Source organism: Arthrobacter sp. FW306-1B-G06A (genome assembly GCF_058781765.1).
Genome location: NZ_JBYSXB010000026.1, coordinates 1 through 56,726 on the forward strand (window position 1 = coordinate 1; position 56,726 = coordinate 56,726).

Below are 56,726 nucleotides of genomic sequence, written 5' to 3' on the forward strand. Positions count from 1 at the left end.
CCTCCGGAAACCGGAGGGGCCGCCACGATGGCGCTGGGAAGCCGGCGGTTTAGTAGAAGTGCACCGTGTCCACAAGGTGGGGGAGTTCCCCGCCGTCGAGGAACGTACGCAGGTTGCTGGCGAAGCGTTCGGCGATGAGGCGGTTCTCCGCGGCACTGAGTGCCGAGGTGTGCGGCGAGACCATGACCTTCGGGTGGTTCCACAGCGGGCTGTCCTGGGGGAGTGGCTCGACCGCGAAAACGTCCAGGCAGGCGTAGGACACTTGGCCGGTGTCCAAGGCTTCGAGGAGCGCGTCTTCGTCAACCACGGTTCCGCGGCCAACGTTGACAAAGACCGCGCCGGGCTTCATTGCCGAGAAGACCTCGTGGTTGAAGAGTTTCTCCGTGTAGGGAGTGCCCGGGAGGGTGTTGACCACGGCGTCGGCCGTGGCAAGGAGTCCGGCCAAGCCATCGTTGTCCGCAACCTCGTCGATTCCTTCGATCGCTTCGACGTTCCGCTTGGTTCCGCTCACCTTCATTCCAAGGGCGCGGGCGATGCGGGCGGTCTCGAGGCCGATTTCGCCGAGACCCGTGATGACCAGCTTGGAGCCGTTCACAAGTTTGGTGGGGGTGCGCAGCTCGGGCCAGACCTTGGCTGCCTGGTCCTGTGCAAGTTCCCCGCTGCGCTTGAAGCCGTTGAGGATGCCCAAGGCTGCGAACTCGGCCAGCGGAAGGGCGTGGACGCCTGCCGACGTGGTGACCTTGAACTTCTGCAGGGTCTCGCTGTCAAGCCCCGAGGCCTTCACGGCGCCACCGGCACCTGCGGCCATGGCGTGGATCCACTGCAGGTGCGGGTTGCTCTGTGCGATGCGGGCCAGGCCGGCCGGATTCTCGTTGGGGAAGCCGTACAGGATCTGGGCCTTGTTCAACATGGACCAGTAGCGTTCCTCTTGTTCGGGAGTCCGCTTGAAGTCCGGATCGCCCGAGTGGTCGGCAGGGAAGCGTTCCGGAGGAAGAAGCTCGGGTTCGTAGAGCACCGTGATGCTCGGATCTACTGCGCGGATACGCTCCACATGCTCGGCTTCGAGCGGGACTGCGATCGCGATGGTGAGTTCATCAGTCGTCATGGTGTTCATCATACTGAATTGAGGCTAGGATATTGAACAGTTTTTGAAAGATGAACCACAAAGAAGTGAGGTGTATGCGAAAGATGACCGCCAAGACCGCAGGTTTTGTGGGACTCGGGCTGATGGGCTTCCCCATGGCAGCCAATCTGCTCGGCAACGGCTGGGAAGTGACTGCGTGGAACCGTTCCGCCGAAACGCTCGCCGAGTTGGAGAAGCTCGGCGGAAATCGTTCGGAGTCGGTTGCCGGACTCCGGGACCAGCCCGTCATCATTTTCATGCTTCCGGATCTCTCCTACATCCTGGATGCCGCCGCGCCGTTGCTCGAGTCCTGGCGCTCGGACGCGCCGCTTCCGGGGACCACGATCATCATCATGAGCAGCGTGTCTCCGGCCGCCGTGCAGGAATTCGGCCGGACGGTCCATAGCGCAAGCGGCGGGAACGCCGTCGTCGTCGATGCACCGGTCAGCGGGGGCACCAAAGGTGCGCAGGACGGCACGCTGGCCATCATGGTGGGAGCCGGCGAAGAAGACTTCCAGCGATCGCTTCCCGTGCTCCAATCCATGGGGACCACGGTCCGCCGCATGGGCAACTTGGGTGCCGGATCGCTGGCAAAGGCATGCAACCAACTGATTGTCGGGACTACGACGGCGGCCCTCGCGGAAGCCGCTGAACTCGCCGAGCGCTCGGGCATGGATGCTTCTGCCCTTTTCGATGTCCTGGCCGGCGGATTAGCCGGAAGCCGGGTCCTGGAGATTGTCGGCCCGCGCCTGGCAGCCAAGGATTACGCGCCCACCGGTCCCGCGAAGTTCATGCACAAGGACCTCAGGTTCGTGCTCGAAAGCGCCGAAGCGGCCGGTGCCGCTGTCCCGATGGCGGCTGCCGGCGTCGAACTCTACCGCGAACTGATTGATCAGGGCCTTGGCGACCAGGACCTCGCAGTTGTCCGCCAGGCCATCGCCAACCTCAGCGACTCTTCCGTCAGCCCTTTGAACTACGTAAGGAAACAACCATGAGTGGACTCTTTGATCTCACCGGGCGCGTTGCGCTCGTGACCGGATCCAGCCGCGGCATCGGCAACGCGCTGGCCCGCGGATTGGCCGACGCCGGTGCCACCGTTGTCCTCAACGGCATCAACACGGAACGGCTCAAGGACGCCGAAGCCGCCATGGCGGCGGATTTTGGGCCCGGCCGGATCCACAGTTGTGCGTTCGACGTCACCAGCGATACCGAAGCGGCCCGGGGCATCGCCTGGGTCGAGGAGAACGTCGGCCCCCTCGATATCCTCGTCAACAACGCGGGAATCCAGCACCGCGTCCCCATGCTGGACCTGGACGTGAAGGACTGGGAGCGGGTCATCACCACCGACCTGACGAGCGCCTTCCTCGTAGGGCGCGAAGCCGCCCGTCACATGATCCCGCGGGGCCGCGGCAAGATCATCAACATCTGCTCCGTGCAGACTGACCTGGCACGCCCCACGATCGCCCCCTATGTCGCCGCGAAGGGCGGGCTGCGCAACCTGACGCGCGCCATGACCGCCGAGTGGGCGGCCTCCGGCCTTCAGATCAACGGCATTGCTCCGGGTTACATCCACACCGAGATGACGCAGAACCTCGTGGACGATCCCGACTTCAACTCCTGGATCCTGGGCCGGACGCCGGCCCACCGGTGGGGCACCGTGGCGGATCTCGCCGGTCCGGCAGTCTGGCTTGCCTCCGAGGCGTCGAACTTCGTCAACGGCCAGACGATCTTCGTCGACGGCGGAATGACGGTGGTCGTCTAATGAGTGGTTTCCAGCTTCCGCAGTCTTCACCCGCCGTCGTGGCGCACGCGGCCGGCGACCTTCGCATCGAGGACATAGCCCTCGTTGTTCCCGCCCCGGACCAGGCCGTTGTCGAGATCGCCTACGGTGGCATCTGTGGCTCGGACCTGCACTACTGGCTCCATGGCGCGGCGGGGGAATCGATCCTCAAGGCTCCGATGGTGCTCGGTCACGAAATCGTCGGGACCGTTGTCCAGCAGGCCGCGGACGGCAGCGGCCCGGCAGCCGGAACGCCCGTCGCCGTCCACCCCGCGACGCCGGCCCCGGGTGCCGCTAAGTATCCGGAAGACCGGCCCAACCTCTCCCCGGGCTGCACCTACCTCGGGAGCGCCGCGCGGTACCCGCACACGGACGGCGCCTTCAGCCGCTACGCCACCCTGCCGTCCCGCATGCTCCGGGCCCTCCCGGCCACGCTGGACTTGCGCACGGCGGCGCTTGTGGAACCGGCCAGTGTCGCCTGGCACGCCGTCGCCCGCGCAGGGGACGTTGCCGGGAAGACGGCGCTGGTGATCGGAAGCGGTCCGATCGGCGCGCTGGCAGTTGCCGTCCTCAAGCGCGCGGGGGCAGCCCGGATCGTGGCCGTCGACATGCACGACAAACCTCTTGAGATCGCGCGCGCAGTGGGCGCCGACGAGGTCCTCAAGGGTGACGACGCCGAGGCGATCGCCGCGGTGGAAGCCGACGTCGTCATCGAGTCTTCCGGCAGCCACTTCGGACTGGCATCGGCCATCAAGGGCGCAGTCCGCGGCGGGAAAGTGGTTATGGTCGGGTTGCTGCCCTCCGGACCGCAGCCGGTCTTCATTTCGCTGGCCATCACCCGCGAGCTCGAACTGCTGGGCTCATTCCGTTTCAACAACGAGATCGACGAGGTCATTGCCGCCCTTGCGGACGGTTCGCTCTACGTGGACCCGGTGGTGACGCACGAATTCACGCTGGACCGTGGATTGGAGGCCTTCGAGGTGGCCAAGAACTCGGCCGAATCGGGGAAGGTCCTGCTGAACTTCCAGCCTGTGGCATAGGCTCTCAGCCGATGAGTCGGGCGGCGCGGGCGTTCAGCCGTCAGCGCCGCTCGACTGGAACAAATACCCGTGGCTGGCCTTCCCAGTCTGGTGACAGGTCCGCGATGGTCTCCCGCATGATGTTGGAGGCGGCCTCGCGGGCCTTGTCGCCGTCTCGGTCCCGGATGCCTTGGGCTACATCCAGGTGCCATTGCAGGGCCGCTTCCTTCGGATGTTCCGGCATGAGGCCGTGAACGGTCCGGCCGGTGAGTGTCTCTGTGACCTGCCCGATCAGGTTCGCGAACATTTCATTGCCGGAGCCGGAGAGCACCAGGGCATGAAAGCGGATGTCGAGGTCCAGGAACGTGGGCATGTCGCCCGCGCGGCCTGCTTCGCGCATCGCCAGGGAGATGTCCACCAGTTCGCTGCGCAGGGACTCCGGTGCGTTTTCCGCGGCCAGTTCCGCCGCTACGGGCTCGACGGCGGAGCGGAGTTCGGCGAGGGAGCGCAACTGGGCGCCGCGGCCTTCTCCGGCCAGCCGCCAACGGATGACCAGCGGATCGAAGGGATTCCAGCGGTGCGCGGGGAGGACCCGGATGCCAACACGCTTGATGGTTTCCACCAGTCCCAAAGACTGCAGCACCCTGACAGCCTCACGCACCACCGACCGCGACACTTTGAGCTCGTCCTCAAGGTGTTCAGCCAACATGACGTGACCGGTAGGGAGCTTACCGCCCACGATCCGGGTACCCAGATGCTCGACAGCGCGGTAGTGGAGACTGGTTGACATAGTCGTAAGCATAGTGGCGTTGATGGTTCCGCCACTGGAAGCCCGAGCGACGGTGAACTCCCCACAGCACGAGCTCGCAACATAGACTCTTTTGTGACGCGGACGTTTCCAAAACGTGGGCGCAACTTTCCCAGACGTGGTCCAAATACGTATGGTTTATTCCAGCTACTGCTCTAGAAAGCGTTTCCTCGCTCCTAGCGGGACTCGATGCACAAGAATGAATTGGAGTTTTGATGTCAGCACACATCGGTGTCACCGGCCTCGCGGTGATGGGCGCCAATCTGGCCCGCAACCTGGCCCGCAACGGCTTCACCGTTGCCCTCCACAACCGCTCCGTCGAAAAGACCGACGCCCTGCTGGCCAAGCATGGCACGGACGGCGACTTCATCCGCACGGAAACCCTCCAGGAACTCGTGGACTCCCTCGAGAAGCCCCGCCGCGTCCTGATCATGGTGAAGGCCGGCAAGCCGGTTGACGCCGTCATCGACCAACTCGTTCCCTTGCTCGAGCCCGGCGATATCGTGATCGACGCCGGCAACTCGCACTACGAGGACACCCGCCGCCGCGAATCCGCGCTGGCCGAGAAGGACCTGCACTTCGTGGGCGTCGGTGTTTCCGGCGGCGAAGAGGGCGCCCTGAACGGCCCCTCCATCATGCCCGGTGGTTCGAAGGAGTCCTACGACGCTTTGGGCCCGCTGCTCGAAAAGATCTCCGCCAAGGTTGACGGCCAGCCCTGCTGCGCCTGGATCGGCACCGACGGCGCCGGCCACTTCGTCAAGATGGTCCACAACGGCATCGAATACGCCGACATGCAGGTTATCGGCGAAGCCTTCGATCTCCTGCGCTCCGGCGCCGGCATCGAGCCGGCCGAGCAGTCCAAGATCTTCGCCGAATGGAACAAGGGCGAACTTGCTTCCTTCCTGATCGAGATCTCCGCAGAGGTCCTCGGGCACGTCGACGCCAAGACGGGCAAGCCGTTCGTCGACGTCGTCGTGGACGCTGCCGGCCAGAAGGGCACCGGCCGCTGGACGGTCATCTCCGCCCTCGAGCTCGGCTCCCCGGTTTCGGGCATCGCCGAGTCCGTCTTCGCGCGTGCCCTCTCTTCCCAGGCAGAACAGCGCAAGCTTGGCCAGGAGCTGCTCGCCGGCGAGGAAATCGCCGTCGAGGTCCCCGAGAACTTCGTCGAGGACGTGCGCCAGGCGCTGTACGCCTCCAAGCTGGTTTCTTACGCCCAGGGCCTGGACATGCTGACCTCCGCCGCAAAGGAATACGGCTGGGACCTCAAGCTCGATGAAATCGCCTCCCTGTGGCGCGGCGGCTGCATCATCCGGGCCGAGCTGCTCAAGGAGATCACCAACGCCTACGCTGCCGTGGAGAAGCCGGCCAACCTGCTGTTCGCTCCGGCCTTCACCAAGGCGATCGCCGGCGCGCTGCCGGCATGGCGCCGCGTGGTGGCAACGGCTGTCCAGCTGGGCATCCCGGTTCCGGTGTTCTCCTCCTCGCTGGCCTACTACGACGGACTTCGCCGCAAGCGCCTCGCTGCAGCAGTCATTCAGGGACAGCGCGACCTCTTCGGAGCGCACACCTACGGCCGCGTTGACGCCGAGGGTACCTTCCACACCCTGTGGGGCGAAGACAAGTCCGAGATCTCGGCAGTCGACACCCACTAGCGATTGGGGCAGGCCCTTTCGTGTCGACTCCAAGCCACGTAGGTAAAGACTGACCGTGCTGCCCCACTCGGTTCATGACAAAGGCCGGCACTTCCGCGTTACTGTGGAGGCGCCGGCCTTTGCCGTAGGCGGGTCGTGCACATTCAACCCCGTCACACGAGGAGCAGTCCATGCCGCAACGCGTCGCATTTGTCACAGGTGCGTCAACCGGAATCGGTTTCGAAGCCGCCGTCGAGCTCGGCAAGGCGGGAATGGTCGTGTACGCCGGCGCTCGGCGGGTCGAAAAGATGGAACCGCTCAAAGCCCACGGAATCAAGGTGTTGTCCCTGGATGTCACCGAGGATGACTCGATGAAGGCCGCCGTGGATCTTGTCCTGGCAGAGCAGGGACGGATCGACGTACTGGTCAACAACGCCGGATACGGGTCCTATGGTTCCTTGGAAGAGGTGCCGCTGGATGAGGGCCGGCGCCAGTTCGAGGTCAACGTCTTCGGCCTCGCCCGGATGTCCCAGCTGGTGATTCCCGTGATGCGTGCTGCGGCTTCCGGCAGGATCATCAATGTGTCCTCGATCGGCGGCAAAATGTATGAACCCCTTGGTGCCTGGTACCACGCAACAAAATTCGCCGTCGAGGGCCTCAGCGACTCCCTGCGCCTTGAACTAAAGCCCCATGGCATCGACGTGGCAATCATTGAGCCCGCGGGCACGGACACGGAATGGGGAACCATCGCGGGGGAGAGCCTGCTGACTGTCTCGGGACACGGACCGTATCGCGGGCAGGCCGGGATCGTGGCGGCTGCTTTGGCGTCGACGTCGGGGACTGCGCTTTCGACCCGCCCGCGTACCGTGGCCCGCGCTATCGTGCACGCGGCAACGTCGGGAAGGCCCAGGACCCGATACCCGGTGGGCAGGGGAGCCTGGACCATTCTGGCCTTGCGGAGGGTGCTTCCCGACCGGGCCTTCGACACCGTTTTCTGGAACGCCTACAAACGTTTTTCCGGCTAGATCCGGTATTCGATGTAGTACTCGGCGGGGTCGACGGCGGGTTTCGTTTCGCTCTTGGCATCACGGTGCCGCCACGTTGCGGGCACACCGGTGATGATCGACTCAGGCGGTGCGTCCTTGACCACGACGGCGTTGGCGCCGATGGCACTGTCCGCGCCGATGGTGATGGGACCAAGGACCTTGGCCCCGGCTCCGATGGTGACGCGGTCTCCGATGGTGGGGTGGCGCTTGACCTTGGCCAAGGAACGGCCACCCAGCGTCACGCCGTGGTAGATCATGACGTCTTCGCCGATCTCGGCCGTCTCACCGATCACCACACCCATGCCATGGTCAATGAAGAACCTGCGGCCGATGGTAGCGCCGGGGTGGATCTCGATCCCGGTCAGGAACCGGGCAAGCTGGGAAATGAGCCGCGCCGGGAAGCGTAGCTCGGGGTTTTGCCACAATTTGTGCGTCAGGCGATGCGCCCAGATGGCATGCAGGCCGGAGTAGGCAAAAAAGTTCTCAAAGGAGCCTCGGGCCGCCGGGTCGTGTGACCGGGCGGCCTCGAGGTCCTCCATAAGTCTTGCGAAGAAGCTCACAAAGACCTTTCTACAGGAAATGAAAGAAAGCGGTTGCGCGGGGTCCGCAATCAGCCGCGAATATCGTCAAAAAGCACCGTGGAGATGTAACGTTCGCCGAAGTCGGGAACGATTGCCACGATGAGCTTGTCCTTGTTCTCCGGACGCTTCGCGAGCTCCAGCGCACCCCAGACAGCCGCGCCGGCCGAGATGCCGCCCAGGATGCCTTCCTTGGTGCCGAGGGCGCGTGCGGTGGCCACGGAGTCCTCAAGGGTTGCGTCGAGGACCTCGTCGTAGACGTTGGTGTCAAGGATTTCCGGAATGAAGTTCGCGCCGAGACCCTGGATCTTGTGCGGGCCCGGGGCGCCGCCGTTCAGGATGGGGGAGTCCTTGGGCTCAACGGCCACGATCTGGATTTCGGGCTTGCGCTCCTTCAGGACCTGTCCGACGCCGGTGATGGTGCCGCCGGTGCCGACGCCGCCGACGAAGATGTCCACTCCGCCTTCGGTGTCCGCCCAGATTTCCTCGGCCGTGGTGGCGCGGTGGATTGCCGGGTTTGCCTCGTTGGCGAACTGCTGGGCCCAGATGGAGTTCTCCGTGTTAGCGACGATCTCCTGTGCCTTCTCGACGGCGCCGCGCATGCCTTCAGAGCCGGGGGTCAGCACAATCTCCGCACCGTAGGCGCGCAGCATGACGCGGCGCTCGGTGGACATGGTTTCCGGCATCGTCAGAATGACCTTGTAACCGCGTGCCGCACCGACCAGGGCCAGCGCGATGCCGGTGTTGCCCGACGTTCCTTCGACGATGGTGCCGCCCGGCTTCAGCGCACCGGACTTCTCGGCGGCGTCGACAATCGCCACGCCGATACGGTCTTTGACGCTGTTGGCGGGGTTGTAGAACTCCAGCTTCACGGCAACCGTGGCGTCCAAGCCTTCGGTGAGCCTGTTCAAGCGGACCAGGGGGGTTCCGCCGATCAGCTGGGTGACGTCGTCGTAGATCCGTGCCATGTAATCATGCCTATTCTCTGAATTCGCTGAAATAGCTACTGCTGAGGTCAGCCTAACGAGCGGTGCTACACGCTGCTACGCGCGGAGCCACGAAGAGTAATATTTCCGGGCCTTGGCGAGCTTCGGGTTGATGATGACCTGGCAATAACCTTGCTCGGGGAACTTGGCGTAGTAGTCCTGGTGGATGGACTCGGCTTCGTAGAATTCCGGCAGCCTGCTCACCTCGGTCACAATCGGCTTGGACCACAGTTCCTGGTTCCGGAGGATGGCTTCCTCGAAGAGGATCTTTTCTTCAGTGGTGGTGTAGAACATCGAGGAACGGTACTGGGTTCCGACGTCGTAGCCCTGGCGGTTGAGCGTGGTGGGATCGTGCAAGGCGAAGAACATGTCGAGGATGATGTCCGCCGGAATGATGTCCTCGTCGAAAGTCACTGCGACGACCTCTGCGTGACCCGTCATTCCGGAGCAGACGTCGTAATAGTCAGGGTTGCGGATGTGCCCGCCCGTGTAGCCGGAAACCACGGAACTGACGCCCTTGGTCTTCTGATAGACAGCGTCGAGGCACCAGAAGCAGCCTCCGCCAAGTACAAAAGTTTTCATGATCTCTTCAATGGCCGGGAGTCCTGGATGATTCCCGCACAACCTTACGGGAGTGTGACGGAGCAGATCCCGCCGGTGGCAACAATCTCAAACAGTCCGATGGCCGCAAGCGCGACTTGGCCGCCGGATGCGCAAGAATGTAATGCATGGAAGCTGTGAACACCGCGGTTGCAGACACGGGATCCGGGGAAGAATCGGAGAACGGTGCAGCCGGGACGCCAGGTACCCCCACGCTTGGTCAGGTCCTCTTGGCAGTGGAGGAGCTCTGGCCGGAATCGCTTGCCGAGGAATGGGACGAGGTAGGACTGGTTGTCGGACGGCCAACCGCTACCGTCACGAAGGTCATGTTCGCCGTGGATCCGACCCTCGCCGCCATTGAAGAGGCCATTGAATGGGGCGCCGAGCTCCTCGTTACGCACCATCCGTTGCTGCTCAAGGGCGTCACCTCCGTTGCTGCCACGAGCGCCAAGGGCCTCGCCGTCCATCGGCTCATTGAGTCCGGTACCGGGCTGCTGACCGTGCACACCAACGGGGACTCCGCCGTCGGTGGCGTTTCCGATGTCCTCGCCGACGCGTTCGGGCTGGACAACGTTGTCCCGCTGGCGCCTGCGGCCCACGGCCTGCCGGAAGAGGGGATCGGCCGGGTCGGCGACTTGCCCGAACTCATGACCCTGGGAGACTTTGCCGCGCGGGTGTTCGAGATCTTGCCTTCGGTGGCCGGCGGCGTGCGGGTCGCCGGGGACAAGGACGGGCTGGTGCGCCGTGTGGCCGTTTGCGGCGGCGCTGGAGACAGCCTCTTCGACGCCGTCAGGGCCAGCCAGGCGGACATCTACGTCACCGCGGATATGCGGCACCACCCGGCGTCCGAGGCGCGCGAAGCTGCCGTTGACGGGAGGCCGTACCTTGTTGACGTATCGCATTTCGCGAGCGAGTGGCTCTGGTTGCCCGCCGCGGCCGAAGCGCTCGGCAACGTGCTCGCGGACCAGGGCCACGACGTCGAGATCCGTGTGGCAACCACCAACAGCGATCCGTGGGACTTCATTCTGACTCCCGGCTAGGCCTGGCGGGCGAGGCAGGGGAGCGCCCTAGGCGATAGAGTCGAGACAACAGGCCCAAGGCCTGGCTGGGGCTGAATACCAACCCTGGCACGATCAAGCGGAGGTAAGCGTGGCCAAGGCAGCACCGGCGGAACAGTTGAAATTGCTCGAACTGCAGGGGTTGGATGCGAAGCTCAAATCCTTGGCGAACCGCCGCCGCACGTTGGAGACAGACCCCCGCATCACTGATCTTCAGGACGCCCTCAGTGTGGCCAACGGTGCGCTCGGAACCGCGAAACTTGCCGTCCACGACGCCGAAACAGAGCTGCGCAGGTCAGAGGCCGACGTCGAGCAAGTGGCGAGCCGCATTGCACGGGACGAAGCCAGGTTGAACAGCGGCACCGGACTTTCCAAGGACCTCGTCGCGCTGCAAAGCGACATCGCATCACTGAACAAGCGCCGTTCGGACCTTGAGGATGTCGAGCTGGAAATCCTCGAACGCCTGGACGGACTCAGGGAGCGCCAAGCGGCGCAACAGCAGATCGTCGATGATATCCAGGGGTCCTTCTCCGGGATCCGTGCCGAGCTGGACGCCGCGATCGCCGAGATTGTTTCCGAAGAGACGGATGTACGCGCCCAGAGGACCGGCTTCGCCGAAGGGCTCGACGCCGGGATGCTGGCCATCTACGAAAAGACCCTTGCCAAGCGCGGTGTGGGGGCCGCCCGGCTTTTCCACGGCAAGTCCGAAGGCTCGGGAATGACGCTCAGCCCCGGCGACCTCGCCGAGGTCAAGGCCGCGGCCGAGGACGAGATCGTGTTCTGCCCCGACTCCGGCTGCATCCTGGTGCGCTCCGCCGAGTGGAACTAACCGCCTGTTCCCCACCCAACTAGCTCGCAGTTAATGTCGTTATGAGGCGTCAAAACGACATCTAGTGCTAGTTAGTTGGGGAGGATGATGCTGAGGGTGTGCGGCTTGCGGGCGGTGCCTTCCGTCAACTCCGCCGTCCAGATTTCCGAGGCTGCCTTGAGGAGTTGTTCGGGCGTCCCTGGCGCCTTTCCTCGGCGGCTCAGCAAGTGACGCGCCAATTCGCCGCGCGTGTGCTTGGCGAAATGGCTGACGACGGTGCGTTTGCCATTGGACTCGGAAAAGACGTTGACGGAGACAGTTTGCGCCGCCGGTGGAGCCCAAGCCGCGGCATATGTGCTGGAGCGGCAATCCACCAGCAGCTCGCCCTCCACCCGCGAGGCGAGGGCCTCGGTGAGCTGCGGCTTCCAGAACGACGCGAGGCGCCCGACGTCGGGCAGTGCCGTTCCCATGGACAGGCGGTAGGCGGGCACGCGGTCGCCGAAGCCGATGGCGCCCCACAGGGCGGACACCACAAGGATCGACTCCACCGCCTTGCGGCGCTGTGCCGGCGTCAGGGTCTTGTAGCCAAGCGCGTCGTAGAGGACACCGGAATACACCTGGTGGGCAGGGGCCGCGGGTTCGGCGTGGAGCCGGGTATTGCGTTCAACGTCGTCCTTCAAGGACGCGCCCACCCCCAATAAGGCGAGGGCGTCCTCGTGCGCGCTGACCAGGCCCAGCGCGTCGAGCACTTTGGCCCGGTAGCTGTTGAGTTCCGGAAAGCTCAGGGACTCCCATTCGACGGCGGAGCCTTTCTCAGCGGGGGTCTTGCCTTCGGAGGGCGGCAGCAGAATCAGCACCAGTCGATATTAGCTGTATTGCCAGTAATACAGGCGCCAGCTGCCTAGCGGTACCTTCCGGCAGTGCCGTCCGGAAATGCGCAGGGCCCGACGCCGGTAGACTGTAGGGCGGATGGGTTGACTAGGCGGCCGCGCGCCACGTGAGTGGCTCGAGGAACGTCCGGGCTCCACAGGGCAGGGTGGTGGGTAACGCCCACTCGGGGTAACCCGCAGGCTAGTGCCACAGAGAACAGACCGCCCGCGTCTGCTTGTGCCAGCACAGGCAGGCAGCAGGTAAGGGTGAAACGGTGGTGTAAGAGACCACCAGCTCCCTGGGTGACCAGGGAGGCTAGGTAAACCCCACCCGGAGCAAGGCCAGACAGGGCACGATCGAGGGCTGCTCGCCCGAGTGTCCGGGTAGGCCGCTGGAGAGCGTCGGCAACGGCGTTCGTAGATGGATGGTCGCCACTCCTTCGCCGGCAACGGCAGGGAGGACAGAACCCGGCGTATCGGTCAACCCATCCCTTCGCCTATGTGAGTGATTTCACGCGTTCCGGCGGCCAAGTCGTCCCGTGCCAGACCTTAGAATGGACAGTGAACGTAGAAGTTCCACCGCCGGTTCTGCGTTCGCAGCCGGCGGTTTTTCTTTGCAGCGTTCAAGGTGTCCGGGCAGACCGAAGTCCCGCCGATGCCAGTGCCGCAGGATTACTCCGGGCGGCCGCCATCTACGTACGAGGACGTATGTAGCTGACCCTAGGAAGGTAGTTCTGTGAGCCAGTCATCAGATTCTTGTCTTGATACGTGGATGGGCCGCGAAGCGCTGGCCGAGGCCATGATTCCGGTGATCGGCCGGCTGTACCGTGAGAACAACGTGGTGACGAGCATCCACGGGCGCAGCTTGATCAACAAGTCGTCGATGAACATCCTGAAAGCCCACCGTTTCGCGCGCCGGATGAGCAAGGACGAACTCCGTCTCGAAGAGACCGCGCCGCTGCTGAACATCCTGGCCGGACTTGACCTCGGGGCTGCTGCGATCGATATCGCCCGCCTGAACGAGAAGTACAAGGCCGAGGCCGCGGGCACGCCCCTGGAAGACTTCCTCCGCGCCGAGCTTGCCGAGGTTGTCGGGCGCCGCGGCGCGGACGACCGGACCAGCACCGACGTCGTGCTTTACGGTTTCGGCCGCATCGGCCGCCTGCTGGCCCGCCTCCTGATCGAAAAGGCCGGCGGCGGCCACGGCCTGCGCCTGCGTGCGATTGTGGTCCGCAAGGGCGCCGAGAACGACCTCGTCAAGCGCGCCAGCCTGCTGCGTCGCGACTCGGTGCACGGTTCCTTCGAGGGCACCATCCGCGTGGACGAGGCCGCCAACACGATCACGGCCAACGGCGTCCAGATCCAGGTCATCTACTCGGACAACCCCTCCACCGTCGACTACACGGCCTACGGCATCAAGGATGCCCTGGTGGTGGACAACACGGGCCGCTGGCGCGACGCCGAAGGCCTCTCCCAGCACCTGCAGAGCAAGGGTGTGGCCCGCGTGCTGCTCACGGCTCCGGGCAAGGGCGAGCTGAAGAACATCGTCCACGGCATCAACCACTCCTCCATCGAGGACTCGGACACGATCGTCACTGCGGCTTCCTGCACCACGAACGCCATCACCCCGGTGCTCAAGGCCCTCAACGACAAGTTCGGCGTCATCCACGGCCACGTGGAAACCGTGCACTCGTTCACGAACGACCAGAACCTGATCGACAACTTCCACAAGGGTGACCGCCGCGGCCGCTCGGCCGCCCTGAACATGGTCATCACCGAAACGGGTGCGGCCAAGGCTGTGGCGAAGGCCCTTCCGGAACTGCAGGGCAAGCTGACCGGCAACGCGATCCGCGTTCCCACCCCGGACGTGTCCATGGCCATCCTGAACCTGAACCTTGAAAAGGGAACCACGAAGGACGAGGTCAACAACTACCTTCGTGAAATGTCCCTGCACTCGGAGCTGCGCAAGCAGATCGACTTCATCGACTCACCCGAGGTCGTCTCCACGGACTTCGTGGGCTCCCGCCGTGCAGGCATCGTGGACGGCCTCGCCACGATCGCCACCGACAAGCACCTCGTGGTCTACGTCTGGTACGACAACGAATTCGGCTACTCCTGCCAGGTGGTCCGCGTCATGGAAGAAATGGCCGGCGTGAACCCGCCGTCGTTCCCGGCACGCGGCGTCGCGGTGAACCTTGAACCCAAGGCAACGTTGGAGCCCGCCGGCGTCTAGCGGCCTAGGCCGAGGCCAGGAAAGACACAGGGTATTCCCGGCTGATGCGCTGGTATCAGCCGGGAAACCTGACCAGAATGGACGCATGGAAAGCGAAAAGATTCTGGAACACGAAACAACCCTGGAACACGCACTGGACGTAGCGCGCGCCAACCTCAAGGAAGCCCAGCGGCTTCTCGACGAAGCCAAGGCCGCACATGCAGCGGGTGACATCTCCGAGGAGCGGGTCATCCAATTGGGGTCGCTTCTCGAGCTGGCCGCCGAAGACCTGAAGCGTGTCACCAGGGAGCAGTAAGCCGCCCCTGCAGCTTGCGCTGTGATTGTTCCGACACTGTGACTTGTCCTCCACACTGTGGATATCAGCGTCGGCGAACAGCGCCTGAACTAGTCTCAAGGGACGTATTCCGGCCCGAAAGGACGCAATCCCTTGAGCACCACTTGGGCCGCCTATCGACGTGCCCGCCGCCACTCCCGGCAGGCCTGGGTACTGGTGATTCTCATCATCGCGGGTGGGCTTGCCGGCGTCGGGTGGTTCTTCACCGACGGCCAGTTCTCAGTGGGACAGGGCCCGGTCAACGGGCCAACGGAAGCTCCAGTCTTCGACCCGGAGTGGATGAAGCCGGTGGAATCGGTTCAGCCGGTGCCCCTCGGTTTGGCGGCTGATGCCCTGGAGGCACTTCCCGTGAAGGGGCGCGCCGCCAAGGACAACTACGACCGCAATGAATTCGGCCAGGCGTGGCTCGACGTCGACCGGAACGGCTGCGATACCAGGAACGACATCCTGAGGCGGGATCTTACGGCAGCGGAGTTCACGGCAGGCTCGAAATGCAGGATCGCGTCCGGGGAACTGCGTGAGCCGTACATCGGCGAAGACATCCATTTCCGCAGGGGCTCCGAAACCAGCTCAGCCGTACAGATCGACCATGTGGTGGCTCTCGGGGACGCCTGGCAGAAGGGGGCCCAGCAGCTCCCCGCCAAACAGCGCCAAAGCCTCGCCAATGACCCCCTCAACCTGATTGCCGTCGACGGGCCCGCCAACGTCAAGAAAGGCGCGAGCGACGCCGCAAGCTGGCTCCCTGCCAACAAGGGCTTTCGCTGCCATTACGTAGCCCGGCAGGTTTCCGTCAAAGCCGCCTACCGGCTCTGGGTCACCCAGGCGGAGAAGGACGCCATGAAGCGCGTCCTGGACTCGTGCCCCGGCCAGCGGACCATCAGGGCGACGTAGCCAACTGAGGCCGCGAGGTGGCCGCTTCAGGCCGGGGTGCTCCGTGCTGCGGGAAGCACCAGGTGGCCGTGTCCAAGTTGCCAGACCCCGCCGTCGTCGATCCTCTCCAGCACCACCCGCTGAAGCGAGGTCTCGCGGGGGAGCCGATCGAGGTTTTCCATGCCGCGCTGCCGGAAAGTGAAATAGACAGCGTCGCCCGGAGCGTCTGAGCAGCGGTCCAGGGTGAATCGGCGGGCAAAAGCGGCGATGTTGCTGTGCGGTAGTTTCCGGGCCAGGTAGGGGTCCAGCATCCAGGAGTCGCAGCTCGCCACGGAGACCGCTTTGTCCGGGAAGTAACGGTCGAAGAACTCCCTGGCCTGGCTGAAGCTCGTGTCCACGAGGGCAGGGGACAGGCCGCCATCCTCGGGGATGTGCACACCCAGCACCCAGGAGTCACTTGCGGCGGCGGAGCCCTCCTCGTCGCTGCGGACAAGGTGGAATTGCAGGCGGCCGATACGGAAGATGTTTCCGGCCATGTGGAGGGTCAGCCATGCCCACGTGTCCAAGCCGAAGCGACCATGGACCCTTCGGTTGATTCGAAGGTTCAGTCCCACATCGGCCAGGATCGCGGCGGACGATTCCGGCGGAATGCCAAGGGAAAGATGATGGCCGTGGACTACAGGCGCAAAGCGCAGGAACGCCTCGATCCAGTCCGTTTCCGTGCAGCCATCGGCGGAGGCGGACGTGCTCGGAAAGACGCCCAGACGGGCGTCAAGGCTGGCAAGGGCCCGTCGGGTGCCGTCTCCAGGAGGTGACGCCAGCAGCGAGGCACACTCAAGAGCGTCCTCGCCCTGGATGTCGAGAAGCGTGAACAATTCGTCCTGCGCGACGCCCGTCATCGCTCAGTGACCGAAGGGGTCCGGGTCGACACCTGGCATCCAGCTCAGCCCGGGCACTCCCCAGCCGTTCTTCTTGGCCTGCTTCATCGCCTTCTTGGCGTATCGGTCAACCAGGCGGTTCACATAGAGCTTGCCGTCGAGGTGGTCGAATTCGTGCTGCATGACCCTCGCGAACCAACCGGTCGCGACGAAATCCACCGGTTGGCCGTGGCCGTCGAAGCCCTGGACGCGGGCCCAATCGGCCCTCTGCAGGGGGTAGTGCTCCCCTGGGAAGGACAAACAGCCTTCGACGTCTTCCTCGGGATCGGGAAGGGCGCCAGGGATCTTGGAGAGGGTGAGGACCGGGTTCACCAGGACGCCTTCGTCCGGAGCGTCGTCGTCGTTTGCGTATTTGAAGATGAAGATGCGCTTGCCCACCCCCACCTGGGGTGCCGCCAGACCGACGCCGTTGGCCGCCTCGTTCGTTTCGAACATGTCGGCAATCAAGGTGCGCAGCTCGTCGTCGAACACTTCCACCTCGCTCGCCCGGCGGTGAAGCACGGGTTCGCCCCAGATGGTGACTGGCAGGACGGTCATGTCAGGTGTTCCTCTGGTTCTCGGGTCTGGAATGGCCGGAATCGGCCGGAACAAAGCAAAGGCCGCACTGGATAACCAGTACGGCCTTTGGCTGCGATCGATAAACTGCTACCGACCTCATGAGGGTGAGCGACGGGGGTTGAACCCGCGACCTCCTGGACCACAACCAGGCGCTCTGCCAACTGAGCTACGCCCACCATGAGCCTTTTGCGCTTTCGGAATGACCCGTTAGCTGCGAAGGCAACGACAAAAACTATACCCCGTCTTGAGGGGTGGTTTTGCCACTTTTGACCGTTTGGCTGAAATTTCCCGAAAAGGTGCCCCAGATCACGTGTCCTCCGGAGTCTCCGGGCCGGCTGCGATCTGCTTGGAAATCTTCTGCGCTGTGGCCGTATCGGGACCCGGAGCCGGGACGAACACTGCCTCCCGGTAATAGCGCAGTTCGTCGATGGAGTCCCTGATGTCGCCAAGCGCGCGGTGGCCGCCGTGTTTAGCGGGGGACTGGAAATAGGCGCGGGGGAACCATCGGCGCGAGAGTTCCTTGATGGTGCTCACATCGATGACCCGGTAGTGGAGGTGTTCAACGATGTTGGGCATGTCCCGTGCGAGGAACATCCGGTCGGTTCCGACTGAGTTGCCACCCAGCGGGGCCTTCTTCGGATCCGGTACCCACTTCTCGATGTACTCCAGGACGATCGCTTCGGCTTCGGCCATGGTCTTGCCGTGCGGGAGTTCATCCAGGAGTTTCGAGCGGGTGTGCATGTCGCGGACGAAGTCGTTCATCTGTTCAAGTGCGGCGTCTTCGGGTTTGATGACGACGTCGACGCCGTCACCCAGGATGTTCAGCTCCGAATCGGTGACCAAGGCCGCAACCTCGATCAGGGCGTCGTTCACCAGGTCGAGACCGGTCATCTCACAGTCGATCCAGACGATGCGTTCATTAGTAATAGGCACCCGACCAGCCTACAGTTCAGGCGCATGGGAAGGGTGGCGGGGCGCTCCATTCCGCCCCTGCGGCGAACCGCGGCTGGTAAACTGGGCCGTTGTCGAGCGGTTGTTGCCTGCATCGATGAGCTGGACCAATGTACGTAGGGACTGGAATATCATGACGGCAGGCGGAACGGGCGTGGGCACCTCAAATAGCCGGGATGAGGCAAAGGAACCTGCGGTGCCGTCAGAGAAGGCCGCCGCCGGTCTCTACTCCCCGGATGCCGCGCACATCGGAGCCGGCACCCCCGGACAGATCAAGGCCTACGTGGCTGTCTGGCAAGGTTTTTTTGGATCCCTGATGATCTTCGTCGGCTCAATCGGAGCCGGCTGGATCGCCAACGGCTCGCCCATGTTCAGGCACCCCCTTGTCATCGCCCTGCGCACCGAAGGTTGGGGCGTGACGACCTCCACGATCCTGCTGACGGCGGGGGCCATGCTTTTGGTCAGGTCATGGCTGAGGCTCGGACAAAGGCTCAAGGACTGGGGGCCAGGATCGCTCAGGTCCGTGGTTGTCGCCGTTGCGGCGTGGGCGGCTCCCCTCATGTTTGCCGTGCCCATCTATTCGCGCGACGTATACGCCTACACCGGCCAGGGCAGGCTGGTGCTGGAAGGCCAGAACCCTTACACGGCCGGCATTTCCACGCTCAGCAACTGGTTTTCCCTGGGCGCCGATCCTGCCTGGGCTGAAGCCAAGACGCCGTACGGACCCTACTTCCTGTGGCTTGCTAGATGGGTTGTGGGCATCACCGACGCCCAGCCCGACTTTTCCGTTCTGCTCTTTCGGGTGCTTGCGACCGTGGGGGTGGTGCTCTGTGTGGCGTATGTTCCCAGGCTCGCCGAACTCCACGGGATCAACCCCGGCCGTGCGCTGTGGATCGCCGTGGCCAACCCGCTCTTTCTCATCAGCTTCGTCGCCAGTGCCCACAACGATGCCCTCATGGTGGGCCTGGCGGTGGCCGGAATGTACTTTGCAGCCACCGGTCGCCATATCACCGGGCTTCTGCTGGTGACCGCTTCCATCGGCATCAAGCCGATCACCGTTCTCCTCTTGCCTTTCATAGGCCTCATGTGGGCTGGTCCTGCCGCGAGTTGGGCCCGCAAGTTCCTGTTCTGGGGCGCGACGGCGGGTATCAGCTTCGCCGTCCTGGCAGTGAGCGGAATTCCTTACAACCTTGGCTTTGGATGGGTCTGGGCCATCCTCGATCCCACACCGGGCTATACGGGATATTCGCCTTCGGGCTTCCTCGGCCAGCAGGTCGAGGTGATCGCCAATCTCCTGGGCTTGCCGGGCTCCACCGTGGCCACCGGGCTCCGGACCCTCATGAAGTGGGCCGGAATCGGGTTGGTGGTTGTCCTGATGTTCCGCGGCGACTATTCACGGCTGGTGCGGCGCGCCGCCCTCGCGTTTGCCGCCGTCGTCATGCTTTCGCCGATTATCCAGCCGTGGTACATCCTGTGGTTCATCCCGCTGCTCGCGGTCACGGGCATCAGGGACGACTGGCAGATCAAGTCCCTCTATGTCGCCGTCACGTTTTTCGTTGCCTTTGGCGCGCAGGACCAGATTTCGGTGTTGTCTTTCGTGGAATTGAACGTCAAAGTGTCCTCCCTGGCCTTCCTGGTGGCCGTGGGATTCACCGTCTACCTGATGGTGTTGGACGTTCACACACGCCGACTCTTGATCCGCTCCAGCCCAACGCAACTGCTTCGCAGGCTTGAACGGCGGCTCAGGCGCTCCGAATAGCGCTTCGTGCGCCGGACTTGCGGCCCAGCTCCACGGTCCGCTGCACGGACCACCAGAGCAGGACCACCAAAAGCACATTCCGTGTGGTGAGCACGGTCGCCATCACGGGGTTGGCATGGATCAGCGGCGTGTAGAACAGCGGGTAGATGACGAAAGTCGTCATGGCGATCCCCATCAGGAGGGCGGCAGGAACCCTCCAACGGTTCCAATCGTGGGTCAGCCCGGCTACAACCACCGGCGCAAGCCAGATGATGAATTGCGGCGAACCCACCTTGTTGAACACGATGAACGCGGTGGTCATCATGAGGGCGCCCTCGAGAAACAACTCTTCCGGCTCGGCACCCCGCCGAAGCGCCCAAAGCAAAAGGGCAGAGCCCGCAACGGCGGCAAGCACCAAGAGCGGCTGCATCAGGAACGCTGCCACGTTGGCTCCCGGCCCATACACTTCCGTGGAATTGATGGCGACGTTGTCGGCGATTTTGGAACCGCCGATATTGAGCACGCTCAACCAGACCCAGGGGGTTGAGAACGTGGCTTCAAGTTGCATCCCGCGTTCGCCTTGGTTGGTCAGAAAGTCGAGGATATGCGGCAGGCCGCCCGAAAGGTAGGTGCCCAGTGCGACGGCGGCAGTGACGCCGGCGCCGCAGGCGATGATCCGCAGCCTGCGGTGGCTAGCGATGATGATGGGTACCAGAACGGCGGCTGGCCAGACTTTGATCCACGTGGCGATGCTGAGAAGGATACCGGCTGCCACAGGTCGCGTGGCCGCATACAGCAGGGCGACCAACACGATGGGTGCCGTGATGCCCTCCACCCGGGCGAAGCTGAGATAGCCCATGAAGGCGGTGAAGAACAGCCACCACCAAGCAGGGGCAATTCCCGTTGTCCTGCGCGGGCCGCGGGTCAGGACGAACAAGCCGGCGGCGTTGAGCGCCGTGATGATCAACGTCCACACCAGCAGGTAAGGACCCGGGCCCGCGATGTTGGCCAGGAAGATCGGAATCTGGGCAAGCACCGGGTAAACCCAAGGGCTGATGGCTCCGTGGAGATCCGCGGGGTTGTAGCCGGCCATCGCCCATTGACGGTACTGCTCAGTATCGCTGAACGTGTTTCCGGCCAGGAAGAAGCTTGCCATCCAGCCGAGGAAATACACATGGATCGCGGCGAAACCCCACCATACGCTGGATGGACGTCCGAACCAGGCGACGGCGGCAGGCGGCAGGGCGGCGTCGCGCACGCGGGCCAGCCCGTCAAAGAATCGAACGGAAATCTCAGGACTCCTTGGCAGCGGCGGCCGGTTCGTTGGCCGGGATCTTCTTGCCCAGAAGGTACAGGCGGCGAACGGACCAGCAGAACAGGACCACCAGCAGGACATTTCGCACCGTCAAAACCAGCGCCATGAAGGGGTTGTTGTGGCTGAGCGCGTCGTAGAAGAGGGGATAGATGAAGTATGTGGCCACACCGATGGCGATGAGCATCGCCGCGGGAACCCGCCATTCTTTCCAGCTGTGGGCAAGCCCGACCGCGACTGCAGGCGCGAGCCACACCATGAACTGGGGTGACCCGACCTTATTGAACACGACGAAAGCCGTGGCCATCGTCAGGGATCCAGCCAACAACAGTTCGGTGCGGTCCGCCCCGCCGGTTCGCTTGCCGTTGTGGAGTGCCCAGAAGGTCAGGGCCGCCACCAGGATCGCGGCCAGGGCGAGAAGGGGCTGCATGAGGAAGGACATGAAGGCGGTGCCAGGACCATCCACTTGCATCGAGTTGATGTCCGTGTTCATGTACATCCTCGAGTCACCCACGTGGAGGACCGACAGCCACAACCAAGGAGTGGTGAAGGTGGCTTCCAATTGCATGCCACGATCGCCTTGCTGGGTCAGGAAGTTGAGGAGCCGCGGCAGTTGACCCACTGCCGCCGTGAGGGCGATGACCAAAACGCTGGTCAGAATTCCGGCAGCGACCACTTTGGTTCGCTGCTTGACCACGGTGAACAACGAAAGCATGACGGCGGCCGGCCAAACCTTCATCCACGTGGCAATGCTCAGGAGGGTCGAGGCAATGAAAGGGTGTGATACGCCGTATGCCAAGGCGATTAGCACGATCGGCGCAGTCAGACCGTCCACCCGGGCGAATCCCAGCCAACCCATGATGAAGACGAAGACCAGCCACCACCATCCCGCCGGGATGGCCTCGCGATGGCGGCCCCGTCCGGTGAGCTTGGCTAGAGCGACGCCGTTGAGCAGGGTGATCATGAGTACCCAGAGAAAGAAGAACGGGCCGGGTCCAGCCAAGCCCGCGATCGCCATAGGCACCAAGGCGAGAACGGGGTAGACCCACGGGCTGGGGCCGCCGCTGAGGTTCTCATCCCGGAACCCGGCGGAGGTCCAGTCCCGGTAGATGAAAGTGTCGCTAAAGGCCTCGCCGCGCAGGGAAAGGATCAGCGCGAACACCAGGAAGACCAAGTGCACGACGCAGAAGCCTACAAGCAGGCCTTTGGGGGAATTGAGCCTTGCCTCCAGCGAAGGGGGAAGAACCCGATGACGGAACCGTGTGAGCGCGCTGAAGAATGAGTCCGTGGAAATGGGAGGATCCTTGTCAGGTAGTAATCGTCACAGGGTGCCGTAAGGCGCAGCGGCCCGGAGCCGCCAGAGCCCCATCCATTCTATCTCAGGCCCCTTTCGCAGGCCGACCGATGGTCCGGTTGGCCCCGGGAAGCCAAGGGTGGCGATGCTACAGTTGCAATAATCCATGGCATCCGGAAGTGCCACTTTGGCCCGGATGCGGCAGGGAACCGGACAGGATTTTGTTTGATGGTGACGTCGAAGTTTCGTGAGCGTGAGGTGGGGAGTTCGTTGGCTCATCCAGAGGCGCTTGGCGATTCCAACGCCCCGGTACACGGCACCGTGATAGCCAAAGCGGCGAGGACGGCGATCCTCCAAGGGTTCGTCGGGTCGTTGCTCATGGTGGCAGGCTCGATCGGCGTCGGCTGGCTGGCCAGCAGCAGCGCCTTGATCCGTACTCCTATTTTCATCATGGCCAGGACATCTCCGGTTGGCGTGATCCTTTGCACCGTGATGCTCTGCCTCGGTGCACTCCTGCTCCTACGCTCTTGGCTGCGCATTGCCCAGCGGATCGGCGGATGGAACCCGTCCTCGCGTCCGGTGCTGCGGCGAGCACTGTGGATGTGGGCACTCCCGATGATGTTCAGTTTGCCGTTGTTCAGCAGGGACGCTTATGCCTACATCGGCCAAGGCCGGCTCATGGAGCAGGGCCTGAACCCATACACCAACGGCATCTCGGCCCTGAGCAACTACTTTTCACTCGGGCCCGACAAATTATGGACGGAAGCACCTACGCCTTACGGTCCGCTATGGCTCTGGATCGAACAAGGTGCCGTGTGGGTGAGCGCAAGCGTCCCCGAGCTTGCTTTGATTCCCTTCCGCCTGGCTGCCCTAGCCGGTGTCATCCTGCTCGCTGTCTACGTTCCCCGTCTGGCCGCGCTCCACGGCGTGAACCCGGACCGTGCGCTCTGGCTTGGCGTCCTCAACCCGGTCCTCCTGATCAACTTCATCGCCAGCGCGCACAATGACTCCTTGATGCTGGGACTGGTTGTTGCCGGACTGTACTTCGCCTCGGTAAAACGGCCTGTGTTGGGAATCGTGCTGATCACGGCCTCGATCGCCATCAAGCCGATTACCTTGATTGCCTTGCCTTTTGCGGGGCTGCTGTGGGCCGGTGCCCGTGCCGGTTGGGGCCGCAGAATGCTCTGTTGGACGGCCACCCTGGGTTTGTCCTTAGGCTTGCTGGCCGCCGCAGGACTGGTGAATGGCCTGGGCTTTGGCTGGCTTGGCGCCCTGCAGACTCCGGGCGCCGTCTGGATCTGGTACGCGCCGGTGGGTTTGCTGGCACACACGGTGGGATTCGTCGTCGGACTTTTCGGCGGTCCAGGCGTTCCGGTGACGGATGTTATCCAGACTGCCGGAACGGCGGTCTCGGCGCTTGCCATCGTCTGGCTCGCCGTTCGGACCCCCGGCCGCGGAATCGGCATGCCCGCGCCGCTCGACGACGAACCCGAGTTCAACAAGACTGTGCTTCGCCGGATGGCCTGGGCATTCGCCGCTGTCGTCGTCCTGGCGCCTGTGATTCAGCCTTGGTACATGGTGTGGCTGCTGGTGTTCTTCACCGTGACGGGAGTCGCGGACGGCGCCCAGCTCCGGACGGTCTTCTATTTGACGGCGTTCTTCACCCTTATTGCCCTGACAGACCAATTGAGTGTCTTCCAGTGGATCCCCATCGAGGTGGTACGCGGAGTGGCCATTGCCATTGCGGTTTCTTTCATCGCCTACTTGGTGTTCTTTGACAAGAAGACCCACGTGCTGTTCCGCCCGCGTCGCGGGATTTTGAAGCTCAAGCCGAAGTCCTGAACCGGATTCAGCCGAGGTGTTTCATGGCTTCACGCAGGGATAGCGGGCTGAGCCTGGTCCTCCGGCTTTCAACGTAGCTCCGCACCCATTGAGGATCGGTCTTGGCGTACTCCCGCAGGGTCCAGCCGATTGCCTTCCTGATGAAGAACTCCTGGTCGGCAAGGTTGGCGTCAAGTGCCGCGGCCAGAAGTTCTTGGTCCGTGGCCGACTTTGCCTTGAGCTGGGAGGTGATGGCCGCCCGACGGATCCAGAAGTCCTCGTCGCTTGCCCATGTCCGCAAGAGCGGGGTCAGCGTGCTTCGGTGGTGTTGCAGAAGGGCGCAAATACGGTCGGAGACACCGTCAACGAAGTCCCACCATGCGCCGGTCCGGATGATTTCTTCGTACAGCGGCAGCATCTCCAGATCCTTGGCCACGGACTTGAGCGAGGTCAGATCGATGGCCGCGTAGCGTTCTTCCCGCCATGTGGCTTCCCGCCACAGCAGCCGGACATTGTCACGAAGTTCGGAAGGGGACCCGAAAGGGATTTCCTTCGCGGTCGCGAGGACAATGCGACGGACTACGGGGACCCTGACACCGAGGACAGGCATGGACGATTTCATGTAGGCCTGTGCCGCCTTCGCGCGGTCCGGGTCTGCCTCTGCCTGCAGGCGTTCACGGATGATGGCGATTCTTCGGTGTTCCATACGGCGACTTTAGGACACCCGTGGGCCGGCGCGGACGCGCAACCCTGTTGACCGGGCTGATGGTGCCCATAGAGTGGGTGGAAGGGTTTGTCCGGTGGCCGGTCGGGCCCCCTCTTCTTGATGCTTGGAGGCCTTTGATGTCCATGGTGAAGACGCCAGAAGAGATTGCGCTCATGCGCGAAGCCGGAAGGGTGGTTGCCAACACGCTTTCGGCGGTTCGTTCGCACGCCGGGGTTGGCGTGTCGCTCAAGGAACTGGACGAGGTTGCAGCCGCTTTCATGGAGGCCGCCGGAGCTAAGCCGGCGTTCCTGAACTATCGACCGCGGTGGGCGTCCACGCCCTTTTCAGGGGTCATCTGCACGAGCGTCAACGACGCCGTGGTGCACGGCATCCCGGACGGGTATGTGTTGCAGGATGGCGATCTGTTGAGCGTCGATTGCGGGGCCTTCGTGGAGGGCTGGTGCGGGGACGCGGCAGTCAGTTTCATTGTGGGCACCTCGGATCCGGTGGACCAGGAATTGATCGATGCCACGGACGCCGCCCTCGCCCGCGGTATCGACGCTGCCCGGATTGGAAACAAGATGGGCGACCTTGCGTACGCCATTGGCGGAGAAGCCAAGCGCAGCGGCTACGGGATCCTCGCCGATCACGGCGGGCACGGCATTGGCCGGACCATGCACGCCGAGCCGAGCGTGCCGAACATGGGGCGGCCCGGCCGCGGCGTGAAGCTCGTGGACGGCTTGGTGATCGCCATCGAGCCGATGTTGATCCTGGGCGGCAGCGACGACTACTACCACGACGACGATCAGTGGACCTTGCGCTCGGCCAACGGCCGCCGTGCTGCGCACAGCGAACATACCGTGGCGATCACCGCGGATGGACCGCTTGTCCTGACGCTTCCCTAGCTGGGTAGTTTCGGCATACGGGACCGGAAAGTCAGCGCCGCAGGCGCATGACCGCCCTTCCGGGCACCGCCGTGGAAACCGTGGAGAAGCCGGCCGCCCCAAACAACTTCACAGTTCCCTGGTAGAGATCGGCCGGACCGGCCTTGGGCCGAAGCGAGGGATCCACGGGGTAGCCTTCCACGATGTCGGCGCCATGCGCGAAGGCATGCCCGACGGCGGCCTCCAGCAATGCGCCGGCCACCCCGCTCCGGCGGTGGCCGGGAGAAACCACGAAACAGCTCACCGACCAAACTTCCGCGCCTTCCAGGCCGCCCGTTCCTGCGGCCTTGAGGACTTGGGATCGTTCGATGCGCGGATAGCACTGGCGCGGCTCCACCGCGCACCAGCCCACTGCTTCGCCGCCCCGGAAAGCGAGGACGCCAGGTTCGGGGCCGTCGTCGAATTTGGCTTTGAGCTGTTCCTTCCGTGCCTTGGGGGGAGTGTTCTTCCAATCCTGACCGGCGAGAGCGAACCACCGGCACCAACAGCGCGAAGGCTCGCCACGGACGCCGAATAGCCTTTCGACATCCGGCCAGCTTGCGGGGCCCGTGATGATGGCTTCGGAAGTGTTTCTCATCCGACCAGCCTAGATACCGGACGCCCTGCCCGCCTCAGTTGGACGCAGAGAATGAAAAACACCCCGGTCCGAAGACCGGGGTGTAACCGATGGCCCAACTCATCCATGAAGGATGTCTCGACTCATCACACAAGTGCCCCAGGAGGGAATCGAACCCCCGACCGTCGGATTAGAAGGCCGCTGCTCTATCCTCTGAGCTACTGGGGCTGGAACCGCACCCAAGTGTATCGCTGGGTTTGGCTAGCCAACAATTCAGGAGGATTGCCGGGCCTTCAGGATCGGGCAGGGGATTCGTACTATGCCTTTGAAAAATACAGGAGAGGTCGGAATATCGTAGAAGTCGGTATCGGACGCGGGTGCACAGAGATTGCGCGCGGTGCGGACGTGCTCGGCCCAGACAGGACCATTGTTTCTGGATGTCGAGGGCGGGAAGTACATCGACGCCAAGAGAAGCGAGAAAGCCATGAGTGCCGCAATGGGTGCAGCACGCCCAAACCTTGCCAACGCGGAAGCAAGCAACGGAACCGTGGCGAGGACGAACATCGTAGGCACTACCGAGTACCTCCCAAACACGAACCTGGCGGGCCAATCCGCCGCCGAGAAGGTTGCGTAGTCCAGGTACGGTGCCGGGTTCGAAGCGACGCAGGCAACCCAAATAACCATCGAGGCCGTGATGAAGAACGCGGCCAGCCATTTCTCCCGCGCAGAGCCCAAGATCAGGACAGCCACCGGGACGGCGAGGACGAGGAGGGAGGCCACGATCATCGGAGCAGCTCCGAAGTTCACGATTTGTTGCATGACACCGGACGCGGTGCCGTAGACGATGGGTCCTGCGGTGTTGATAAACCACCCGTAAACCGGGGACCAGGGGTCAAGCTGGTAGCTCGCGCCGCCGCTTGTTCGAGGATGCGTCACCGTCGCAATAACCTGGCAGGCAAGGCCCAGGCTGAGACCCGCGCGGGCGGCCCACATGTTTTTGTCCCTCAGCCGGTGAAGGAAGAGCGGAACAAAGACAATCGAGATGATCTCGGTCAAGGAGGCGAGGGCCGCGACGACAAAAAGCATGCCTCCCTCGAGTTTGGACTTTGCCGGTTTCATCAATAGCCAGGGAGTGAGCCAGAGCAGGTACCAGTGCAGGTTCGCGAAGTTTCCAAGAGCTTCAAAAGCGCCGACGTTCACGAAAATGGGAACCGCGGCCCAAGCTACGCGGATCCAGGTGTTGCTGGTCAAGGCTTGGGCGCAGTGGTACGTCATGAGGGCGACGCCGGCCACAGCCGCGCAAGCCAATACAGTAAGCGCAATAGCGTAGTCCTCAAGTGCGAAGAACCGGACAACCACCTCGGCTGCGAGGCGGGGGACGACGTGGAGATAGCCTGCGTACGGCCGGATCGGCGTGAAAGACCGGGTCGGGTTCAAAGCGTCCGTGAGAAACACCGCGCCGTCTTCCGCCCAGACGACGCCTTGGGCCGTTGCTGGGATCCGCCAGAACGACACCAGCGTCAGCAAAATAAGGGCGCCCACATAGGACGCACTTCTAGCCAGAGTAATTTTCACGATCTGTCCCCCAAAGAGCAGGCCCGAGACTGGGCGATCGTACCCAATTTAGATGGCGGTTCCGCATTTTCAAAAACCCGGCCGGTCTTTGTGGGCGGCGCCCCATTCTGCGTCCAACTTGTCCTCCACAATCCGCGTAAGAACAGGGCTATCCACATACGTGGATTTGGTACTCCCGCGGGCGTTCGCGGCACGCGAAGCTGGGAGAGCCAGACAGGCAGCTCAACTCACGTTAGGACAAGACCATGAATGACATCATCACTGTCCGGGGATTCGTTGCCACGGAACCCAAAAGTTCGACGACCCCGGGCGGAACCCGGACGGCATCGTTCCGGCTCGGTTCAACGGAGCGCAGGTTCGACCGTGCCAATGATGTCTGGGTGGATGGCAACACAAATTGGTTCAGCGTCCAGGCGTTCAGGCATCTAGCGGGAAACATTGGCTGCAGCGTCAAGAAGGGCCAGCGGGTCATCGTCGTCGGGAAACTGAAGCTGAGGCAATGGGAACACGACGGCAAGATCTACCACGTCGCCGAAATCGTCGCCGAGTCGGTGGGTCACGACCTCATGTGGGGCTCGGCGAACTTCATCCGGACCACCGGCAGCAACAGCCCGCAGACCATGCCCGCCGCCCCCGAGGTGGAGCCAGAGAACCCATGGCCTTCGGCGGAGGAAGATGCGGAAGGCGACCCGCATGACGACGAGGATGGCAGTGCCGCAGCCGAGCGGGAAGTTATCCTTCCGGCAGGAGAAGGCGATGAGTCGGTTCTCGTTGATACTGAGACGGGAGAACTTGTGGACGCCAAGGTTTGAAATGGAACTGGCCTTGAAATGGAGCCGGTCTTGAAACAGGGGCCGCCGCGGATGCCATGCGGCGCGGCGCGTGGTGTACCGCATGGCAGAATAGCCGGGTGATGAGCAGGGGAAAGCCGCAAAAACCATCTGGACGCCGCCACGCTGCCGGAAGCCCGGGTTTGCTGCTTGCGGTGCCGTTACTTCTGGCCGGACTGGTGGCCGGCTGCACGGCGCCTGCACCAACGGTGTCAAGAAGCACTGGGGTTTCATCGCCCACCCCCTCGACTACAGCCAGCTCCACTCCCGCCGTCACACCCAGTGCTGGCAACCCCTCGGCATTGACTTCGCTCAGCGCGGGCACTGCCGCGCTGAAGCAGACCATGGAGTCCGTACTCAAGACCATTGCCGCGGCAACCCCCAAACCGGCACAAGACGCACTGCGATCACAGCTCGTTTCGGCCGGCATCGCCGACTCTGCCGTAGAGGTGTCCGCGAGCAAGACGCCGACGGGACTGGATGTCGACGCCATCGAGGCCGCGGCCAGGCAGGACAAGGACTGCGTCATGGGTGAGATCAGGGACGGGCAGGTTTCAGTGTCGGTCCTGCCCGTGTTGGCCAGCGGCAAATGCTTCGTCGGGGATTCCCGCTAGCAGGGCCGAATGTGAGTTATGCCTTGCCACCCATTAGATTTAACGGCATGGCGGAATTCATTTACACGATGACCAAGGCTCGCAAGGCCGTTGGCGAAAAACTAATCCTGGACGATGTCAGCATGTCGTTCTTCCCTGGCGCGAAGATCGGTGTCGTTGGCCCGAACGGAGCCGGTAAATCCACGATCCTGAAGATCATGGCTGGTATCGACACACCGTCGAACGGCGAAGCCCGCCTCAGCCCCGGCTACTCCGTGGGCATCCTCCTGCAGGAGCCGCCCCTGAACGAGGAAAAGACCGTCCTGGGCAACGTCCAGGAAGGCGTGGGCGAGATCTACTCGAAGATCCAGCGCTTTAACGCGATCTCCGAGGAAATGGCCAACCCGGATGCAGACTACGACACCCTGCTGGAGGAAATGGGCCACCTTCAGGAAGCCATCGACGCTGCGGATGCGTGGGACATCGATTCCCAGCTCGAGCAGGCCATGGACGCACTCCGCTGCCCGCCGGGCGACTCCGACGTGACGGTCCTGTCAGGTGGTGAGCGCCGCCGCGTGGCGCTCTGCAAGCTCCTGCTGCAGAAGCCCGACCTCCTGCTCCTTGACGAGCCCACCAACCACTTGGACGCCGAAAGTGTTCTGTGGCTCGAGCAGCACCTCTCTTCCTACCCCGGTGCCGTCCTCGCCATCACCCACGACCGCTACTTCCTCGACCACGTCGCCGAGTGGATCTGTGAAGTGGACCGCGGCCGTCTCTACCCCTATGAAGGCAACTACTCCACGTACTTGGAGAAGAAGCGCGCCCGCCTCGAAATCCAGGGCAAGAAGGACGCCAAGCAAGCCAAGCGCCTCAGCGAGGAACTTGAGTGGGTCCGCTCCAACGCCAAGGGTCGCCAGACCAAGTCGAAGGCCCGTCTGGCCCGGTACGAGGAAATGGCAGCCGAGGCTGACCGCACCAGGAAACTCGACTTCGAGGAAATCCAGATTCCGCCGGGACCGCGTCTGGGTGGCCTGGTCCTGGAAGCGAAGAACCTGCAGAAGGGCTTCGAGGACCGGACCCTGATCGACGGGCTTTCGTTCACACTGCCCAGGAACGGCATCGTCGGCGTCATCGGTCCTAACGGCGTGGGCAAGACCACCTTGTTCAAGACCATCGTCGGGCTGGAACCGCTGGACGGTGGCGACCTCAAGATCGGTGACTCGGTCAAGATCTCCTACGCCGACCAGAGCCGTGGCGGTATCGACCCCAACAAGACCCTGTGGGAGGTCGTCTCAGACGGCCTGGACTTCATTCAGGTCGGCCATGTTGAAATGCCGTCCCGAGCCTACGTCGCGGCCTTCGGCTTCAAGGGGCCGGACCAGCAGAAGAAGGCTGGTGTGCTCTCCGGTGGTGAGCGTAACCGCCTGAACCTGGCGCTGACCCTTAAGCAGGGCGGAAACCTCCTGCTTCTTGACGAGCCCACCAACGACCTCGACGTCGAAACCCTCAGCAGCCTTGAGAACGCGCTGCTCGAGTTCCCCGGCTGCGCCGTCGTGGTCTCGCACGACCGGTGGTTCCTCGACCGCGTTGCCACCCACATCCTGGCCTACGAAGGCGACGAGGAAAACCCCTCGAAGTGGTATTGGTTCGAGGGCAACTTCGAGTCCTACGAGGAGAATAAGGTGGAGCGACTCGGCCCGGACGCTGCCAAGCCACACCGTGTCACGCACCGCAAGCTGACCCGCGACTAAATCGGATCGCTCCGCAGAAGGCCGGCGCACTGGATATATCTTCCGGGGCGCCGGCCTTCTTTGCTGCACGGAATCTCGGCTGTGTTGCGGCAGCTACCTGAGCAGCGATTACGGGATCCGGAGCATGCCCTCTTGCGCCACCGTGGCGACATGCTGGCCATCGCGGCTGAAGATCTTGCCCGTAGCAAGTCCGCGGGCGCCTTGGGCGCTGGGGGACTCCTGCACGTAAAGCAGCCACTCGTCGACGCGGACGGGCCGGTGCCACCACATGGCGTGGTCAAGGCTAGCGACGCTCATGCCTGGCGTCATCCAGCTCAATCCGTTCTTGCGAAGCACCGATTCCAGGATGGTGTAGTCGCTCGCGTAGGCCAGGGCGGCCAAATGAAGGTTGGGGTCGTCCGGCATCGGGCCAAAGGTCTTCATCCAGACGGCATTGCTGGCTATCCGGTCTTTGGGCGCTTCGACATAGATTGCGGGATCGACGTGGCGGACATCGAAGGGCCGTTCGAAGGACATGTGGCGGGCGAGCGGGTGGTCGTACTTCTGCAGGAGTTCGGCGGTACTCGGCAGCGTTTCGGGGTCCGGGATTCCGCCCGGCATCAAGGACTGGTGTTCCACGCCCTCCGCCTCGGTCTGGAAGGACGCGATCATTGACAGGATCGGTTGGCCTTCCTGGTAGGCGTGCACCCGCCGGGCCGAGAACGAGCGTCCGTCGCGAAGCCGCTCCACACTGAAAGTGATCGGCTGGTTGGCGTCGCCCGGACGAAGAAAATAGCCGTGCATGGAATGGACCGTCCGATCCTCGTCCACCGTGCGCATTCCGGCCACGAGTGACTGGGCGAGCACCTGCCCGCCAAATACCCGGTGGCGCGGCTGTTTCTGGGAGGGTCCAAGGAAGATGTCCTCGGCTGTCCTCGCGCCGTCGAAGTCGGCCAGGGACAACAGTTCGATGAGGGTGGATGTGGGGTCCTCAAGGGCAACCTGATGTTCCAGGCCGGCGTGCGCGTCAGTCATGGTTCGACTCTAGACGCCACCCTGACCCCTCTCAACCGCGGACATGCCGGTAGAGTCGATGATGTGTCCGATGTATTGACCCAGTCCTTCCATTTCGTCGATCCCCGTGATCTGGCGGATCTCCGCACCTATGTCACGCGTGCCAAGAGCATCGATGATGGCGCCATCCGGCTGCAGGCCTCCGGCCGCGTCCTGGCTGCATATGTGTGCGTCTTGAGGCCGCGCCTCCTGGGCGAAGCGACCCCCACTATTCTCGGGCTACGGACTATCGCCCTTGCCGAAGACGCGCATGCGGACGTCACCGTGACTCTTTCCTCGGTCCTCGACCGCCTGGCGCGTTCCGGTGCCGACGACGTCGAGCTTCCCATCCCGCCGTCGACCGTTTCCGAATCGTGGGCGGGAGTCGGGGCGCCCCGCAGCGGCTGGGAGCCGCTGCGTTCAGTGCCCGACGCCGAACTCAAGTCTGTCGCGAATGCCGGCATTGCCGAGGTGGCCGGGATTGTTCCGGATCAGCCCGGCGCATTGATCGTCAACAACGCGAGGGCCGCGGTGTGGGGACGGGAGATCCCGGGACTCGACGGCGTGCCCGCAGGCGCTGCGTTCGCCGCCTTGGCGCTCGGTTTCCTGGGCGACGGCGAACACCGGCTCTTCCGCAACGGCCGTTGGTTCCGGCTCAGTGGGAGCCGGGGCCACATCCTGGCTCGATCCGGATCAGGCCTGGGCTTCCAGGCCCGCTGAACCCGAGCCTAGGCCCGGCCCGACACACAGCACCGTCCTACAAGCTCAGGGCTGCTGGACCGACGGGCTATTGACCATCGTGAGCGCAGCCCGCTCCATGTAATCCCACAACGTCCCTTCGTGAAGCGGCGACAAGTTGAGCGAATCGACTGCCGCGCGCATGTGGAAGAGCCAGCGGTCCTTGGCTTCGGGCGTCACTTGGAACGGCATGTGCCGCATCCTCAAGCGGGGGTGACCGCGTTCCTCGCTGTACGTGCCCGGACCGCCCCAATACTGCTCAAGAAACATGAGGAACCGCCGCTTTGCGGGGTCGAGGTCTTGTTCCGGGTACATCGGCCGGAGCAACGGGTCTCCCGCTACACCGTCGTAAAAGACATCGATCAGTTTCACGAAAGTCTCGTGGCCACCGATGGCCTCATAGAAACTGTCGGTGTACGCAGGCTGGCTGAACGGATCGTTTTGCATCAACTGACGCCGCTCTGCCGGCTGGGGTGCTGCGGATTCCGGCTGGCTGCCCATGTCACTCACCTGCTTTCTGCTCTCGAATCTTGAGGGCTTCCTTTGAAGTCGGAGGCGCACCGGAGGCGGCGGTTTCGGCAGGCGCCGTCCCTGGAGGTGCAGGCGGAACGTCGTCCGGGACGGTTGAGTCTTCAGGCACGTAATCGCCTTGCGAGCGGTTGCCCACCCGCAGGATTTCTCCGTTGCGCAGATACCAGATGGCCCCGTCTTCAGCCTTGAGCCGGGTGATCCGGAGTCCTACCGATTCAACGGTGCCGATCACTTCAGTGGTTACGATCACATCGCCGATCCCGAACTGGTCCTCGATGGTGATGAAGATGCCGGACAGGAAATCGCGAATGAGCTGTTGGGCGCCGAAGCCAATGGCCACACCCAAAATACCGACGCTCGTGAGCAGCGGGGCAATATCCACATTCAGGTATTTGAGGACGTAGATGATGACAATGACCACCACCACCACGCTGAGCACGCTTGTCAGCAGTGAGCCGATGGTGTGGGCGCGCTGGGCGCGGCGTTCATGGTCGAGCGCCCGGAAAGCCGGCTGGACCCACCTGAAATGCGGTTTCTTGAAGAAGCTGGTGCCCTCTGCCACCCGGCGGGTTATGCGCAGAATGATGAACCGGGCCACAACCCAGACCACCAACCCGATGCCTAGCGTCACGAAGATGGACGCGTAATCGATCTTGGCTGCATCGGCCACGATGTTGTCGGTCGACGAGGCGACGTTCATATGCGGGAATGCTCCTCACGGGATCCAATTGTTCGCCTGGCCCCTGATTGCCGGGCGCTGAACACTCTGTCCACGGTCAACCCTATCGCCGTAGCGTGGCCGGATCCGCATCGTGGTTCTTGGCCGGACGGCCTTCTTGACACCTGATTAGCTGGCGGCCGCCGTCGTGCTCGGCTCATGCAGAACGGGAAAATTGACGCTCCGGGCAATAAAGCACACCTGGTTGGCCTCATGGTGCAGTTTGTCCACGAGGGAAAGATGCGCCGGGTCGGCAACCGTGACGTGCGGCTTCAAGGTGACGTTCTCGAACTGGCCGCTGCCATCGCGATTGAGCCTCATCATGCCCTCGGCGTGATCCACGTAATCGGTCACTACCACCCCGTGCTTGACGGCGACATGCAGGAAAGACAGCATGTGGCACTGCGAGAGGGCGGTGAGGAGCAGTTGTTCGGGGTTGTATCGGCTGCGGTCGCCATGGAAGGTGGGGTCCGAGGAGCCCTTCAGGACGGGCAGGCCGGGGATCTCGACGTCGTGGTCCCGGGTGTAGCCACGGTAGGTGGATGTCCCGGTGCCCAGGTTTCCGGTCCAGCGCACGGTCAGCGAGTAGTGGTGTTCGTCCAGGCTCATGCGGAAAGTCTAGCGGCGGTGCACTCGCGGGCGGCACACGGAAAGGCCCCGGTTCCAGTGAAGCGGAACCGGGGCCTTTCGGTGGGCTATCCGACCGTTTTAGATGTCTGCCGCGCGGGCCTTCAAAGCACGGGCTACGCCGTCGCGGTTTTCTAGCATCATGCGGCGCAGGGCACTGCTATCCGCCGGCAGTTCGGCGAGGAACTTGTCCGTGCGGTCAACCGTGGCCTGCGTTGTCAGTTGCGCAGGGTAGAGCCCGACGACGATTTGCTGGGCCAGCGCATGGGTGCGGTTGGCAACAATCTCCGGAACCGCCTCGAAATACTGTTCCGCGTACGGCTCCAACAGGGAGGTGTCCAGCACCCGGGTGAAGCCCGTGACGGCGGAGCTTTGAATGGCGTTGGAGAGCTCGCCCGTGACCACGATCTTCTTCCACGCGGCGGCCTTGGCCTCGGGTGTGGGAAGGGCCGCCGTCGCCAAGGCGGCGGCGTTCTGGCCATTGGCCGTGTGGTCGCGCTCGAGTTCCGCGTCGATCCGGTCCTGGCCCTGGCGCCCGCCAACCACCAATGCGGTGAGAAGTTCCCAGCGCAAGTCCTGGTCGACCGTCAGGCCATCCAGGACCATGCTGCCGTCCAGGACAGACTGGACTGCGTCGAATTGGGAGCTGCTTGCGGCGAGCAGCGCGAAGGACTTGACGAATTGGAGTTGCGCGTCCGATCCCGCAGCCGCCGTGCTCGAAAGCTCCCAGAGAGCGTCCACCGCGGCCACCGTAGCGGCATCCTTGTGCTCGGCTGCGACGTAGTACGTCAGGGTGGTGGCCAGCTGTCGGAGCTGGGTCTGGATCACTGAGGAATCGGTCTCGGACGCGATGTTCGCCAGGATCAACTCGGCGTAGCCGCGGGCCGGGGTTTCGCCGTCGCGCGCCGCATCCCAGGCCGAGCCCCACACGAGGGTGCGTGGCAGGCTGCCGGCGAAGTCCTTCAGGTGGGCTTTCGCAGTGGCCAAGGATGCGGGGTCGAGGCGCACCTTCGCGTAGGCGAGATCGTCGTCGTTGAGCAGGACCAGGTCCGGACGCGCCTGTCCGGCAAGGGCAGGGACGTCGGTCCGGGCGCCGTCGACGTCGAGCTCCTCCCTGTGGGTCCTCTCAAGCTTGCCTTCGGCTGAGAGGTCGTAGAAGCCGACCGCGAGGCGGTGCGGGCGCAGCGTGGGCTGCTCGTCGATAGCGGTCTGCACGATCGCAAAGGACGTGATGGTGCCGTCGGCGTCGACCTCGATCTCGGGGGAGAGGGTGTTGACGCCGGCAGTCTCGAGCCAGAGCTTGCCCCACTGGTCCAGGTCGCGGCCGCTGGCAGCTTCGAGTTCCTTCATGAGGTCCACAAGCTCGGTGTTCTGCCAGGCATGCTTCTGGAAGTATTCGCGGACGCCGGCCATGAACTGTTCCGGCCCAACCCAGGCGACCAACTGCCGCAGCACGGAAGCTCCCTTGGCGTATGTGATGCCGTCGAAGTTGACCTCGACGTCCTGGAGATCGTTGATCTCGGCAAAAATCGGGTGTGTCGTGGGCAATTGGTCCTGCCGGTACGCCCAGGATTTCTCCACCGAGGCAAAGGTGGTCCAGGCCCGGTCGAATTCGGTGTTTTCGACCGCGGCCAGGTGGGACATGTACTCGGCAAAGGACTCGTTGAGCCAAAGGTCGTTCCACCAGCGCATCGTGACGAGGTCCCCGAACCACATGTGGGCCAGTTCGTGCAGCACGGTGATGGCGCGGCGTTCGATCTGGGCGTCGGTGACCTTTCCGCGGAAGACGTAGCCCTCGAGGATGGTCACCGCGCCGGCGTTTTCCATGGCACCGGCATTGAACTCGGGAACGAAGAGCTGATCGTACTTCTCGAAGGGGTACGGGAATCCGAACTGGGCCTCGAAGAACTCAAAACCCTGGCGGGTCAGTTCGAAGATGTTGTCGGCGTCCAGGTACTGCATGAGGGACTTGCGGGCGAACACTCCAAGCGGAATGACCCGGCCATCGGAGCTCGTGACCTTGCTGCGGACCGATTGGTACGGTCCCGCGATCAAGGCGGTGACGTAGGAAGAGATGCGGGGAGTGGGGGCGAAATGCCAAACCGAGCGCGCCCCGCCGTCGTCCCCGGGAGTGGTTTCCAGCGGTACGGGAGTGGGCGAGTTGGAGATGAGGTCCCAATGCGACGGTGCGGTGACCGTGAAGGTGAATGCGGCCTTCAGGTCCGGCTGCTCGAACACAGCGAACATGCGGCGCGAATCCGGCACCTCGAATTGCGTGTACAGGTAGGCCTCGTTGTCCACCGGGTCCACGAATCGGTGCAGGCCCTCACCGGTGTTCATGTACGGGGCATCGGCGACTACCTTCAGCTCGTTTTCGGCGGCGAGCCCGGGCAGTTGGATGCGCACGCCGTCGGACACCACCGCCGGATCGAGTTCGGTGCCGTTCAGCGTCACGCTGTGCACGGTTTCCGTGATCGCGTCGATGAAGCTCGAGGAACCCTCGACGGCGGAGAACTTCACCACGGTCGTGGAGCCGAAGACCGTGGCGCCCTTGGTCAAGTCGAGGGTGACGTCGTACGAGGTCACGGTGAGCAATTCTGCGCGCTGTCCGGCTTCGGCGCGCGTCAGGTTCAGGCCTGGCAAGGTTTGCCTCCAAGAATGGTTTCGAGAAGCCGGTTGGTTTCAGCCAGCGCCGGCGCTGTGAAGTCATTCTTTCACTTGATTCCGCCTTGGCAAGGAAGCTCGATCACAGTGTCGCCGGCGCGGGGTAGCGTTGGAATATGGGAAAGATGCGCGACTCGCTGGACCTCCGGGCACTCCGCTTTGCAGTGGCATTTCCGCTGCTGCTGGCCGCCGCATTTGCCGTGTGCGCCCTCATGTTGCGCAACAACCTCCCGGATCCCGTGGCCATCGCTTGGAATGCCGACGGCGGAATCAGCTTTGCGCCGTTCCTCGCCTACGTACTCGGCGGAGGAGGGTTTCTGGTCGTCGCGGGTTGGCTGGTGTTCATCCAGGCTGTTCCCCTTGCCCGGCCGGTGATTATGCGCAGGGTCATGATGGGCATGGGCCTCATGGTGACTCTCTTCATTACCTCCGTGCTGGCCGCTGGCCTTGTGGGGCAAACAGGCCTCGCCGACGCCCGCAGCTCGCACGTTGATGCCACGGTCCTTGCCCTCGGCGCGGGTGCGGCTTTGCCCTTGGGCGTGGTCATGATGATGGCTTTCAAACCGGACCCGCATTGGACTCCGGAAGACGACGCCGCCCTCGAGGCCGAGCGGATCCGGACGGAAGACCCTGGCCTGGCGGAAGATTCCATGTTGCTGTGGGTCCATGCGCGGAGTTCGGTGTTCGTCATGATCTGCGTCGCCACCTTGTTCCCGGCCATGCTGATCGCGATTGCGCTCCCGTGGTTGGGCGCATTGTTGGCAGTGGTCGCGGTCATCGGAGCGTGTTTCCTGTTCGTCCGGGTGAGGGCGGACAGGAGAGGGGTGCAGGTCTTTGTTGCGGGGGTCCTGCGGGTCCTCACGGTGCCGGCCGTTGACATCGCCGGCGCAGCCGCTCAGGAAGTCAGGGCCGCGGACTTTGGCGGCTGGGGACTCCGGCACCACGGAGGTGCGACGGCCATGCTCGTGAGCAGCGGTCCCGCCGTCGTCGTCCGCCAGGTCAGCGGCCGCAGGGTGGCGTTCAGCGCCGGGACCTCGGCCACTGCGGACCGGCTCGCCGGGATCCTGAACCGCGTCGCGGCACGTGCCCAGCGCGGCGAGCAGCCTCCAGCCCCGTGAGCGCCGGAAGGTCTCCCGGTCTGCCGGCTTCGTCTTAAGAGGTGGGCCGGGGCACGATCCTAGTAACCTAGGAACCGCATCCCTCAACGCCGCGCCCGGCTTTGCCGCGTTCGCGCGCCAGACTGAATGGACTTCCTGTGACCACACCCCGCGTCCACATTGCCACGGACCACGCCGGCATGGAGCTCAGCGCCCACCTCGTAAGCCACTTGACCGCCAAAGGCTACGACGTCGTTGACCACGGCCCCAAGGTGTACGACGCCCTCGATGACTACCCTTCGTTCTGCATCAACGCTGCCACCGCGGTGGTCGCCGACCAAGAAGCCGGCGTTCACGCATTGGGCATCGTCCTGGGCGGATCCGGCAACGGCGAACAAATCGCCGCGAACAAGGTCAAGGGTGTCCGGGCCGCGCTCGCCTGGAACCTTTCGACCGCAAAGCTTGCCCGGGAGCACAACGACGCCAACGTGGTTGCCGTCGGCGGCCGCCAGCACACCGTCGAGGAAGCCACCGAACTGATCGAGGCCTTCCTGGAAGAACCGTTCAGCAACGACGAACGCCACGTGCGCCGCATCGGAAAAATCGCTACCTACGAGAACACCGGCGAAATCGTTGCCTAATGCCTGAAGGGCATTCCAGCCATCGCCTGGCGCGCCAGTTCCAGGATGTTTTCGCCGGCCACGTGCTGGAAGTCTCCAGCCCCCAGGGCCGTTTCACCGCGGGTGCGGCGCTTTTGGACCGCCACGAACTGCTCGAAGCGACGGCGCACGGCAAGCAGCTCTTCCTCCGTTTTGACCACGGGGTGCTCCTGCATGTCCATCTGGGTCTCTACGGTGCGTGGAGCTTCGGTGGCGATGAATCCTTCACCGGGGCCTCGAGCATCGGGGCTCCGCGGCGGATCGGCGAACGGGAGAGTTTCTCGCAGGAAGCAGAGCAAGATGCCGGCGAAGGGGGCGCCAGAAGCTACGCGGGTCCGCCTGAGCCCGTGGGTGCCGTCCGCGTTCGCCTCATTTCAGCGAACGGCTGGGCGGATCTCAGGGGCGCCACGACATGCGCTGCGATCACCGATGCGGAGGCCGCTGCCGTCCTGGCGCGCCTGGGTCCCGATCCTCTCCACAACCGGCCCGACGATCGCGACGAGTTCGTCCGCCGCTTGCTGCGCCGCAAGACCGCCGTCGGGCTCCTCCTCATGGACCAGTCGGTCGTAGCCGGGATCGGGAACATCTATCGCGCGGAAGTGCTGTTCCGCCAGCGCGTTGATCCCTGGACCCCGGGCAGCTCTCTGGGCGCCGAAACCGCCGGACGACTGTGGGATGACACCGTGGCGGCGATGTCCGACGGCGTCCGTGACGGGCGGATTGTTACGACCCCATCGGCTTTGTGGAGCGGCGGGAACGCCGGAGCGCTCGACGGCGAGGCGCACTTTGTCTACAAGCGGCACGGACAGCCGTGCCGGCGATGCGGCGAAACAGTGGGACTGGCCGAGATCGGTGCGCGCAAACTCTATTGGTGCCCCGGCTGCCAGAACTGAAGTGCGCCTTTGGCGGGCGCAAACAGGCGGAAACACGAACAGGCGGAACACGAAGGGCCCCTCATGGAGGGGCCCTTCGTTCTGTGGAGGGGACGACGGGAATCGAACCCGCGTAATCAGTTTGGAAGACTGAGGCTTTACCATTAAGCTACGTCCCCGGGCAAGGCTGCATGGGTCTCTACGAATCCATCAGAGGGTTCCGTGCATCTTTCCGGTGGCTGTTGAAGCCGGATACAACTAAACCTAATTCAGGGGCCAAGTGTCAAATGTGCATTCTCCGGCGAGATGCCCGTAGACTGTCCTGTGCATTCACGGGGTGTAGCTCAGCTTGGCTAGAGCGCCTGCTTTGGGAGCAGGAAGTCGCAGGTTCAAATCCTGTCACCCCGACTCTGTGTGCCTGTTCCGATCCGGAACGCGGCAGAACCCCATCCCACAAAACCAGGAGTACTTAGACTGTGAAGAGCGCTGTCGAGAACCTCACCGCCACGCGGGTCAAGCTCAACGTTGAGGTTCCCTTTGAGGAACTGAAGCCGAGCATCGATGCCGCTTACAAGACCGTTGCTTCGCAGATCCAGGTTCCCGGGTTCCGCAAGGGCAAAGTTCCCTCCAAGCTGGTTGACCAGCGCGTTGGCCGCGGCTACGTCCTGGAGACCGCCATCAACGATGGCCTCAACGGCTGGTACCAGGCTGCCGTCCAGGAAACCGGCCTCCGTCCGCTGAGCCGTCCCGAGGTTGAGATCACCGAGGTTCCGGACCCGTCCTCGACCGACGGTGAACTGAAGTTCCAGGTTGAGATCGACGTCCGTCCCGAGGTTGAGCTCCCCGACTACGCCGGCATCAAGGTAGAGGTTGCCGCAGCCGATTCCTCCGACGCCGACGTCGACAAGGCCCTCGACGAGCTCCGCGGCCGCTTCGGCACGCTGAAGTCCGTTGACCGCCCGGCCGCCGATGGTGACTTCCTGACCATCGACATCACCGCCACGATCGACGGCGCTGAGATCGACTCCGCCACCGGCCTGTCCTACCAGGTTGGCGCAGGCACCATGCTTGAAGGCCTCGATGAGGCCGTCACCGGCCTTTCTGCCGAAGAAGAAGCAATCTTCGACACCACCCTGGTTGGCGGCGAGCACGCCGGCGAAGCAGCCCAGGTCAAGGTTGTTGTCAAGACCGTCAAGGAGCGCGAGCTTCCTGAGGCCAATGACGACTTCGCCCAGTTGGCATCCGAGTTCGACACCCTCGCCGAACTGCGTGAAGACCTTGCCAAGCAGGCCGCTGAGTCCAAGGTCGTCGGCCAGGGTGTCGAAGCCCGTGACAAGGTCCTGGACAAGCTCGTAGAGCTCATCGAGGTTCCGGTTCCGGACTCTGTAGTCGAAGAGCAGCTCGAAGCGCACTTCAACCCGGAGAACGCCCACGGTGAAGGCGATCACGACACCGAGGAACACCGCGCCGAGGTCAAGGCCAACACCGCCCGCGCCTTCCAGAACGAGATCATCCTTGACGCCATTGCCGACAAGGAAGAAGTGAGCGTCAGCCAGAACGAGCTGATCGACTACATCGTCACCACGGCAAGCCAGTACGGCATGGACCCGAACCAGTTCGCCCAGATCATCGATCAGAGCGGCCAGGTTCCCATGATGGTTTCCGAGGTCCGCCGCCGTAAGGCTCTCGCAGTTGTCCTCGGCCAGGCCGAGGTTGTCGACTCCGAGGGCAACAAGGTCGACCTCAGCGACTTCGTGCGCCCCGCGGGCGAAGAGGCCTCCGTCGAGGAAGCCGAAGAGGCAGCTGTTGTTCCGAGCGACGACCCCGCCGCAGTGAAGTTCTAGTTTCAACTCAAGCCGCCCCCGGATCATGGATCCGGGGGCGGCTTGGTTTAAGCCCCGGAACCGTGCAAAGTACGCCCTTCCGCAATCGTGCGCCGTCAGCGAACAGCGCGATTTGGGAGAACAAATCGCCGTGGAAAACGGTTAGTGTCCAAGTAGTGAAGATCAGGGATGGCAAGTTCAGCAATGGCCCTGTCACCAGCGAGAGGTAAGTACTTATGTCACAGCACGCAGAGGCCCCCAGGATGGCAACCGTCGATCCAGCGGCCCAGGACAACTACATCTACAACCGCCTGCTGAAAGAGCGCATCATCTGGCTCGGATCCGAAGTCCGTGACGAAAACGCCAACGCGATCTGCTCCCAGCTCCTCCTCCTCTCGGCTGAAGACCCTGAGAAGGACATCTACCTCTACATCAACTCGCCTGGCGGCTCCGTGACCGCCGGCATGGCTATCTACGACACCATGCAGTTCATCCCGAACGACGTCGTGACGGTTGCCACCGGCCTCGCGGCCTCCATGGGCCAGTTCCTCCTTTCCTCGGGCACCAAGGGCAAGCGCTACGCCACGCCCAACGCCCGCATCCTGATGCACCAGCCTTCCGGCGGCATCGGTGGCACGGCGTCGGACATCAAGATCCAGGCGGAGCTGATCCTTCACATGAAGAAGGTCATGGCCGAGCTGACAGCCGAACAGACCGGACAGACCGTGGAGACCATCCTCAAGGACAACGACCGCGACAAGTGGTTCACGGCCACCGAAGCGCTCGAGTACGGCTTCTTCGACAAGATCTCCGCCCACGCAGGCTCTGTGGCCGGTGGCGGCGGAACGGCCAACTCGTCGAATTCCGAGAAGTAACCGGCACCAAGAAACATTCAGATCAGGAGCAATGAAAATGAACTACAACTTTGGATGGTCTGCCGGTAATCTCCCGTCCAGCCGCTACGTCCTCCCGCAGTTCGAGGAGCGCACGCCCTACGGCTTCAAGCGCCAGGACCCGTACACGAAACTCTTCGAGGACCGCATCATCTTTCTCGGTGTGCAGGTTGACGACGCTTCTGCCGACGACATCATGGCCCAGCTGCTGGTGCTCGAGTCCACGGACCCGGACCGCGACATCACGTTGTACATCAACTCCCCGGGTGGCTCGTTCACGGCCATGACGGCGATCTACGACACGATGACGTACATTCGTCCGGAGATCCAGACCGTGTGCCTCGGCCAGGCGGCCAGCGCGGCGGCTGTGCTGCTCGCGGCAGGTACGGCGGGCAAACGCCTCGCCCTGCCCAACGCCCGGGTTCTGATCCACCAGCCGTCGCTGTCCGGCGGCCAGGGGGGCCAGGCTTCCGACCTCGAGATCCAGGCCGCAGAAGTCATGCGCATGCGCTCATGGCTTGAGGACACGCTGGCCAAGCACTCCGGTCGGACGCCGGAACAGGTCAACAACGATATCGAGCGCGACAAGATCCTCACCGCTGCCGAGGCAATGAACTACGGATTGATCGACCAGGTGCTCGATTCCCGCAAGATCAAGCCCCAGGCTATCGCCAGGTAACTGGCCAAAACTCGACGCCGGTGCGGTTCAGGAAATATGGACCGCATCGGCGTTCTGTTTCAACCCAAGCAGCCCATTGTGTCCTACAGTGGAAGTTGTCATGGTGGCGCCCCCGCTGCGATCGGCGCGAAATCGCGGATAGGTACGGGGCTGCACCACCCGCATGAAACGAAGGGATTCCCACATGGCTCGGATTGGCGAGAGCACGGATCTGCTGAAGTGTTCTTTCTGCGGAAAGAGCCAAAAGCAGGTTCGGAAGCTGATTGCCGGGCCCGGCGTGTACATCTGCGACGAGTGCATCGAACTCTGCAACGAGATCATCGAAGAGGAGCTCGCCGAAGTATCGGATCTCGGTAGCTTCGAGTTGCCCAAGCCGCGGGAGATCTTCGACTTCCTCCAGGAATACGTCATTGGGCAGGAGCCCGCGAAACGCTCCCTCGCCGTCGCGGTCTACAACCACTACAAGCGCATCCAAGCGGGCCACGCACCGAAGACCGGCCTCGGTGAAGGTGGACACCATGAGGACGTGGAGATCGCCAAGTCCAACATCCTGCTGATCGGTCCCACCGGCTGCGGCAAGACCTACTTGGCACAAACCCTTGCCCGCCGCCTGAACGTACCGTTCGCTGTTGCCGACGCCACGGCCCTGACGGAGGCCGGTTACGTTGGCGAAGACGTCGAAAACATCCTCCTGAAGCTCATCCAGGCCGCCGACTACGACGTCAAGAAGGCCGAACAAGGCATCATCTACATCGACGAGATCGACAAGATTTCGCGCAAGAGCGAGAATCCGTCCATCACGCGCGATGTGTCCGGCGAGGGTGTGCAGCAGGCGCTTCTTAAGATCCTCGAAGGCACAGTGGCCTCGGTTCCGCCCCAGGGCGGACGCAAACACCCGCACCAGGAATTCATCCAGATCGACACCACCAACGTGCTGTTCATTGTGGCCGGTGCGTTCGCCGGGCTCGAGGACATCATTGGATCGCGGTCCGGCCGCAAAGGCATAGGCTTCGGGGCCCCGCTCAACGAGGTCAAGGACAACGTGGACAGCTATGGCGAGGTGATGCCGGAGGATCTGCTCAAGTTCGGGCTGATTCCCGAATTCATCGGGCGCCTGCCCGTGATCACCACTGTGTCCAACCTTGACCGTTCCGCGCTCATCCAGATTCTCTCCAAGCCCAAGAACGCCCTGATCAAGCAGTACCAGAAGATGTTTCAGCTGGACGGCGTGGAGCTTTTGTTCGACGACGACGCCCTGGACTCGATCGCGGACCAAGCCCTTGAACGTGGCACCGGAGCCCGCGGCCTGCGTGCCATCATGGAGGAAGTGCTGCTACCGGTCATGTTCGACCTGCCAAGCAGGGACGACATCGCCAGCGTCGTCATCACTGCCGATGCCGTGAACAAGAAGGGCCAGCCCACCATGATCGCGCACGAGGTCATTGCGAAGCGTCGGAATAAGTCCGCCTAGCCAGAGGTTGGCATGATTGGTGCCGGACACCGTTTTCGTCCGCCTACCCGCGCCCCTTACGCCTATCGAAGGAGTTCCCTGTGCCCGAGCAGACCGCCAACAAGGTCGATTTCTGGTTCGATCCCATGTGCCCATTTGCCTGGGTGACATCCCGCTGGATCGGTGAAGTGGAAGACGTCCGCGGCATCGAGACCAACTGGAACGTCATGAGTCTCTCGGTCCTCAACGAAGGCCGCGAACTGCCTGCCGAATACACCGAGAAGATGAAGCAGGGCTGGGGACCTGTCCGGGTCATCATTGCCGCCCGCGAGCTGCACGGAGACGAATACGTCAAGCCGTTGTACGACGCGATGGGGTCCCTCATCCACCACGAAGGCATCAAGGATTTCGCCGAGGTCATCTCGAAGGCCCTGGCTGAAACCGGCCTTCCCGCCGAGTTGGCACGTTTCGCCGATTCCGAGGAATACGACGTCCAGCTGCGTGCAAGCCATGAATCGGGGATCTCCTTGGTGGGCCAGGATGTTGGCACCCCCGTGGTCGCCGTCAACGGCACGGCCTTCTTCGGTCCTGTCCTCACCCGTATTCCCCGTGGCGAGGAAGCCGGCCGGATCTGGGACGCCACCGTCACCTTGGCCGGGTACCCGCACTTCTTCGAACTCAAACGCAGCCGCACGGAAAGCCCGGAATTCAACTAGCCCGGAATTCAACCAGCTTGAGCCGTGGGCCAGGCTATTTCAGGAACCGCGACGTTCGACGGTCTGCGAGGATCTTTCCGTTTGTCTGGCAGCCAGGGCAATACTGCAATGACGTGTCGGCAAAGGACACCTCGCGGATCGTGGTTCCGCACACGGGGCAAGGCTGGCCCGCCCTGCCGTGGACCCGCATGGTGTTCCGCTTGGTGTCCTTGAGTTCGCTTGACGCTTTCCCGACGGCGGCGGCCACAGCCGCACCCAGGACGCTTTCGATGGACTCATAGAGGACACGGGTGGTGTCCTTGTCCAGCGACTTGGCGATCGCGAACGGTGAAATCCTGGCTGCGTGAAGGATCTCGTCGCTATAGGCGTTCCCGATGCCCGCGATGACGCCTTGGCTCCGAAGGACTCCCTTGATCTGGTGCGCGTTTGTGGAAAGGATTCCGGCCAAGGTCTCCTCCGTGAAGGCCGGGCTCAGCGGGTCCGGGCCAAGGGTCGCTATTCCCGGAACGTCCAGGGGCCTGCGCACCACGTATACGGCCAGGCTTTTCTTCGTCCCGGCCTCCGTCAGGTCCACTCCGACGTGGGTTGAACCGTCGCTCTTGGTGAAGCCAATCCTTGCCGCAATATTGCTGCCGCCCATCCGAAGCTGGGTTTGCGACGGCTGCTCCGTGTACCGGAGCCACCCGGCCTTGGCGAGGTGGAAGATGAAATGGATGCCTTCGGCGTCGAGGCTGACGAACTTTCCGAAGCGTTCCACACCGACGATCTTGCGACCCTCCAGCGCTGAGTAAGGGGGATCGGCTGTCTTCAGCACGGCAAAAGAGGTGATCTGGATCTTCGTCAGTTCGGCACCGAGAAGATTCCTGCCCAGAAAGGCAGTCAGCCCGGCCACCTCGGGAAGTTCTGGCATAGCAACACTGTGCCACAAAGCACCGGCACCCAGAACCCCGGAGGCCCGCAGCGAGGCGTCCGAATTACATGCCAGTAGTTCGTGAAGGGGGCTTGTGCTGGCCGGGGAGCGGGTCAAGAATAGAACTTACCCACTTCGAAAGAAGAGGGACACGGAAACCAGAGATTCAGTGATATACATCTGACGCAGCCTTCGGCAAAGTTGGATGCAAGCTACCAGTGACGAGGTAGGAAGACCTGAAAGTCCGAGGATTCCGCCAGACTGCCAAGACGTCACCGGGCAGCCGAAAAGTCGAAGCCCCACCAACGGCTAAACGCTGATGGGGCTTCCCCTTTGCCCTGAAATCCCAAGTGCCTGGAACTTCCCGGGCGGCCCGGAAAAACTCCCGGGCTCTTCCAAACTACGCCTGGGCGGGTTCCTCGGCAGGCGCCAGGACTACGTCGCTCACCGTGAGTTCGCCGTCCCCGGCCACCAGTGAAATCTCCTGGGCGTTGGCCGCGGCCTTCAGGTCTCCCAGTCCGGCTTCCAGCTGTGCCACAAATGACTCGGTAGCGGTGATCGTGGCCGACAGGACCTCGGTGCGCTGCTTGACCTTGGCCTCGGACTTGGCCTTGCGGATGCCGCTCAGCGCGATGCCGACGGTGCCCAGCATGGTGGTGTCGCCGTCGACGATTTCCACTGCTGCCGGCCACGCCGCGCGGTGGACCGAACCCGTGCGCCACCAGCTCCAGACCTCTTCGGTGGCGAAGGGCAGGAACGGCGCGAACAGGCGCAACAGCGCATCCAGCGTGGTGGCAAGGGCAGCAAGCACGGATGCCTGCTCGGTCTCGCCGGCCGCACCGTAGGCGCGGTCCTTGATGAGCTCCACGTAGTCGTCCGTGAACTGCCAGAAGAACGATTCCGTGATCTGCAGGGCGCGGGCGTAGTCGTAGTTGTCGAACGCCTTGGTGGACTGTGCCACGACATCGGCCAGCTGCGCGAGCAATGCCCGGTCTAAGGGGTTGCTCAGGACGGAGAGGTCCGCGCCGACCACCGAGTTCTCCGTGGCGCCCAGGTTCAACACGAACTTGGAGGCATTGAGCAGCTTGATGGCCAGGCGGCGCCCGATCTTCATCTGGGCGATCTCGTAGGCGGTGTCGGCGCCGAGCTTGGCCGAGGCGGCCCAGTAACGGACGGCGTCGGAGCCGAATTCGTTCAGGACGTCGGTGGGAACAACCACGTTGCCCTTGGACTTGGACATCTTCTTGCGGTCCGGGTCCAGGATCCAGCCCGAGATGGCGGCGTGCTTCCACGGCGCGCTGTCCTGCAGGGCATCTGCCCGGACAGCCGAGGAGAAGAGCCAGGTGCGGATGATGTCGTGGCCCTGCGGCCGGAGGTCGAAGGGGTAGACCTTGCCGAACAGTTCCTCGTCACGGCTCCAGCCGCCCACGATCTGCGGGGTCAGCGAAGACGTGGCCCAGGTGTCCAGGACATCCGCGTCGCCGATGAAGCCACTGGGCTGCTCGCGCTGGGACTCGTCGAAGCCGGGGGCCGCGTCCGCCGCAGGGTCCACGGGAAGGGACTCGTCGGACGGCAGGATCGGGTTCTCGTAGTCCGGGTTGCCCTGGGCATCCAGCGGGTACCAGACGGGGATCGGCACACCGAAGAAGCGCTGGCGTGAAACGAGCCAGTCACCGTTCAGCCCGGAAATCCAGTTCTCGTAGCGGGAACGCATGAACGACGGGTGGAACTCGATCTCGTGTCCGCGCGCGATCAACCGCTCGCGGCGGTCCTCGTCCCGTCCGCCATTGCGGATGTACCACTGGCGCGAGGTGACAACTTCAAGGGGCTTGTCGCCCTTTTCGAAGAAGTTCACGGGGTGCGTGATCTTCTTGGGCTCGCCATCCAGCAAATCGGCGGCGGCGAGAAGCTCGACCACCGCCTCCTTGGCAGAGAACGCAGTCTTGCCGGCAATCGCCGCGTAGGCTTCCTTGCCGGCGTCGGTGGTGATCCACTCGGGTGTCTCGGCGATGATGCGGCCGTCGCGGCCCATGATGGCGCGGGTGGGCAACTGCAGCTCGCGCCACCAGGTGACGTCGGTCAGGTCGCCGAAGGTACAGACCATGGCGATGCCGGAACCCTTGTCCGCCTTGGCGAGCGGATGGGCTTTGACCTCGAGTTCGACGTCGAACAGGGGAGACGTGACGGTCTTGCCGAACAGCGGCTGGTAGCGCTCGTCGTCGGGGTTCGCCACCAACGCGGCGCACGCGGCGAGGAGTTCCGGACGTGTTGTCTCGATGTAGATCTTCTCGCCGTCAGCGGTGAAGAAAGGGTAGCGGTAGTACGCGCCGGCAACCTCGCGGTCCTCGAGTTCGGCCTGCGCGACGGCGGTACGGAACGTCACGTCCCACAGGGTGGGGGCCTCGGCCATGTAGGCGTCACCGGCGTTCAGGTTCGCGAGGAAGGCACGCTGGGACACCGCACGGGAGGTGTCGTCGATGGTGCGGTAGGTGAGGTCCCAGTCAACGGACAGGCCGAGTGTCTGGAACAGGTTCTCGAAGACCTTTTCGTCTTCGACGGCGAGTTCCTCGCAGAGTTCGATGAAGTTCTGGCGCGAGACGACGTCGAAATCGCGCTGGTTCTTGGCCGGCTGTGCCGGCGGGCGGTAGTCGGCGTTGTAGGGAATGGCGGGATCGCAGCGGACGCCGTAGTAGTTCTGGACGCGGCGCTCGGTAGGCAGCCCGTTGTCGTCCCAGCCCATCGGGTAGAAGACGTTCTTGCCGGTCATGCGCATGTAGCGGGCCTGGACATCCGTCTGCGTGAACGAGAACATGTGGCCCACGTGGAGCGAACCGGATGCGGTGGGCGGGGGAGTGTCGATTGAGTAGACCTGCTCCCGGGTGGTGTCCGGGTTGAACTTGTAGGTTCCTTCGTCCAGCCAGCGCTGCGTCAGGGCAGCCTCGAGGCCTTCAAGGGCCGGCTTGTCGGGAACGTTGATGGGGGCGGTGGCGGGCGTGTCTGTACCCTGCGTTGATTCAGCCATGGGCCAATTGTTTCATGGCGCCCTTTGTTCCGTGGCACGCAGGGGTGCAGTAGCATGCGGGCCATGACGGAACTCAAGGACGTTTTGGTTATCAAGCGCATCTATGACGAAGCAGCGGACGACGACGGCTACCGGGTTCTGGTCGACAGGCTGTGGCCGCGAGGGGTATCCAAGGAACGCGCCCACCTGGATCTCTGGCTCAAGGAGATCGCTCCCTCGCCGCCCCTCCGTACCGAGTTTGCCCATATGCAGGAGCGATTCGAGGACTTCCGCCGCTCGTACCAGGCTGAGCTGGAACAGAATCCCGCCGTGGAGCAGTTGCTGGAGCTGGCGGCCGCGGAAAAGCGCGTCACGCTGCTCTACGGCGCCAGGGACCCTGAAATCAATCACGCCCGCGTCCTGCTGGAGTTCCTGCTGGGCGCCGGGAAGACGGACATATGACCACGCCGCAGCATCCGCGCTTCGCGCGGGCCTACGCCCGGGCGGTTCCGGCGATAAACCTGCGCGGCGGCACCGAACACCGGCGCACCCTGCTGGCTGGCCTGCGAGGCCGCGTCATCGAGGTTGGCGCCGGCGAGGGCTCGTCGTTCGGCCTGTACCCGGCCACCGTGGAAAGTGTCCTCGCGGTTGAACCTGATGACTACCTCAGGGAACTTGCTGGAGCCAAGGCGGGGCTTGCCGCAGTGCCGGTCACGGTTGTTCCCGGAACCGCCGAAAACATTCCAGTGGCCGACGGCGAGGCGGACGCCGTCGTAGTCAGCCTTGTCCTCTGTAGCGTCGCGGACCAGGCGGACGCGCTGGCGGAAATCCGCCGGGTGCTTCGGCCCGGCGGAACCCTGGCGTTCTACGAGCACGTGCGCTCGGACAAGCGGTTTCTCGCTGCCGTCGAAGATCTTCTCACTCCGGCCTGGCGGCACATGGCCGGAGGCTGCCATCCCAACCGCAACACCCTGCACGCGATCGGCGCAGCCGGCTTCCAGGTGCTGCACAGTGAGCGTTTCGGCTTCTCCGCCGGCCCGCTGTCGCCGTCGATCGCCCACATCCTTGGGCGTGCGGTTTCTCCCGGTGAACCGCGTTAGGGTGGTGCCATGACTGAGGAAGTACAGACGAAGACCGCAGTAGTGACCGGCGCCAGCACGGGAATCGGCGAAGCCACGGTGAGGGCCCTCACCGCCGAGGGTTGGAAGGTATTCGCCGTCGCCCGCCGTGCCGAGCGGCTTGAGGCACTCGGCGCCGAGAGCGGCGCCGTGCCGTTCGCCGCGGACATCACCAACGACGACGACGTCGCGGCCTTGCTCTCAGCCGTCACCGAGGCAGGGGGAGCGGACACGCTCATCAACATTGCCGGCGGTGCGCGGGGCGCCGACACCCTGGCCAATGCCCAGACCGAGGACTGGGACTGGATGTACCAAGTCAACGTGCTCGGCACCCTGAAGCTGACCCGGGCCTTCCTCCCGATGCTGCGGGCCAACGGCGAGGGCACCGTTTTGAACCTGACGTCGACGGCGGGATTCACGGCCTACGAAGGCGGCGGCGGGTACAACGCGGCCAAGTTCGCCCAGCACGCCATGACCGGCGCCCTGCGCCTGGAGGAAGCCGAGAACAACATCCGCGTCATCGAGGTGGCACCCGGCCTCGTCCGCACGGAGGAATTCGCTCTCAACCGCCTCGGCGATGCCACCGCTGCAGCCAAGGTATACGCCGGCGTCGAGAAGCCGCTCACCCCGGAGGACGTCGCCGACGTCGTCAAGTACGCGGTCTCATTGCCGCACCACATCAACCTGGACGAGATCATCGTCCGCCCGGTGGCGCAGGCCGCTACCCACAAGTTGATCCGCAAGGGCTAAGGTACCGGCGTCGCCGGCTCCCGCGCGGCAGCCCAAGTGGAGCTCGCAGTGCCGCTGCCGCTAGACTTGTGCCACAAGCTTTGACCCGGACATCACCGGTGAGCTTCCGGAAGAACGCCCCCGCCACCCCGGGGGTCAGTAGAACCGGACGGGTAAGCCCGTCACAGCAGCAATGAGCGGCCGACGCCGGAACAGCTCCTCTTCGAAGGGGCCGCGCCAGCGGCGGTAAGTGAGGTGGTACCGCGGTACCAGCGCTGTTGGAAACAACGCAGCTGGCGCCGTCCTCGCATCCTGAATGAAACTTTGTGTTCACCGGCTCAACCCAGGATGAAGAGATGACGTATTACCCCAAGGCCTCCACAGCTCTCTCCGGCACCCCACGAGGGGTGTCCGCCTCCGTGAAGTTCCCGGAGATCGAAGAGCGCATCCTCAAGTACTGGGATGAAGACGGCACCTTCCAAGCCAGCATCGACAACCGCAGCGCGGACCTGCCCGGAGGGCACCCCGGCAGCAACGAGTTCGTCTTCTATGACGGTCCTCCCTTCGCCAACGGGCTGCCCCACTACGGCCACCTCCTGACCGGCTACGCCAAGGACCTGGTGGGCCGCTACCAGACCCAGCGCGGCAAGCGCGTCGAACGGCGCTTCGGCTGGGACACCCACGGCTTGCCCGCCGAACTCGAGGCCATGAAGCAACTGGGCATGACGGACAAGACCCAGATCGAAGCCATGGGCATCGACAAGTTCAACGACGCCTGCCGCGCCTCGGTCATGAAGTACGCGGACGAATGGAAGAGCTACGTCACACGGCAGGCACGCTGGGTGGACTTCGACAACGACTACAAGACCCTCAACGTCGAGTACATGGAGTCTGTCCTTTGGGCCTTCAAGCAGCTCCACGAGAAGGGCCTCACCTACAACGGGTACCGCGTCCTGCCGTACTGCTGGAAGGACGAGACGCCGCTGTCCAACCATGAGTTGCGCATGGATGACGATGTCTACAAGAACCGCCAGGACCAGACCGTCACCGTGACCTTCCCCATCAAGGCAGGGGAGTCGGAACTCTCCAAGTCCCTTGAAGGCGTGCAGGCGCTCGCGTGGACCACGACCCCCTGGACGCTGCCCACCAACCTGGCGCTCGCCGTCGGGCCCGACATTTCTTACGCGGTGGTTCCGGCCGGTCCCAACGGGATCAAGGCCGCCTCCGCGGAGGCTCCGGTGAAGGGCAGCTTCCTGCTGGCCGCCGATCTCCTCGGCACCTACGCCAAGGATCTGGGGTACGACGACGGCGCTGCCGCTACCGCCGCCGTCACGGCAAGCTACACGGGCACCGAGTTGGCCGGCCTGGAGTACGAGCCGCTTTGGGACTACTTCTCCGATACCGAGAAGTACGGCACCCAGAACGCCTGGCGTTTCCTCGTGGCGGACTACGTCACCACCACCGACGGTACGGGCATCGTCCACCAGGCTCCGGCCTACGGCGAGGACGACCAGAAAGTCTGTGAGGACGCGGGCATCCCCGTGGTCCTTTCCGTCGACGAGGGCGCCAAGTTCCTCCACCTGTTCGCGCACGGATCGCTCGCCGAAATCTCCGGGCTGCAGGTGTTCGATGCCAACAAGCCGATCACCCAGGCACTGCGTTCCGGCGGTCGCTTGGTTCGCCAGGCCAGTTACGAGCACAGCTACCCGCACTGCTGGCGCTGCCGCAACCCCCTGATCTACCGTGCCGTGTCCTCCTGGTACGTGGAGGTCACCAAGTTCAAGGACCGGATGTCCGAACTGAACCAGGAGATCAACTGGATCCCGGGCAACGTCAAGGACGGACAGTTCGGCAAGTGGCTGGCCAATGCCCGCGACTGGTCCATCAGCCGCAACCGCTACTGGGGCTCGCCCATCCCGGTGTGGCAGTCCGACGACCCCGAGTACCCGCGCACGGACGTTTACGGCTCCCTCGCCGAGATGGAGGCCGATTTCGGCCGCCTTCCGATGAACAACGACGGCCAGGTCGACCTGCACCGCCCGTTCATCGACGAACTGACCCGGCCCAACCCGGACGACCCGCGCTCGCCTGAAGAGGGCCAGTCCACCATGCGCCGGGTGGAGGACGTCCTGGATGTCTGGTTCGACTCGGGCTCCATGCCCTACGGGCAGGTGCACTATCCTTTCCAGAACGAGGAATGGTTCGACACCCACAACCCTGCCGACTTCATCGTCGAGTACATCGGGCAGACCCGCGGCTGGTTCTACATGCTGCACATCCTGTCCACGGCACTCTTCGACCGGCCGGCCTTCCGCAATGTGATCAGCCATGGCATCGTGCTGGGTTCGGACGGGCAAAAGATGTCCAAGAGCCTGCGCAACTACCCGGACGTCTCCGAGGTCCTGGACCGCGACGGCTCCGACGCCATGCGCTGGTTCCTGATGTCCAGCCCCATCCTGCGCGGCGGCAACCTCGTGGTCACCGAACAGGGAATCCGCGACGGCGTCCGCCAAGTCATCCTGCCGCTGTGGAACGTGTACAGCTTCTTCACGCTGTACACGAACGCTTCCCACACAGTGGATGGGACAGCCGCTGGCTATGACGCCGAGCTGCGCTACGACGGCTACACGGACACCATGGACCAGTACTTGCTGGCAAACACCGGTGACCTCGTCCGCAACGTCACCTCCAGCCTGGACGAATACGACATTTCCGGGGCTTGCGATGAACTGCGCAGCTACCTGGATATGCTCACCAACTGGTATGTCCGCCGCAGCCGCCAGCGCTTCTTCGACGAGAACACCGACGCCTTCGACGCCCTCTACACGGCGCTCGAAGCGGTCTGCCGAGTCTCGGCGTCGCTCCTTCCTTTGGTTTCCGAGGAGATCTGGCGCGGCCTGACCGGCGGGCGCTCCGTGCACTTGGCTGACTGGCCCGAGGCGTCGCTGTTCCCGGCGAACCCGGAACTCGTCGAGGCGATGGACCGGGTCCAGCAGATCTGCTCCACCGGTTCCAGCCTGCGCAAGGCCGCCAACCTCCGCGTTCGCTTGCCGCTGCAGGAACTCACTGTGGTGGCACCCGGTGCTGATGCGCTGGCAGGCTTCGCCGCCGTCGTCGCGGATGAACTGAACCTGCGTTCCGTGCGCCTCCTCGACGCCGCCACGGCGTCGCCGGAGGAATTCGGCATCGAGCAGAAACTCGTGGTCAATGCCCGCGCGGCAGGTCCGCGACTGGGCAAGAACGTCCAGCAGGCCATCAAGGGTTCCAAATCCGGCGACTGGTCTGTTTCCGATGCGGGAGTGGTCACGGCGGGCGGCCTTGAGCTGGAACCGCAGGAGTACACGCTCGAGACTGTCGTCGCGGAATCTGCTGACGGCTCGTCCGCGGCCGTCGCTGTCCTTCCGGGCGGCGGCTTCGTGGTCCTGAACACCGAAGTCACTCCGGAACTGGCAGCCGAAGGCCTGGCTCGCGACATGGTCCGCGCCATCCAGCAGGCCCGCAAGGACGCAGGACTCAACGTGAGCGACCGCATCCACACCACGGTCTTGGCCGTCCACGACGTCGTTGACGCCTTGCGCGCCAACGAAGAGCTGGTCAAGACCGAAACCCTGTCCCTCAAGCTCGACCCCGTCGTCTCCGGCGACGCCGCCGAGCCGCAGATCACCGTTACCAAGATCGAGGCCTAGTACATGAGCGACGAATTCTCCGTAGAAAGCGTCTACGCCGAACTCCTGGGCCGCGCCCCGGAAAACAAAATGGAGCCGCGGCTCGCGCCCTTGTACCGGGCGATGGATGTGCTGGGGGAGCCCAACAAGGCGTTCCCGATCATTCACATCACGGGCACCAACGGCAAGACCTCAACAGCCCGGATGATCGAGGCCGGGCTTCGTGCCCACGGATTGAGCACAGGCCGCTACACGAGTCCGCACCTGTCGAAGGTCACCGAGCGCATCAGCATCGACGGCGAGCCGGTTTCGGACGAGACCTTTGTCCGGATCTGGGACGAGATCCGTCCGTACCTCGAAATCGTGGACAAGGAGCTCGAGGCGGATGGCCAGCCCAGGCTCACGTACTTCGAGTGCCTGACCATCCTGGGCTTCGCGATCTTCGCGGACCAACCCGTGAACGTCGCCGTGATTGAAGTGGGGCTCGGCGGCATCACCGACGCCACGAATGTGGGCGATGGACAGGTTTCCGTGGTGACGCCGATTTCGCTTGACCACACGGATCTCCTCGGCGATACCACCGAGGATATCGCCCGCGAGAAGGCCGGAATCATCAAGCCCGGCGGCTTCCTGATCAGCGCGGCCCAGCCGGTGGACGCAGCGCAGGTGCTCCTTGAGAAGGCGCGCGAGGTTGGGGTGCCGTTCCGCTTCGAAGGCGTCGAATTCGGCGTCGAGTCCCGCAGCGTTGCCGTCGGAGGCCAAGTCCTGACCATCCAGGGGCTCGCGGGCCGCTATGAGGACCTGCTGCTTCCCTTGCACGGCGCCCACCAGGCCGAGAACGCGGCCGTCGCGGTCGCGGCCCTGGAAGCGTTCTTCGGTGGCGGTGAAAAAGAGCTCGACGGCGACCTCCTGCGCGAAGCGTTCGGCAGCGTCACGTCGCCTGGCCGTCTTGAAGTGGTGCGCACCGCTCCCACGATCATCGTGGATGCGGCCCACAACCCTGACGGCATCCGCGTCTCGGCCGAGGCAATTGAAGAGGCCTTCAGCTTCAGCAAGCTGGTGGTGGTCCTCGGGGTCCTCAAGGAAAAGGACGCGGAGGAAATCCTGCGGCAGCTCAAGGAATCGCTGGGTGGACTGGCAGAGGAGTTCTGCTTCACACAGTCCAGCTCGCCGAGGGCCATCCCGGCGGCGCAACTGGCCGATCTCGCCGTCGACCTTGGCTTCGGTGCGGACAATGTCCACATTGCCGAGAAGCTGGATGACGCGATCGAGTGGGCCGTGGAGCGTGCCGAAGCGAACGATGACCTGGCCGGCGGCGTACTCGTCACGGGTTCCATCACCGTGGTGGCCGAGGCCCGCATGCTCCTGGGGAAGGTTGGTTCCTGAGCATGGCCAAACTCACCAAAGCCCAGCGCGAATGGCGGCCCGGGATGCCCAAGAAGCGCCGCTCCACCAAGGTGATGTTCGCTTCGACCGTCCTGCTTTTGGAGGCCT

General features: G+C 63.6%; 52 protein-coding genes, 4 tRNA genes and 1 other RNA gene (1 of these 57 running past the window's edge). 33 read left to right on the forward strand and 24 right to left on the reverse strand.

What is annotated here, in order from left to right; genetic code table 11:
- Positions 1–49: 49 nt before the first annotated feature.
- Positions 50–1,117: a D-2-hydroxyacid dehydrogenase gene (locus tag AC3WJM_RS14225; RefSeq protein WP_492272216.1), complete on the reverse strand. Its 1,068-nt coding sequence runs from the start codon at positions 1,115–1,117 to the stop codon at positions 50–52.
- Between the two features lie 71 nt (positions 1,118–1,188).
- Between AC3WJM_RS14225 and AC3WJM_RS14230 the strand changes: the two genes are divergently transcribed.
- The 3 genes from AC3WJM_RS14230 to AC3WJM_RS14240 are packed head-to-tail and all read left to right on the forward strand — an operon-like array spanning position 1,189 to position 3,943.
- Positions 1,189–2,118, forward strand: a complete 930-nt coding sequence (locus AC3WJM_RS14230; protein WP_492272229.1) for an NAD(P)-dependent oxidoreductase — start codon at positions 1,189–1,191, stop codon at positions 2,116–2,118.
- Entirely contained in the window at positions 2,115–2,885 is a 771-nt protein-coding gene (locus AC3WJM_RS14235; RefSeq protein WP_078108638.1) for an SDR family oxidoreductase, read from the forward strand. Before AC3WJM_RS14230 ends, AC3WJM_RS14235 begins: the two co-directional genes overlap by 4 nt.
- A complete protein-coding gene (locus AC3WJM_RS14240; RefSeq protein ID WP_492272217.1) occupies positions 2,885–3,943 on the forward strand; it encodes an L-idonate 5-dehydrogenase in 1,059 nt (352 codons plus the stop codon). The genes AC3WJM_RS14235 and AC3WJM_RS14240 overlap by 1 nt, the downstream gene beginning before the upstream one ends.
- 40 nt (positions 3,944–3,983) lie before the next feature.
- Here the strand turns inward: AC3WJM_RS14240 and AC3WJM_RS14245 are convergent, their stop codons facing one another.
- Positions 3,984–4,712, reverse strand: coding sequence for a FadR/GntR family transcriptional regulator (locus tag AC3WJM_RS14245; RefSeq protein ID WP_059387761.1), 729 nt, complete (start codon positions 4,710–4,712; stop codon positions 3,984–3,986).
- Between the two features lie 233 nt (positions 4,713–4,945).
- On the opposite strand from AC3WJM_RS14245, the gene gnd reads away from it, so the two are divergent.
- Entirely contained in the window at positions 4,946–6,382 is a 1,437-nt protein-coding gene (gnd, locus tag AC3WJM_RS14250) for an NADP-dependent phosphogluconate dehydrogenase (RefSeq protein WP_284991168.1), read from the forward strand.
- A gap of 170 nt (positions 6,383–6,552) precedes the next feature.
- Complete coding sequence (locus AC3WJM_RS14255) at positions 6,553–7,386, forward strand: oxidoreductase (RefSeq protein ID WP_306959366.1); 834 nt, start codon at positions 6,553–6,555, stop codon at positions 7,384–7,386.
- Here the strand turns inward: AC3WJM_RS14255 and epsC are convergent.
- The 3 genes from epsC to msrA form a co-directional block, all read right to left on the reverse strand.
- Positions 7,383–7,967, reverse strand: coding sequence for a serine O-acetyltransferase EpsC (gene epsC, locus AC3WJM_RS14260; RefSeq protein WP_059387763.1), 585 nt, complete (start codon positions 7,965–7,967; stop codon positions 7,383–7,385). The two genes, AC3WJM_RS14255 and epsC, sit on opposite strands and share 4 nt — an antisense overlap.
- 50 nt (positions 7,968–8,017) lie before the next feature.
- The gene (gene cysK / locus AC3WJM_RS14265; protein WP_059387764.1) at positions 8,018–8,953 is read right to left on the reverse strand and encodes a cysteine synthase A; all 936 of its coding nucleotides are present in this window, start codon (positions 8,951–8,953) and stop codon (positions 8,018–8,020) included.
- 75 nt (positions 8,954–9,028) lie between these two features.
- Positions 9,029–9,553, reverse strand: coding sequence for a peptide-methionine (S)-S-oxide reductase MsrA (msrA, locus tag AC3WJM_RS14270; protein WP_059387765.1), 525 nt, complete (start codon positions 9,551–9,553; stop codon positions 9,029–9,031).
- A gap of 146 nt (positions 9,554–9,699) precedes the next feature.
- Between msrA and AC3WJM_RS14275 the strand changes: the two genes are divergently transcribed.
- Together AC3WJM_RS14275 and AC3WJM_RS14280 are read left to right on the forward strand one after the other, a co-directional pair.
- The gene (locus tag AC3WJM_RS14275; protein WP_284991172.1) at positions 9,700–10,611 is read left to right on the forward strand and encodes a Nif3-like dinuclear metal center hexameric protein; all 912 of its coding nucleotides are present in this window, start codon (positions 9,700–9,702) and stop codon (positions 10,609–10,611) included.
- 109 nt (positions 10,612–10,720) lie between these two features.
- Positions 10,721–11,458, forward strand: coding sequence for a zinc ribbon domain-containing protein (locus tag AC3WJM_RS14280; protein ID WP_284991174.1), 738 nt, complete (start codon positions 10,721–10,723; stop codon positions 11,456–11,458).
- Between the two features lie 71 nt (positions 11,459–11,529).
- On the opposite strand, the gene AC3WJM_RS14285 is transcribed toward AC3WJM_RS14280, so the two are convergent.
- Positions 11,530–12,294 carry a YaaA family protein gene (locus tag AC3WJM_RS14285; RefSeq protein ID WP_307055055.1) on the reverse strand — a complete coding sequence of 255 codons (765 nt, stop codon included), beginning with the start codon at positions 12,292–12,294 and terminating at the stop codon, positions 11,530–11,532.
- Between the two features lie 113 nt (positions 12,295–12,407).
- Here AC3WJM_RS14285 and rnpB point away from each other — a divergent pair.
- From rnpB to AC3WJM_RS14305, 4 genes are all read left to right on the forward strand, one after another.
- Positions 12,408–12,798: RNase P RNA component class A (gene rnpB / locus AC3WJM_RS14290), an RNA gene on the forward strand.
- 244 nt (positions 12,799–13,042) lie between these two features.
- Positions 13,043–14,539 (forward strand): glyceraldehyde-3-phosphate dehydrogenase, encoded by a 1,497-nt coding sequence (locus AC3WJM_RS14295; protein WP_306959372.1) that lies wholly within the window; start codon positions 13,043–13,045, stop codon positions 14,537–14,539.
- Positions 14,540–14,624: 85 nt separating this feature from the next.
- Positions 14,625–14,834 (forward strand): hypothetical protein, encoded by a 210-nt coding sequence (locus AC3WJM_RS14300; protein WP_284991178.1) that lies wholly within the window; start codon positions 14,625–14,627, stop codon positions 14,832–14,834.
- Positions 14,835–14,966: 132 nt separating this feature from the next.
- The gene (locus tag AC3WJM_RS14305) at positions 14,967–15,764 is read left to right on the forward strand and encodes an HNH endonuclease family protein (RefSeq protein ID WP_441438309.1); all 798 of its coding nucleotides are present in this window, start codon (positions 14,967–14,969) and stop codon (positions 15,762–15,764) included.
- 26 nt (positions 15,765–15,790) lie between these two features.
- On the opposite strand, the gene AC3WJM_RS14310 is transcribed toward AC3WJM_RS14305, so the two are convergent.
- The 4 genes from AC3WJM_RS14310 to orn form a co-directional block, all read right to left on the reverse strand.
- Positions 15,791–16,642 carry an acyltransferase domain-containing protein gene (locus tag AC3WJM_RS14310; protein WP_306959376.1) on the reverse strand — a complete coding sequence of 284 codons (852 nt, stop codon included), beginning with the start codon at positions 16,640–16,642 and terminating at the stop codon, positions 15,791–15,793.
- Between the two features lie 3 nt (positions 16,643–16,645).
- The gene (def, locus tag AC3WJM_RS14315) at positions 16,646–17,218 is read right to left on the reverse strand and encodes a peptide deformylase (RefSeq protein ID WP_059387769.1); all 573 of its coding nucleotides are present in this window, start codon (positions 17,216–17,218) and stop codon (positions 16,646–16,648) included.
- A gap of 124 nt (positions 17,219–17,342) precedes the next feature.
- Positions 17,343–17,415, reverse strand: a tRNA-His gene (locus tag AC3WJM_RS14320).
- A 130-nt stretch (positions 17,416–17,545) separates the two neighbouring features.
- Positions 17,546–18,172: an oligoribonuclease gene (orn, locus tag AC3WJM_RS14325; protein WP_084784354.1), complete on the reverse strand. Its 627-nt coding sequence runs from the start codon at positions 18,170–18,172 to the stop codon at positions 17,546–17,548.
- 151 nt (positions 18,173–18,323) lie between these two features.
- Here orn and mptB (AC3WJM_RS14330) point away from each other — a divergent pair, with 151 nt between their 5' ends.
- Complete coding sequence (mptB, locus tag AC3WJM_RS14330; RefSeq protein WP_332603595.1) at positions 18,324–19,949, forward strand: polyprenol phosphomannose-dependent alpha 1,6 mannosyltransferase MptB; 1,626 nt, start codon at positions 18,324–18,326, stop codon at positions 19,947–19,949.
- Here the strand turns inward: mptB (AC3WJM_RS14330) and AC3WJM_RS14335 are convergent.
- Positions 19,933–21,186, reverse strand: coding sequence for a glycosyltransferase 87 family protein (locus AC3WJM_RS14335; protein ID WP_492272218.1), 1,254 nt, complete (start codon positions 21,184–21,186; stop codon positions 19,933–19,935). The genes mptB (AC3WJM_RS14330) and AC3WJM_RS14335 overlap by 17 nt on opposite strands.
- Before the next feature lie 34 nt (positions 21,187–21,220).
- Complete coding sequence (locus AC3WJM_RS14340; RefSeq protein ID WP_307055103.1) at positions 21,221–22,534, reverse strand: glycosyltransferase family 87 protein; 1,314 nt, start codon at positions 22,532–22,534, stop codon at positions 21,221–21,223.
- Between the two features lie 228 nt (positions 22,535–22,762).
- Here AC3WJM_RS14340 and mptB (AC3WJM_RS14345) point away from each other — a divergent pair, with 228 nt between their 5' ends.
- Positions 22,763–24,376, forward strand: a complete 1,614-nt coding sequence (mptB, locus tag AC3WJM_RS14345) for a polyprenol phosphomannose-dependent alpha 1,6 mannosyltransferase MptB (protein ID WP_476910791.1) — start codon at positions 22,763–22,765, stop codon at positions 24,374–24,376.
- Positions 24,377–24,383: 7 nt separating this feature from the next.
- Here mptB (AC3WJM_RS14345) and AC3WJM_RS14350 read toward each other — a convergent pair whose 3' ends face one another.
- Entirely contained in the window at positions 24,384–25,061 is a 678-nt protein-coding gene (locus tag AC3WJM_RS14350) for a DNA alkylation repair protein (RefSeq protein ID WP_306959385.1), read from the reverse strand.
- A 137-nt stretch (positions 25,062–25,198) separates the two neighbouring features.
- On the opposite strand from AC3WJM_RS14350, the gene map reads away from it, so the two are divergent.
- Positions 25,199–25,966, forward strand: a complete 768-nt coding sequence (gene map, locus AC3WJM_RS14355; RefSeq protein WP_306959387.1) for a type I methionyl aminopeptidase — start codon at positions 25,199–25,201, stop codon at positions 25,964–25,966.
- A gap of 31 nt (positions 25,967–25,997) precedes the next feature.
- Here map and AC3WJM_RS14360 read toward each other — a convergent pair whose 3' ends face one another.
- The 3 genes from AC3WJM_RS14360 to AC3WJM_RS14370 all read right to left on the reverse strand — a co-directional run bounded on the left by AC3WJM_RS14360 (position 25,998) and on the right by AC3WJM_RS14370 (position 28,136).
- Positions 25,998–26,582, reverse strand: coding sequence for a GNAT family N-acetyltransferase (locus AC3WJM_RS14360; RefSeq protein ID WP_284991189.1), 585 nt, complete (start codon positions 26,580–26,582; stop codon positions 25,998–26,000).
- 134 nt (positions 26,583–26,716) lie between these two features.
- Positions 26,717–26,789 (reverse strand) — tRNA-Arg (locus AC3WJM_RS14365).
- A gap of 45 nt (positions 26,790–26,834) precedes the next feature.
- Positions 26,835–28,136 (reverse strand): hypothetical protein, encoded by a 1,302-nt coding sequence (locus tag AC3WJM_RS14370; RefSeq protein WP_492272219.1) that lies wholly within the window; start codon positions 28,134–28,136, stop codon positions 26,835–26,837.
- A gap of 245 nt (positions 28,137–28,381) precedes the next feature.
- Here AC3WJM_RS14370 and AC3WJM_RS14375 point away from each other — a divergent pair, with 245 nt between their 5' ends.
- The 3 genes from AC3WJM_RS14375 (at position 28,382) to ettA (ending at position 31,310) form a co-directional block, all read left to right on the forward strand.
- Entirely contained in the window at positions 28,382–28,948 is a 567-nt protein-coding gene (locus AC3WJM_RS14375) for a single-stranded DNA-binding protein (RefSeq protein ID WP_284991191.1), read from the forward strand.
- A 320-nt stretch (positions 28,949–29,268) separates the two neighbouring features.
- On the forward strand, positions 29,269–29,580 hold the full coding sequence (locus tag AC3WJM_RS14380; protein WP_476910793.1) for a DUF6993 domain-containing protein: 312 nt from the start codon (positions 29,269–29,271) through the stop codon (positions 29,578–29,580).
- Between the two features lie 47 nt (positions 29,581–29,627).
- Positions 29,628–31,310: an energy-dependent translational throttle protein EttA gene (ettA, locus tag AC3WJM_RS14385; RefSeq protein ID WP_306959392.1), complete on the forward strand. Its 1,683-nt coding sequence runs from the start codon at positions 29,628–29,630 to the stop codon at positions 31,308–31,310.
- Positions 31,311–31,418: 108 nt separating this feature from the next.
- Here ettA and tesB read toward each other — a convergent pair whose 3' ends face one another.
- Positions 31,419–32,324 (reverse strand): acyl-CoA thioesterase II, encoded by a 906-nt coding sequence (gene tesB, locus AC3WJM_RS14390; protein ID WP_492272220.1) that lies wholly within the window; start codon positions 32,322–32,324, stop codon positions 31,419–31,421.
- Positions 32,325–32,387: 63 nt separating this feature from the next.
- On the opposite strand from tesB, the gene AC3WJM_RS14395 reads away from it, so the two are divergent.
- Positions 32,388–33,062, forward strand: a complete 675-nt coding sequence (locus AC3WJM_RS14395) for a DUF8185 domain-containing protein (RefSeq protein WP_059387779.1) — start codon at positions 32,388–32,390, stop codon at positions 33,060–33,062.
- A 45-nt stretch (positions 33,063–33,107) separates the two neighbouring features.
- On the opposite strand, the gene AC3WJM_RS14400 is transcribed toward AC3WJM_RS14395, so the two are convergent.
- From AC3WJM_RS14400 to pepN, 4 genes are all read right to left on the reverse strand, one after another.
- Positions 33,108–33,581, reverse strand: coding sequence for a globin (locus AC3WJM_RS14400; RefSeq protein ID WP_284991194.1), 474 nt, complete (start codon positions 33,579–33,581; stop codon positions 33,108–33,110).
- A 1-nt stretch (position 33,582) separates the two neighbouring features.
- On the reverse strand, positions 33,583–34,311 hold the full coding sequence (locus tag AC3WJM_RS14405) for a mechanosensitive ion channel family protein (protein ID WP_059387781.1): 729 nt from the start codon (positions 34,309–34,311) through the stop codon (positions 33,583–33,585).
- A 147-nt stretch (positions 34,312–34,458) separates the two neighbouring features.
- On the reverse strand, positions 34,459–34,938 hold the full coding sequence (locus tag AC3WJM_RS14410) for an OsmC family protein (RefSeq protein WP_059387782.1): 480 nt from the start codon (positions 34,936–34,938) through the stop codon (positions 34,459–34,461).
- 99 nt (positions 34,939–35,037) lie between these two features.
- Positions 35,038–37,599: an aminopeptidase N gene (gene pepN, locus AC3WJM_RS14415; RefSeq protein ID WP_441438305.1), complete on the reverse strand. Its 2,562-nt coding sequence runs from the start codon at positions 37,597–37,599 to the stop codon at positions 35,038–35,040.
- 137 nt (positions 37,600–37,736) lie between these two features.
- On the opposite strand from pepN, the gene AC3WJM_RS14420 reads away from it, so the two are divergent.
- From AC3WJM_RS14420 to AC3WJM_RS14430, 3 genes are all read left to right on the forward strand, one after another.
- Positions 37,737–38,738 carry a hypothetical protein gene (locus AC3WJM_RS14420; RefSeq protein ID WP_284991196.1) on the forward strand — a complete coding sequence of 334 codons (1,002 nt, stop codon included), beginning with the start codon at positions 37,737–37,739 and terminating at the stop codon, positions 38,736–38,738.
- Between the two features lie 137 nt (positions 38,739–38,875).
- Entirely contained in the window at positions 38,876–39,358 is a 483-nt protein-coding gene (locus AC3WJM_RS14425) for a ribose-5-phosphate isomerase (protein WP_284991197.1), read from the forward strand.
- Positions 39,358–40,269: an Fpg/Nei family DNA glycosylase gene (locus tag AC3WJM_RS14430; protein WP_492272221.1), complete on the forward strand. Its 912-nt coding sequence runs from the start codon at positions 39,358–39,360 to the stop codon at positions 40,267–40,269. The genes AC3WJM_RS14425 and AC3WJM_RS14430 overlap by 1 nt, the downstream gene beginning before the upstream one ends.
- Positions 40,270–40,353: 84 nt before the next feature.
- On the opposite strand, the gene AC3WJM_RS14435 is transcribed toward AC3WJM_RS14430, so the two are convergent.
- Positions 40,354–40,427, reverse strand: a tRNA-Gly gene (locus AC3WJM_RS14435).
- 154 nt (positions 40,428–40,581) lie between these two features.
- Here AC3WJM_RS14435 and AC3WJM_RS14440 point away from each other — a divergent pair.
- The 6 genes from AC3WJM_RS14440 (at position 40,582) to AC3WJM_RS14465 (ending at position 45,809) form a co-directional block, all read left to right on the forward strand.
- A tRNA-Pro gene (locus AC3WJM_RS14440) sits at positions 40,582–40,656 on the forward strand.
- Between the two features lie 68 nt (positions 40,657–40,724).
- A complete protein-coding gene (gene tig / locus AC3WJM_RS14445; protein ID WP_284991200.1) occupies positions 40,725–42,092 on the forward strand; it encodes a trigger factor in 1,368 nt (455 codons plus the stop codon).
- 242 nt (positions 42,093–42,334) lie between these two features.
- Complete coding sequence (locus AC3WJM_RS14450) at positions 42,335–42,946, forward strand: ATP-dependent Clp protease proteolytic subunit (protein ID WP_284991226.1); 612 nt, start codon at positions 42,335–42,337, stop codon at positions 42,944–42,946.
- Between the two features lie 37 nt (positions 42,947–42,983).
- The gene (locus AC3WJM_RS14455; protein WP_234749864.1) at positions 42,984–43,643 is read left to right on the forward strand and encodes an ATP-dependent Clp protease proteolytic subunit; all 660 of its coding nucleotides are present in this window, start codon (positions 42,984–42,986) and stop codon (positions 43,641–43,643) included.
- Positions 43,644–43,827: 184 nt separating this feature from the next.
- A complete protein-coding gene (gene clpX, locus AC3WJM_RS14460) occupies positions 43,828–45,114 on the forward strand; it encodes an ATP-dependent Clp protease ATP-binding subunit ClpX (RefSeq protein WP_284991201.1) in 1,287 nt (428 codons plus the stop codon).
- 80 nt (positions 45,115–45,194) lie between these two features.
- Positions 45,195–45,809: a mycothiol-dependent nitroreductase Rv2466c family protein gene (locus AC3WJM_RS14465; RefSeq protein ID WP_059389364.1), complete on the forward strand. Its 615-nt coding sequence runs from the start codon at positions 45,195–45,197 to the stop codon at positions 45,807–45,809.
- 34 nt (positions 45,810–45,843) lie between these two features.
- Here the strand turns inward: AC3WJM_RS14465 and AC3WJM_RS14470 are convergent, their stop codons facing one another.
- Together AC3WJM_RS14470 and valS are read right to left on the reverse strand one after the other, a co-directional pair.
- Positions 45,844–46,719: an Fpg/Nei family DNA glycosylase gene (locus AC3WJM_RS14470; RefSeq protein ID WP_284991202.1), complete on the reverse strand. Its 876-nt coding sequence runs from the start codon at positions 46,717–46,719 to the stop codon at positions 45,844–45,846.
- Positions 46,720–47,119: 400 nt separating this feature from the next.
- Positions 47,120–49,741, reverse strand: a complete 2,622-nt coding sequence (gene valS, locus AC3WJM_RS14475; RefSeq protein ID WP_284991203.1) for a valine--tRNA ligase — start codon at positions 49,739–49,741, stop codon at positions 47,120–47,122.
- A 63-nt stretch (positions 49,742–49,804) separates the two neighbouring features.
- Between valS and AC3WJM_RS14480 the strand changes: the two genes are divergently transcribed.
- The 6 genes from AC3WJM_RS14480 to AC3WJM_RS14505 form a co-directional block, all read left to right on the forward strand.
- Positions 49,805–50,182, forward strand: a complete 378-nt coding sequence (locus tag AC3WJM_RS14480) for a DUF488 domain-containing protein (RefSeq protein WP_306959414.1) — start codon at positions 49,805–49,807, stop codon at positions 50,180–50,182.
- Positions 50,179–50,820 carry a class I SAM-dependent methyltransferase gene (locus AC3WJM_RS14485; RefSeq protein ID WP_492272222.1) on the forward strand — a complete coding sequence of 214 codons (642 nt, stop codon included), beginning with the start codon at positions 50,179–50,181 and terminating at the stop codon, positions 50,818–50,820. The genes AC3WJM_RS14480 and AC3WJM_RS14485 overlap by 4 nt, the downstream gene beginning before the upstream one ends.
- Before the next feature lie 9 nt (positions 50,821–50,829).
- Positions 50,830–51,588 (forward strand): SDR family oxidoreductase, encoded by a 759-nt coding sequence (locus AC3WJM_RS14490; RefSeq protein WP_284991206.1) that lies wholly within the window; start codon positions 50,830–50,832, stop codon positions 51,586–51,588.
- A 335-nt stretch (positions 51,589–51,923) separates the two neighbouring features.
- Entirely contained in the window at positions 51,924–55,253 is a 3,330-nt protein-coding gene (gene ileS, locus AC3WJM_RS14495; RefSeq protein WP_492272223.1) for an isoleucine--tRNA ligase, read from the forward strand.
- A gap of 3 nt (positions 55,254–55,256) precedes the next feature.
- A complete protein-coding gene (locus tag AC3WJM_RS14500) occupies positions 55,257–56,618 on the forward strand; it encodes a bifunctional folylpolyglutamate synthase/dihydrofolate synthase (RefSeq protein ID WP_492260082.1) in 1,362 nt (453 codons plus the stop codon).
- Positions 56,619–56,620: 2 nt separating this feature from the next.
- Positions 56,621–56,726: the 5' portion of a DUF4233 domain-containing protein gene (locus AC3WJM_RS14505; protein ID WP_307055087.1), read on the forward strand. The gene runs 350 nt beyond the window's last position; only the first 106 of its 456 coding nucleotides appear in the window; it begins with the start codon at positions 56,621–56,623; the stop codon falls past the right edge of the window.

Bases quoted from the DNA above. Each gene is read 5' to 3' on its own strand.
- AC3WJM_RS14485 (WP_492272222.1), top strand. From the start codon at position 50,179: ATGACCACGCCGCAGCATCCGCGCTTCGCGCGGGCCTACGCCCGGGCG.
- AC3WJM_RS14420 (WP_284991196.1), top strand. From the start codon at position 37,737: ATGGGAAAGATGCGCGACTCGCTGGACCTCCGGGCACTCCGCTTTGCA.
- ileS (WP_492272223.1), top strand. From the start codon at position 51,924: ATGACGTATTACCCCAAGGCCTCCACAGCTCTCTCCGGCACCCCACGA.
- AC3WJM_RS14230 (WP_492272229.1), top strand. From the start codon at position 1,189: ATGACCGCCAAGACCGCAGGTTTTGTGGGACTCGGGCTGATGGGCTTC.
- AC3WJM_RS14375 (WP_284991191.1), top strand. From the start codon at position 28,382: ATGAATGACATCATCACTGTCCGGGGATTCGTTGCCACGGAACCCAAA.
- AC3WJM_RS14240 (WP_492272217.1), top strand. From the start codon at position 2,885: ATGAGTGGTTTCCAGCTTCCGCAGTCTTCACCCGCCGTCGTGGCGCAC.
- AC3WJM_RS14490 (WP_284991206.1), top strand. From the start codon at position 50,830: ATGACTGAGGAAGTACAGACGAAGACCGCAGTAGTGACCGGCGCCAGC.
- AC3WJM_RS14405 (WP_059387781.1), bottom strand. From the start codon at position 34,311: ATGAACGTCGCCTCGTCGACCGACAACATCGTGGCCGATGCAGCCAAG.
- valS (WP_284991203.1), bottom strand. From the start codon at position 49,741: ATGGCTGAATCAACGCAGGGTACAGACACGCCCGCCACCGCCCCCATC.
- AC3WJM_RS14245 (WP_059387761.1), bottom strand. From the start codon at position 4,712: ATGTCAACCAGTCTCCACTACCGCGCTGTCGAGCATCTGGGTACCCGG.
- AC3WJM_RS14360 (WP_284991189.1), bottom strand. From the start codon at position 26,582: ATGAGAAACACTTCCGAAGCCATCATCACGGGCCCCGCAAGCTGGCCG.
- AC3WJM_RS14310 (WP_306959376.1), bottom strand. From the start codon at position 16,642: ATGACGGGCGTCGCGCAGGACGAATTGTTCACGCTTCTCGACATCCAG.
- ettA (WP_306959392.1), top strand. From the start codon at position 29,628: ATGGCGGAATTCATTTACACGATGACCAAGGCTCGCAAGGCCGTTGGC.
- tesB (WP_492272220.1), bottom strand. From the start codon at position 32,324: ATGACTGACGCGCACGCCGGCCTGGAACATCAGGTTGCCCTTGAGGAC.
- AC3WJM_RS14470 (WP_284991202.1), bottom strand. From the start codon at position 46,719: ATGCCAGAACTTCCCGAGGTGGCCGGGCTGACTGCCTTTCTGGGCAGG.
- AC3WJM_RS14350 (WP_306959385.1), bottom strand. From the start codon at position 25,061: ATGGAACACCGAAGAATCGCCATCATCCGTGAACGCCTGCAGGCAGAG.
- clpX (WP_284991201.1), top strand. From the start codon at position 43,828: ATGGCTCGGATTGGCGAGAGCACGGATCTGCTGAAGTGTTCTTTCTGC.
- AC3WJM_RS14430 (WP_492272221.1), top strand. From the start codon at position 39,358: ATGCCTGAAGGGCATTCCAGCCATCGCCTGGCGCGCCAGTTCCAGGAT.
- AC3WJM_RS14235 (WP_078108638.1), top strand. From the start codon at position 2,115: ATGAGTGGACTCTTTGATCTCACCGGGCGCGTTGCGCTCGTGACCGGA.
- cysK (WP_059387764.1), bottom strand. From the start codon at position 8,953: ATGGCACGGATCTACGACGACGTCACCCAGCTGATCGGCGGAACCCCC.
- msrA (WP_059387765.1), bottom strand. From the start codon at position 9,553: ATGAAAACTTTTGTACTTGGCGGAGGCTGCTTCTGGTGCCTCGACGCT.
- def (WP_059387769.1), bottom strand. From the start codon at position 17,218: ATGACCGTCCTGCCAGTCACCATCTGGGGCGAACCCGTGCTTCACCGC.
- mptB (WP_476910791.1), top strand. From the start codon at position 22,763: ATGGTGACGTCGAAGTTTCGTGAGCGTGAGGTGGGGAGTTCGTTGGCT.
- AC3WJM_RS14500 (WP_492260082.1), top strand. From the start codon at position 55,257: ATGAGCGACGAATTCTCCGTAGAAAGCGTCTACGCCGAACTCCTGGGC.
- gnd (WP_284991168.1), top strand. From the start codon at position 4,946: ATGTCAGCACACATCGGTGTCACCGGCCTCGCGGTGATGGGCGCCAAT.
- AC3WJM_RS14300 (WP_284991178.1), top strand. From the start codon at position 14,625: ATGGAAAGCGAAAAGATTCTGGAACACGAAACAACCCTGGAACACGCA.
- AC3WJM_RS14255 (WP_306959366.1), top strand. From the start codon at position 6,553: ATGCCGCAACGCGTCGCATTTGTCACAGGTGCGTCAACCGGAATCGGT.
- AC3WJM_RS14455 (WP_234749864.1), top strand. From the start codon at position 42,984: ATGAACTACAACTTTGGATGGTCTGCCGGTAATCTCCCGTCCAGCCGC.
- AC3WJM_RS14275 (WP_284991172.1), top strand. From the start codon at position 9,700: ATGGAAGCTGTGAACACCGCGGTTGCAGACACGGGATCCGGGGAAGAA.
- map (WP_306959387.1), top strand. From the start codon at position 25,199: ATGTCCATGGTGAAGACGCCAGAAGAGATTGCGCTCATGCGCGAAGCC.
- AC3WJM_RS14480 (WP_306959414.1), top strand. From the start codon at position 49,805: ATGACGGAACTCAAGGACGTTTTGGTTATCAAGCGCATCTATGACGAA.
- mptB (WP_332603595.1), top strand. From the start codon at position 18,324: ATGACGGCAGGCGGAACGGGCGTGGGCACCTCAAATAGCCGGGATGAG.
- AC3WJM_RS14225 (WP_492272216.1), bottom strand. From the start codon at position 1,117: ATGATGAACACCATGACGACTGATGAACTCACCATCGCGATCGCAGTC.
- AC3WJM_RS14410 (WP_059387782.1), bottom strand. From the start codon at position 34,938: ATGAGCCTGGACGAACACCACTACTCGCTGACCGTGCGCTGGACCGGA.
- AC3WJM_RS14400 (WP_284991194.1), bottom strand. From the start codon at position 33,581: ATGGGCAGCCAGCCGGAATCCGCAGCACCCCAGCCGGCAGAGCGGCGT.
- AC3WJM_RS14450 (WP_284991226.1), top strand. From the start codon at position 42,335: ATGGCAACCGTCGATCCAGCGGCCCAGGACAACTACATCTACAACCGC.